We start from the raw sequence: 57,671 nt of genomic DNA, 5'->3' as shown, positions 1-57,671 counted from the left end.
TCCGGGATACAGCGGCAGCGGGTGGAACGGGACGAGGTCGCCAGCGGCCGCCTCGGTGTCCGGGCGGACCACGGCGAAGCCGTCGGCGGTGGCCAGGCCGCGCAGCATGGCCGAGCCGACGTGGCCGACCGGGGTGGCCCGGCGGCCGTCCCGGTCGAGCGAGGCCAGCGCCAGGTGGGTGAAGCCGCCGCGGCCGGGGACCGGCGCGGTCAGCTCGATCTTGGGCAGGGCCGGGAACTCCCGGCCGTGCAGGCCGGCCAGCAGCGGGGCGACCAGGGTGATCAGCGCGATCACCGCGGACTGCGGGTTGCCGGGCAGGCCGGCCAGGAAGCGGAAGCGGCCGTCCGGGCCGGGCACCCGGGCCAGCAGCATCGGGAAGCCGGGGCGGACCGCGACCGTGTTCACCACATACTCCCCGCCGAGCTCGGCGAGGGCCGGGTGCAGGTGGTCGACCGGGCCGTTCATCGTGCCGCCGGTCGTGCAGACCAGGTCCGCGACTGCCAGCGCGTCGCGGATCGCCGCCACGTGCGCATCGAGCGTGTCGCGCACCGGGCCGCGGACCGCCGACGGGCTCACGGTCGCGCCGTAGCGGCGCAGCCAGGCCGGCACCAGTGGGCTCAGCGAGTCGCGGACCCGGCCGGCTCCCGGCGGGCCGCTGGTGAGCAGCTCGTCGCCGAAGACCAGCAGCGCGGCGCGCGGCTGCGGCCGCACCGGGATGGCGTCGTAGCCGCAGGTCGCGGCCATGCCGAGGACGGCCGGGTCGACCGGGGTGCCGGCCGGCAGCAGCTCCTCGCCGCGCCGCGCCTCGTCGCCGGGCAGCCGCCACTCCGGCAGCGGTCGCGGGGTGCCGCTGATCCGGCCCTCGGCGCCGCGGGTGGACTCCTCGACCCGGATCAGCGCCTCGGCGCCCTCGGGCACCATCGCGCCGGTGGCGATCTCGACGCAGGTGCCGTCGTCGGTGAGCGGCGCCGCCGTGCCGCCGGCCAGCACCCGGCCGGCCGGCCGCCAGGGCGCCGGCCCGCGGACCGCCCAGCCGTCGATGCTCGACGTCGGGAACGCCGGCAGGTCGGTCAGGGCGACCAGCGGCTCAGCGAGAGTACGGCCGTCGGCGCCGGCCAGCGGCACCGTCTCGGCGGGACCCGCGGCGGCCCGGCCGGCCTCGTACGCGGAAGTGCGTGCCTTGTCCCAGTCGACCGGGATGCTGTCTGCGCTCACTCGGAGAGCTTATGGTCGCTGCCGCCGATCTGGGCGACGGTGTGGACAAGGATCGGCCCCAGCACCGCCAGCCCGTCCCGGGCCCCGCCGGTGGAACCGGGCAGGTTGACCACCAGCGTCCGACCGGCGACCCCGGCCAGCCCCCGCGACAGCGCGGCCGTCGGCACCTTGTCCCTGCTGTACGTGCGGATCGCCTCCGCGATGCCCGGCACCTCGAAGTCGAGCAGCGGACGGGTCGCCTCGGGGGTGCGGTCCGTCGGTGTGACACCGGTCCCACCGCTGGTGAGCACCACGGCTATCCCGTCCGCCAGGGCCGCTCGCAACGCCTCGGCGACCGGCTCGCCGTCGGGCACCACGACGGGCTCCGGGTCCACCGCGCAGCCGAGCTCGCGCAGCCCGGCCACGAGCAGCGGACCGCTGGTGTCGGCGTAGACACCGGCGGCGGCGCGGTTCGAGGCGACGATGACGCGGGCCCGGATCACGGACGGTCCGCCGGGCGCAGCCACTCGCCGGTCTTGCCGCCGTCCTTGCGCAGGACCCGGACGGACTCGATGCTGGCCGCCGGGTCCACCGCCTTGATCATGTCGATCAGCGTGAGCCCCGCGACGGCGACCGCGGTGAGCGCTTCCATCTCGACGCCGGTGCGGTCGGCCGTCCTGGTCGTCGCGGTGATGTCAACGCCGGTGCCGGTGATGCTCAGGTCGACGGTGACCCCGTGCAGGCCGATCGGGTGACACAGGGGGATGAGGTCGGGGGTGCGCTTGGCTCCCATGATCCCGGCGATCCGGGCGACCGCCAGGGCGTCGCCCTTGGGCAGGCCGTCGCCGTGCAGCAGCGCGACCACCTCTGGGGTGGTGCTCACCCGGCCGGCGGCCACGGCCCGGCGCTCGGTCACCGCCTTGGCCGTCACATCCACCATCCGGGCTGCGCCGTCGGCGTCGACATGAGTCAGTTTCGCTGCGTTGGTCACTGGATCAGCCTATCCAGGAGGCGGTGCGGGCCGGGGAATAACCGCACGGCCGTGCCGCATCGTCAGCGATCACGAACTTTCCGTAGCCATTCCGATTCGCAATCCGCTCTACGCGGTGAATTGAGCCACCGCACGCTTATCGCCGGCACACCAATGGCGTAAGAAGGACAGGGCCCCGCGTTCACCACCGCCTGTAGCAGGACATTCGTCCGTGTTTGGCGATTCGCACGGCGGGGCACTGGTCCCGGACCCCGACTGCGCAGCGTCAGTAATCCGCTACGCATATGGTAAATAGCTCGCGTTCCTAGCATTTCGTGAAACGAGCGACAAATCCTGCTTCACAGATCTCTGCGTTGTTCCTAGTCTCTTGTCAGGAAACGCAGTTCAGATCTGCGAAAAATGTCGCATCGGCGCCCCCGCAATGGCCGCCGTGCATTCACGAGAGCGGGAGGTGTGCGATGCGTGAGATCGACTGGACCTGAGCCTGACGAAGAACGACCGTCACCCAAGTGCACCGAGGCATTGACAGCGTGTACCGGCCTTGGGCCACCATGGAGGCATGGGAAGTTCGCAGTGAACGACGCGAAGACCGACAGGCAGCTCCGGCTGTATGTCGGTCTCGTCGCGTTTGCCGGCCTGGGCTGCCTGGCCTGGGCGTTCGCTCACTTCCCCGCGATGACCCCCGGTGCGCTGCTGTACCCCCTGGCGCTCACCACCATCATCGCCTCGGCCAGCGGACGCCTGATCGAGGTGCGCGTTCGCGCCGATCACATCAACTTCACCTCGACCTCCGGCGCCATCCTGCTCGCGGTGGCCACCGTGCCGCTGCCGCTGACCGTGCTCTGCACGGCGTGCGGGGTGCTGATCGCCAAGGCAGCCCTGCGTGACCCGATCAAGGTGACCTTCAACGTCACCAAGAACACGATCGCCGCCACCGCCGCCGCGGTCACCGCCTACCTGGCCGGCCTGCACCCCTCGCCCGAGCTGACCTTCGAGATCCAGCCGCTGCCCCGGCTCGCGACCACCCTGCTGCTGGCCGCCCTCGCGTACGCGGTCGTCGACGAGTTACTCGGCCACACCGTGGTGGCACTGGCCACCCAGACGTCCTGGCGCCGGTCGTTCCTGCGCAACTGGGACGTGGTCGCGGTGATCCGGCTGGCCAACGTCGCCATCGCCGTGCTCGTCGTGTACGTCGTCGCGGAGGACCCCCGGCTGATCGTGGCCATGGTGCCGGCGATGCTCGCCCTGCAGTTCGCCACGAAGAACCGGATCCGGCAGCGGGCCGACCAGGAGGCCTGGCAACGCCTGGCGGCCAGCACCGACCGGCTCAACGTCACCGACCTGACCGCCGTTCTGCACGCCGCGGTGACCCGCGCACCGGGGCTCTTCTCGGCCGACGGCGCCGAGATCGAACTGCGCGACGTCAACCCGCCCCGGCTGGTCCGGGGTTCGGCGGGCCGGGTCACCTACGAGGGGCCCCCCGACCTGGCTCCCACCCGCACCGGGCCGGTCGTCGACGCGGTCCTGCACGGTCCGGACGCGGAGAACATCGGCGTGCTGCGGCTGCTCTTCCGCAAGCCGGTCAAGCTGGACGATTCCGAGGAGTACAAACTCCAGACCTTCACCTCGTCGCTGCACACCGCGGTGCAGAACGCGCGCGCCTACGCCGAGCTCAAACGGATCAACGCGGAGAACGCGTACGCCGCCGCGCACGACCCGCTGACCGGCCTGGCCAACCGCCGTGAGCTGCTGGAGCAGGCCCGGGCCAGGTTCGAGGCGCGGACCGTCGACGGGATCTTCGCCCTGCTGCTGATCGACCTCAACCACTTCAAGGAGGTCAACGACACGCTCGGGCACACCGCCGGCGACGACGTCCTGCGCGAGGTCGCCAAGCGCCTGGAGGAGGCGGCCACCCCCGGCGACCTGGTGGCCCGGCTGGGCGGCGACGAGTTCGCGATGCTGCTCACCGGCCTGCCCACGCCCGCGGTCGCCGCGCACCGGGCCACGGCCATGCTCGACAGCCTGGAGCGGCCGATCGAGGTCGAGGGCATGCAGCTCACCGTCGAGGCGGCCGGCGGCATCGCGCTGGCCCCGGGCACCGGCGGCGTGCAGGAGCTGATGCGCCGCGCCGATGTGGCCATGTACCAGGCGAAACGCGGCGGCCAGCGGACGGCGACCTACGCGCACTCCCGCGACACCGCCGACGTCGGCCGGCTCATCCTGGGCGGCGAGCTGACCCGCGCGGTGGCCGAGCACGAGTTCGTCGTCGACTTCCAGCCGATCGTCGACCTGGGCAGCGGCGAGGTCATCTCGGCGGAGGCGCTGGCACACTGGCACCACCCGCAGCACGGCAACCTCAGCACGACCCAGTTCCTGCAGACCGTCGAGCGGTCCGGCCAGCTGCCCGCGTTCGCCGACGTGGTGCTGGAGCAGTCGCTCACCGCGTACCGGATGTGGTTGGAGGCCGGTTTCGACCTGCCGGTGGCGGTCAACGTCTCGCCCCGCAGCCTGCTCGACGAGACCTTCCCGGCGGCCGTGCTCGCCCAGCTCAGCCGGCACGCCGTGCCGGCCGACCGGCTGGTGCTGGAGCTGGCCGAGACCCTGACCCTGAGCCAGCTCGAGGTGGTCGACCGGGCGCTGAGCGAGCTGCGGGATGCCGGGGTGCGGCTGGCGCTCGACGACTTCGGCACCGGCGTCTCCTCGCTCTCGGTGCTGTCCCGCCTGCCGGTGCACCAACTGAAGATCGACCGGGAGTTCGTCCGGGCGGTCGAGACCTCCTCGGAGGCCGCCGCGGTGGTGCGCTCGACCGTGGATCTCGCCCGCAGCCTCCACCTGACCGTCATCGCCGAGGGCGTGGAGAGCGAACCGCAACGCCACGCGCTCTGGGAGCTCGGCTGCGTCGCCGGTCAGGGGCACCTGTTCGCCCGGCCGATGCGTGCCGGGCGGCTGCTGGCCACGCTGCAGCGTGGTTCCGCCGGGCGGCCGGGTGTGCTGGCCGGGCCGTTGCACCCGGCCGGTTCCGTGGTCCGGATGCCGCGCCGCCGGTCGCCCGGGACGGGCAGATCTTCTCTGCCACACTTGCCCGCGTGACCCTGCTCGCGCGCCTCGACCGGGCCCTCGGTGGCCTCGCCGCCGACGCCGCGCTGTACGGCCTCGCCGCCGCGTTCGCCCTCGTCACCGCGCTGTCCTCAACCTTGCAGCCGCATCGGGCCTGGGGCGCGATCGCCGCCTGGGCCTACCTGGGCGCGCTGCTGGTCGTGGCGGGGCAGCTGGTGCTGCGGCGGCCGCGGTGGCGGATGGGGCTGACCTGGGTGGCCTGGGCCGGCGCGGCGCTGCTCCCGCTGGTCGTCCAGGCGGTGCAGCGTGCCGATGGGCGGGCCGGCCGGGCACAGGAGGAGGTGCTGGTCGCCGAGCACATGGGTGAGCGGCTGGCGAGCAGCGGGACGCCGTACCTGCCGCCGGAGGCGATCGCCGCGCTGCCGCCCGGGGAGCAGTTGCTGGGGTATGCGCCGTATCAGCCGGGCATGGCCGTTTTCGGGTTGCCACGGGCCGCGTTCGGTGACGTGTGGTGGACCGACGCGCGCATCTGGTTCGCGGTGGCGACGGCGGCGGCGCTGATCGCGGCGGTGCGGCTGCTGCCGCGCGGCGGGAGCCTGGTGCGGGCTGTGCAGTTTGCGACCGTACTCCCGATCTGTGCTCTGACCCTGGCCACCGGTGGCGACGACCTGCCGGTCCTGGCTCTCGCCCTGCTGGCTCTGGCGTGCTGCGCCGGCAGCCGCTTCGGCGCCGCGGGCCTCGCGGTCGGCGCGGCCGCCGCCCTCAAGCTCTTCGCCCTGCCGGTCGTGGTCGTCCTGGCGGTGCTCGCCCTCCACGCCGGCGCCGCCCGGCGGTTCCTGCCCGGCGCCGTCGGGCTGCCGGTGCTGGCGCTGCTGCCGGCCCTGCTGATCGACAGCGACGGGTTCGTGGAGAACGTGATCCGCTTCCCGCTCGGCCACGGCCTGGTGACCAGCCCGGCCCAGTCGCCGTTCCCCGGCTACCTGATCGCCCAGGCGGTGCCGGGCGGTCGTTACGTCGCGCTCGGCTTGCTGGTCGCGGTCGCGCTGGCGATCGCCGTCGTGCTCCTGCGCCGGCCGCCGCGCACGGCCGCGACCGCCGCGCTCTTCTGCGGGTACGGCCTGCTGGCCGCGATCCTGCTGATGCCCACGACGCGGTTCGGATACCTGCTGTACCCGCTCGCGCTGCTGGTCTGGGCCCCGGCCCTCGGCGCGGCACTCAGCAGACCCACAGCAACTAAGGCACCAGACGGTGACACAGCCTTGTACCGTTTGTGAGATGCAGATGACCTGTCCGAAGTGTCATGGCGAGATGCGCGTCTACGAGCGCAGCGGCGTCACGGTCGACCAGTGCACCGAGTGCCGCGGCATCTTCCTCGACCGCGGTGAGCTGGAGAAACTCTTCGAGGCCGAGGCCAACTGGAGCGGACCGGGCGGAGGCGCCCCGCGTCCCGCGCAGGCCCCGCCCGCGGCCCCGCGGCCGGGTGGTTACGCCGCCCCGCCCCCGCCCGCCCCCGGTGGCTACGCGGCCCCGCCGCCGCCCGGGTACGGCCAGCCGGCGTACCCCGCCGCGGCCCCCTACGGCGCGCCCCAGCCGCAGTACGGCGCCGGCTACCACGGCCACTACCGGCAGGGCCACCACGGCCACTACCGCCAGAAGAAGCACAAGGGTTTCCTGAACGAGTTCTTCGGCTGAGCCGGCCACCCGCCGATCCGCCCGCGCCTGCTGGTGCGGGCGGGCCGGCGGCGTGCCAGGGTGCTCAGTCATGGGACTTCCCGCGCCGGCCGCGCTCACCGCGGCCCTGCACGCCGCCTACACGGGTGTCACCGCCGTCGTCGCCGAGCTTGACGACTTCGACCTGCTGCTGCCGTCGGGTTGCCGCGGCTGGACGGTCTGCGACCTGCTGCTGCACCTGAGCCTGGATCCACAGCGCGCCCTGGTCGCGCTCGCCACCCCGGCGGCCGGCCCGCCGGACGCCGACTACATCTCCTACTTCCGGGTGATGCCGGGCTCCGGGGACGCCATCGCGCACGCCCAATGGGTGCGGCGCACGGCGGCGGCCTTCAGCCGCCCGAGCGGCATCGTCGAACGCTGGACCGAGACGGCGGCAGCCGCCGGGTACGCGGCCGGCCAGGCCGATCCGACCGGCTTCATCCGCACCCAGAGCCTCGTGCTGGCGGTCCCGGACTTCGTGGCGACGCTGGTCACCGAGGCGGTCATCCACCACCTAGACCTGATCGTGTCGCTGCCCGACGCGCCGGAACCGGACCCCGAGGCGGCGGCGCTCGCGGTCTCCACCATGGACGGACTCGCGGGCTCGGACGGGTTGCCGGCGCACTGGTCCGAGCGGGAGGCGCTGCTCAAGGGCGCGGGCCGGGAGGAACTGACCGACGAGGACCTGGCCGTGCTGGGCGACCGAGCGGCGCTCTATCCCCTGCTCAGCTGAGCAATCCCGGCGCCGGGCCTACCAGGTGCCGTCGTCGCGGATGCGCTCTGCCGGCCCGTCGCCGGTCAACAGGCTGATCAGGGCCTCGTCGAGGGTGCCGCCCAGGAACCACTCGCCGCCCTGGTCGAGCGCGAACACCCGGCCGCGGTCGTCGATCGCCACGATCGCGTCGCCCTTGGCCTCGACGCCGATCGGGAACAGCGCCGCCCCGATCACCTCGGCCAGCTCGGCCAGCACGTCGGCGGTGTGTGCCGCCGCCACCGGCTCCAGGTTCAGCCAGCGGACCCAGCGGCGTACCCCCGGACCGCGCAGGCCGCAGAAGATGCCGGGGAAATCCATGATCGCGGCCCGCGCCGCCGGGAACGGCACGTGCCGGTGCCGCAGGCCCGGCACGTTCACCACGTCGTCGATCATGCCGTCGGCCAGCACCTCGGCCACCACCGGCTGCATCGGTCGCCAGCCCGCGTCGGCGAGCGCTCCGGCGACCGGGTCCGGGAAGCGGCCGGGCTGGGCGATGTTCTCCGAGTACGGCCGGAACGGCTCCACGAACGCCAGATGGGACCACGGCAGCAGGGCGAAGTCGACCAGCGTCAGGATGCACGACTCGCACGGCCGGGCCTCGGTGCCACCCAGCGGGTCACCCCGGTCCCGGACGAAGTACGCCGTGAAGTCGGCGGTGCGCAGCCAGGCCCGCGCCTCGTCCAGCGTCAACGGCTCCTCGCGTTGCCGGTCGGCCTCGTGCAGGGCGTCGGAGAGGACGATGAGCTCGGCGTGCCGTTCGGTGCCGCGTACCGTCCGGGCCGGCTCCAGGTCGGCCAGGTAGGCCGCGACCAGCGGGTGGTGGTTGATCGCCTGGTCGCCCTTGGCGCCGCGGGCGATGAAGAGCCGCCCGTCGACGGTCAGGTGCGCGGCGGTGGTGGGCGTCGGCCGGCGGCGGGCGTTGCGGCGCAGCTCCACTTCGGGATCAACGGTGCGGCGCTGGGCCACGACGGCCGGCTGGTGCTCACGGTAGAGGTCGGCGATCACGCCGGCGGGCACGCCGGGGTAGGTGGACAGCGCGCCGGTCTGGCGGTCGATGACCGTGCGGGCCCCGTCGCCGGGGATCGGCAGGACGGTCGGCGGCTGCTGGGTCCACACCACGAAGCCGAGGTCGAACTCGGAGATCATCGGCAGGCACTCGTAACCGCGGCGCTCGGTCTCGCTGCGCGCCCACCCGGCGGCGATCTCCTCGGCGTCCTCCCGCGTGATCATCTGAACCCCTGTCGCCCCGCATCCGTGTGCGAGGTGAAACTACCGGACCACGGCGCGTTGCGCCGCCCGGTAGGGTCACCTCGATCGAGGGTCGGGTGCCGGGGGAGGACCACCGTGGCGGACATGGCGGATCGCGATGCCAACCACGCGCTACGCGCGCGCTTCGACGACGTTTTCGGGCAGTATCAGAGGCTTCGGTCCGGAATGGACGACATGCAGCAGCGGCTGGCCGCGCTGCAGGTCAGCGCCGAGTCCGACGACGGGCTGATCCGCGCGACGGTGGGACCCCGCGGCCAGCTGATCGACCTGCGCCTGGACCGCCGCATCTACCGCGACATGGACGCCGCCGAGCTGAGCCGCAAGATCGTCACCACCACCGAGAAGGCGGCCGCCCAGGCCGCGGAGCAGGTCCAGCAGATGATGTCCGGCTACCTGCCGGCCGACTCGGGCCCGATGCAGTTCATCAAGGACAACAACTTCGGCTCCCTGCTGCGCCGCCAGGACGCGATCATGCGGGAGGCGGACGACCATGGCTGACGAACTCTGGCTCGACCCCGACCGGGTGGCCGGCGGCGGCCGTGACCTGGCGGCGGCCGGCAAGCACCTGACCTCGGAACGCTTCGCGGCGGGCACGGAACTGGCGTCGATCAGCGGCCAGCGCCCGTGGGGCGCCGACGAGATCGGCTCGGCCTTCGAGAAGAACTACCGCCCGATCGAGCAGCAGGTGCTGTTGGCCTGGGAGAAGCTCGGCGCGTACGTCGAGGGCCTGGGTGACGCGGTGAGCGAGACCGTCCGGGAGGCCACCGCGGCGGACCACCAGGCGGCCGTCCAGGTGGAGCGGACGTACAGGAAACGCTCGTGACGATCCTGCCCAGCCCGATCCCGCACCCGCTCGACTACTGCCCGTTCGACGTGCCGGGCTGGGCGTACGAGGCGCTCGAATGGGTGGTCGGCTTCGACTGGCCGGAGGGCAACGAGAAGACCACCTGGGACGTCGCCGACCGCTGGTACGCGATCGCCCAGCGCCTGGCGGCCCCCCGCGACGAGGCCTACGACGCCGCGGGCCAAGTGCTGGCCGGCTACGGCGGAACGGGCGCGGGGGCCTTCAAGGGCGCCTGGGACCAACTGTCCGCCGACCCGAACGCGCCGCTCAACTCGCTCCTGGCTATCGCCGACGAGCTGGGCAAGCTCGTCGAGGAATGCGGCAGCGACATCGAGGGCGCGAAACTCGAGGCCTGGATCGAGATCGGCCTCTTCCTGATCGAACTGATCGGCATGGCGGTCGCCGTGGCGCTGACGCTGGGCGCGGCCTCCCCGGCGGCGGCCGGGCTGATCGCGGCCACCCGGATGGCCATCCAGCAGATCTTCAAACGGCTCGTCGCGCAGCTCGCCAAGAAGGCGATCAAGAAGTCGCTGAAGGAGGCCGGGCAGCGCGCGGCAAAGCAGCTCACCACCAAGGCGGGCCTGAAGAAGCTGGGCAAGGAAGCCTTCAAGGAGGGCTTCGACGAGATGCGCGAGGAGATCGCGACCAACGGCGCAATCCAGGCATATCAGAACGCGGGCAGCCGCGGGCACGGCTTCGACGCGACGGAACTGGGCATGTCGGCGGCCGGCGGCTTCGCGGGCGGGTTCGCGGCCAGCGGGGCGGGCATCGGCAAGGGACACGGCGGCGGGGGCGGCATGACCCGCGGAATCGGCGCCGAGGTGCTGGGAGAATTCGGCGGGGCCGCGGTCAGCGGGGACCTGCCGGGCCTGGAGAGCGTGGCGAAGTCGGCCAGCTCGGGGGCGAGCGGGTCGCTCATCTCGGGAACGAAGGCAGGGTTCGCGGACGGACTGGCGGACCAGGTCGCGAACCTGAACGTGCCTGGTGGTGGGGTGGATCTGGGATCTTCCTCGGGGTCGCCTTCGGACACTTCCGGGCCGCTTTCGCCGGTCTCGTCGCCTGGGCCGGGATCCTCGTCTTCCGGCTCGTCGTCGGCAGGGGCATCGGGTGGGCCTTTGTCGGGTTCGTCCGATCCGACGTCATCCGTGAGTGGATCGACTGGATCGACGGCCGGGGTGGTGTCCGTTTCGTCAGATGGCGGCTCCGGGCTGTCGTCTCGATCTTCCGATCCGACGTCGGTGTCTTATTCGGCTCCGGCGGCTTCCTCGGCTGGGGTCAACCTGTCGAGCCTCGCGCCTGCGGTTGACGCGCCGCCCGGGTCTTCGGGTTCGGTTGCTGGTGATCATGGGGTGGCGGGGTCTTCCGGGGGGACCTCGGGGGGTTCCGGGTCGGGTGGGTTTGCGGGCTCTGGGGGAAATGTCACTTCGGGGTCGTCCGGGGGACTTGCGGGAATGGGTCCCTCTGCTGGGGTCGCTGGATCGGCCTCTCCTGCTGGATTTTCCGGGTCGGCCTCGCCTGCCGGATTCTCTGGGTCGGCCTCGCCGGCCGGGCTCTCCGGATCGGCGTCACCGGCCGGGCTCTCCGGATCAGCCGTACCAGCCGGGTTGCCCGGGTCGGCTTCGTCGACCGGCGTTTCCGGGTCGGCGTCGCCAGCTGGGCCTTCGGGTGTCGGCGGCGCCTCGACCTCCGCCGGTCATGGCGCGGGCGGGTCTCTGGCCTCCGGGTCCGCTCCTGCTGCCGCGGCAACTTCTCCCTCGACGTCGAGCACCAGCAGCCCGGCAGTCAGCTCGCCTGCGGGCAACGGAACCGGTGTGAGCGGCGCCCCTCGGTTTGCCACGCCGGCAGGGGGCCTCAGCCCCTGGTCACCGTTTGGAACGGACTCGCCGAGCACCGGCACCACTCCCCCCTCGGGGACGCCGGGCCGGAACAATCCGCCCACACCATCCGGAGTGGACCTCGGGCCGCGCAGCGACTCCCGGCCGATCAGCCCGAACTCGCCGCCTACCGCGACCGCCCCGAGCACCTCGCCGTCAGGAACCAGCCCGAGGTCCTCGTCGCCCACGGCCGGCCCGAGCCCATCGCTCACTGGAATCAATCCGAACCCCTCGCTGTCCCAGACCGGACCAAATCCCTCGCTGCCAGGAACCGGCCCGAGCCCCGCGCTGCGCGGATCAACCCCGGATCCCGCGCGGTCCGGGACCAGCCCCAACCCCGCACTGCCCGGGACCACCCCGGACCCCGCACGGCCCGCGAGCAGCCCCAACCCCGCACTGCCCGGGACCACCCCGGAGACCGCGCTGCCTGGGACCACCCCTGAGACCGCGCTGCCTGGGACCACCCCGGACCCCGCACTGCCCGGGACCAACCCCAACCCCGCACTGCCCGGGAGCAACCCGGAGCCCTTACGGCCCGGAGCCAACCCGAATGTGGCGCTGCCCGGCACCGATCCGTCCTCCGGTCGGACCGGCCCCGATCCGGCCGTGCCGGCTGGGACCGATTCGCGGGCGGCGTCGCCGGCCGGGGTGGCGCCGGTTTCCGGGACCGTTCGGGGGTCGGCTTCGGTTGATGTCGCGCCGCCGGCTGCCGGCGGGCTCGGCAGCGGGGTGCTGCCGGGGCGTACCGAGCCTGGTGGGCCTGCGCCGAGTGCGCCGCCGCGGGCCCCGCTGGCGCCTGGGTCTCGGGACGGGGCTGTGGACGTACCGTTGCCGGCGGTTTTCCTCGCTGCTGGGCATGGTCTGGGGTTCCCGCCGCAGAGCGCGGCCGAGGCCGCCGCCGCAGCGTCCGAAGTGGACGATTATCTCCGGTTCGCGGAGGAGACGCGCGCGAACTACGCGGCCAACCGGCACCGGGACGTGATCGACGCGGTCGAGAACAAGGCCCGGAGTGCGCGGCAGCGGGCCCGAAGTGCGCGGCGTTCTGCGCGGGTTGCGCGGTTCCTGAAGTTTGATCCGCACCTGGCCGCCTACTTCCAGGCGCACGTTGACGTGGCGACCGCCGAGGCGGAGCGGGCCGAAGCGGAGGCCGAGGCGCTCAAGGACCCGATGTGGCGACCGCCGCGGGGGACCATGACCGACGTCGCGCCGCAGGACTGGCACCGCGTCAACGAGGATCGTGGCCTGCTCGCGCCCAGCGGGGTGTCGCTCGGCAACCGGTCGATGCTTACCGGCAGTGATCACCCGCCGTCGATCGACAGCACCCGACGGTACGGGTCCCGGGCGGGCCTGCGGGCGCCGCTCGCGCAGCACCAGATCGACCTGGAGAGCGAGGTGCCGCGCGACGGCAACGGCGATCCGGTACGCGGCGCCGACCCGCGCGCGCCGTACTTCCAGCTGGTCAACGACGGCGGCTCGGAGGCCGACCCGACGCGCGGGATCAACTGCCAGGACTGCGTGCTGTCGTTCTTCGACACGTACGTGCACGGCCGGCCCCGGGTGTCGGCCCCGCGCACCTTCGACGCCTACGCCGACGGCGACCCGGCAAGACCGCTGTACGGCGAGGACATCGGCCCGGAACGCGCCGAGCACGCAACGGGCGGCCGGTTCCAGTCGCTGTGCCCGATCGTCGCGGGCGAGCACCCCGCGGTGGCCGGCCAGAGGATCAACCAGGCCCTGGGCGAGGTGTCCGCGCAGCTGCTGGCGGGCGGCCACGGATCGTTCGCGTTCCTGGTGAACGCGTGGGAAGGCGGTTCGGCCCACGCCTGGGCGGCGGTGAACCAGAACGGCCAGATCCTGTTCGTGGACCCGCAATCGGGCCTGGTCGCGCCGCCCGGCACTCCCCTGTACGGCCACCAGGGCCGGCCGAACTCAGCCAACGTGGTGGCGGTGGACGCACTGGTGGTGGACGGCCGCGGGAACCCGATGCCGTTCGCGGGGAGGCCGGATGGGTTGTGGCGGCCCAAGCAGACGACGCTGCCGCCACCGCCGCCTCGGCCGGCTCCTGTTTACTACTCGGCCGCTTATCAGCAGCCGGTGCCGGCTCCTACGCCTCTCCCTCCGCCTACACCCTCACCATTGCCTGCCCCTTCGCCGGGTCCTACGCCTTCGCCGGCTCCTCTTCCTTCGCCTGCGCCTCCTCTGCCCGCGCCTGATCCATCGGTGGCGGTTGATGTGGGGCCTGGGCCTGATGTTTCGCCTGCGCCTTCACCTTGGTCGGGCCGCTCGTCTGCGCCGGGACCTTGGTCCGCGCCCCTGCCTTCACCTGCGCCTGACCTCACGCCTTCGCCCGGGCCTTGGTCTGCGCCGGGACCTTCACCTGATCAGTGGTCTGCACCCGAGCCTTCACCTCGGCCTGCGCCGGATCCCTGGGCCGCACCTGAACCCACACCCGAGCCGGGGCCCGCACCTGATCCCGAGCCTTCCCCTTGGTCCACACCCGAGCCCGAACCCTGGTCCGCGCCCGATCCCGGGCCTTCTTCCGCGTCCGACGAGAATCCAGAGCTCGCCGATCGTTCGGCTGCTCCCCACCGGATCGAGTCTCCGGAACTCCTTCTCGCCGACAACCTCGGCCGGCGCGACCAGGCCGACCCGCGGACCGCACCCGATCCGCGGCCCGGTCCGACGCCGCCGGCTCCCGCGCCGAACCTCGAGCCGGCCATCCCCCCGAACCCGATCCCGTCCCCCCGCCGCCCGGTCGACCGGATCGCCGAGGCACTGGCCCCGCGCCCCGCGCCGGTGGACCGGATCGCGGAAGCGCTCGCCCCGAGGGACCCCCAGCGAGCGGTGAACCTCACCGAAACGGCTCCCGCTCTCGACCAGGCCCTGGAAGCCGGCACCCCGGAACCGGCGCCGGAACCCGACGCCGAGCGCGCCCGCTGGATGGAACGGGTGCGGCAGGCCGAACACGATGCCCGGGAACGCAAGTCGTACCGGGAGTACCTGGAACATGCCCGCGCCACGCACGAAGACAACCGGCGTGCGGAGTACGCCGACTATCTGATGCGGATCGCCGACGGGCAGCGGGCGAAGGTGCTCGAGATCGGAATGCAGGCGGACACGGCGCTGGCCTCGGGTGCGACGCTGCGCGGCGAGCACCTCCGGGCCGAGGCGCGGCGAGCCGGCGAGGACGCCGACGACTTTGAGGACAAGGCGCGGCGGGTGCGGGCCGGCGAGTTCGCGCCCGAGCGCATCGATGTCGAGCCCGCCGACTGGTACCGGATCAACGATGACGTCGGCACGATGGCGCTGGGCGGTGTCGAAACCGGAGATCGGTCGGCCCTGACCGGCGATGGTGTTCCGCCGCCGGTTGACCAGAGCCGGCCGTACGGGAGACGTGGGGGATTGCGCGCGCCTCTTGCCGTACATCAGATGGATCTGGAAAATGCCATGCCGCGAGCGGCGGACGGCCGGGTGGTCCGCCTGGCCGATCCCCGAACGGGGCATTGGTTCGCCCTGGCGAACGACGGCGGCCCGGCCGCCGACCCGACCCGCGGCATCAACTGCGTGGACGGCGTGCTGTCGCTTTATGAGACGTACGTGCACGGCCGGCCCCGCGTTTCGGCGCCGCGCACATTCGACGCGTACGCCCAAGGCGACCCGACCAGGCCACTGGGCGCCGAGGAAAACGGGCTGGCTCGGGTCGAGGACACGGTTCAGGGCGAGTTCCAGGGGCTGTGCCCGTATGTCGGCGGACTGAGCCCGTTGCAGGCAAAACAGGCCGTGGACACGGCGATGACCAACCTGCACAACCACCTGTACAACGCGGGGCACGGCGCATTCGCCTTCATCGTGACGGACTCCGAGCAAGGCACGGCACACGCCTGGGCGGCGGTGAACCAGAACGGCACAATCCTGTTCCTGGACCCGCAAACGGGCCGCCTGTCGGAGGAAGCGCCGCTCTACACCCACCTCGGCGAAAAGAACGACGGCAACGTCATCTCGATGGACGCGCTGGTGGTCAACGGGCAGGGCGAACCGTCGCCGTTGCCTTACCACGGACCGGGGTTGTGGAGCCGTTCGTCGCTGCAGCCGACCGGCATCTCACCGGAGACCGGCGATGGTGGACCGGAAGACCAAAATCAAGGTCGGACGCCGAGCAGTCCAGAAACCGACCGGGTCGAGCCGGACAGCTCAAGCGATCGAGATGACGCACCCACCTTGCAGGGCGCACAGGATCTTACGGCCGCAGGCAACACCGCCGTTTCCGAAGGTGCTGCGGATGTTCACGAGCCGCGCGGCCGGGAAACAGATGGCCAGGACCAGCAGCCGATCTCGCCGATAGCGGACGCTCCTCACAGCGGGCCGCTAGACGACCCGCACGACGGCTCGGCAAGCGGCTCTGTTGCGCTCACCGAATCACAGCTTGCCGAGAAGGCTCTTCTTGACTCCCTCACCGGCGACGAGCGCGAGGCCCTCGTAAGGTCGAGGGACGACTCTTTGCAGGTCGCCCGAGCAGTGCTCCGAGACCTCGAGAACGTCGTATCGGGTCGGGAGATTCCTCAAGGTTCCCGTCGTCCCGAGATCGTGGACACCAAGCACTTGGTCAAGGAAGTATCTTCCCTGGCGCGGAAGTACGTGGATGCGCGGATCTTCGGCAGGACAAGCGTTTCCCGGTTCCTGGAGTCGGTCAACGACCGCGTGCGGTTCTCCGTGGAGATGCCGGTCGATCAATACGGCGAAAGGGTCGCCGACATCCTCGACGGGTTGACGCAACGCGGCTACGCCGTGACCGTCCCGGACGACATCAAGAATTTCTGGCGGCCGGGTAATCGTCACCTGGGTCTTAATGTCACAGTCCGCAACCCGGACGGCTTCGTGCTCGAGATCCAGTTCCCCACGGCAACTTCCCGCGCCCTGGGTAAGAACACGCATGAGCTTTACGAGGACCTACGCCTGCCCGGCTCCTCCCCGGAGAAGCGCGTTGAGTCACTGCTCGGCATTCTGCGGTGGAACCGCGAGTTCCGCATCAACGAGCAGATCCCGCGGGATCTGTCCGGTCTGCCGACGTCGATCGACACGAGTTTCCTCCGATGGACCGAGAAGAATCCGATTGTCTGGCAGCAGTACCTGTCCGGCCTTCCGGAGTCGCAGTCCTTCCGAGACGTGGTCAGTAACCTGGGACTTCAGCTCGAAGATTTTCCCGGTGGCGAAAGGTTGGGGCTCGGTGACGACGACGGGGACGTTCGCGTACCACGTAGTGGCGACGGCGAAAGACGATCCGCGGCCGGTGAGCCTGATCGCGGCGTGGATCGAGCCGGGCCAACCGCTCCAGGCGGTCCTGTGGAGCCCTCCGGACCAGAGTTGGATCTACGCGCCGGCGGTGGCGGCCCAGAGGCTGTACGACGATCAGTACCAGGAGACGGTGCGGCCGGTGGACCGGAAGACCGCGGAGCAGATAGCCAGGACGGCGCTGAGCACGGACCTGCCGGAACCGCAGGTGCTGCTCCAGATGTGCCAGGAAGGCGAGGCGACGGGTCTGATCTGGGGACCGCGCCGCAGCTGACCTCGCCGAGACCTGCCGATGGCCGGAACGCCCTAGGTGGTCCGCAACTGTCGGGTCAGGGAGGAAATCCAGGACAGCCGCCGGCGGGCACCACCGACGAGGACGGCTTCGACCGTGGCAGCAGATCGGATGAGGCAGATGGTCGACCAGACGTTCGGCTATCAGGTGGTCTTGAAGTCGGACATGTCAGGAACGATCTCCAGCCTGATCGCGTACCAGGTGATCCTGGACAACCCCTTCCAAGCGGTGATCTGCAGCGTTCCGCGGAGGGCGTGGATCTACGCCCCGGCGCTGGCAGTGCCGATGCTCTACGACGACAAGTACCAGGATCGCCGGAAGCAGGTAGACCGGGTGACGGCCGAGCAGATCGCCCGGGAGGCGCTGCACACGGAAGTCCCGAGCGAGGAGACCCTGCAGGCGATGATCGCGGAAGGCGAACGGATGGGCTGGACCTACGGCCCACCTCGCCAGTAGAGAACGAAAGCTCGCCCTCGCCTGCGGATGACAGGCCGGCCATCCCGCGCTCGCTTCTCGTCTCCGAGATGGTCGCGGAGGACTTCGATCCGCGGGCGGCTGAAGAGCGTCAGTTGGCGGCTCTGGAGTCGGAGCACAGAGCGATCATCGAGGAGTCCGTTGACCAGGCTGTCCATGACGCGGCCCGCCTCCAGGTGACCCTTGAGGCCGTCGTCAGGTCCGTCAACGAGGCCTCGGGGCTTGATCTTGCCCGACTTGTCGGAGTGGAGAATTCGTTCAAGACCAAGTCCTCGCTGGCCCGCGCGTTTGCCGCCGAGTACGAAGCGGAGGGAATGTTGCCCGCTGACTTCTTGGAGAAGACCAAGGACCGGGTGCGGTTCTCGATCCAGCTTCCCGAGGTCGGCTACGAGGCCAACGCCCTGGCCGCGTTGACCGAGTTGCGGGGCAACGGTCACACCGTCAAGAAGGTCGTCAATTTCTGGCGCGGCGACGGCCGTCACAACGGGCTCAACACCACCGTGATCGATCCCGAGGGCGTGGTTTACGAGCTGCAGTTCCCCACGGAACTGTCGCGTGCGATCGGCGACCAGACCCACCTTCTCTACGAAGTGGTGCGGCATCCTGAGGCCCCGACGGCCTGCCTGGTGGACGCGTTCCTGCGCATCGTTGCTATCAACAAACGAGAAGGTATCGCCGACAGACTTCCCGACAGCCTGAGCGCTCTGACCCGCTTGGACGGCGTCGGGTGGAAGGACGTCGACTCCACATTTCAGAATTGGGTCGCAAATAACGATGAGGAATGGGAATCGTATCTCCGGGATCTTCAGGCCGAAGGTTCCTCCTTCGATAGGATTCTCGATCGGACCGGCCTCAGCCGTGCAGATGTCCTCGACAGCATGGGATCGGATGACGATGACAGACCCGCAGCTCGGCTACCGGGCGATCCTGAAGTCCGACTCGTCGGGGGCGGTGACGAGCGTGATCGCGTACGAGATTCAGTCGAAGGCAACGCTCCGAGCGGTGATGTGGAGCGTGCCCCGGAAGGCGTGGATCTACGGTCCACGCATGGCAGGGACTTTCCTGAGGGACCCCAACTATCAGGAGAGAACGCAACGGATCGACCGGACAGAGGCCGAGAGAATCGCCCGGGAGTCGCTCCAGTCGGAACTACCGACGGAACAGGTGCTCCTGGAGATGTTCGACGAGGGCAGCCGGATGGGCTGGGAGTTCGGGCCGCCCCGCGAGTAGCGGACGGCACTTCGGACCAGACGCCGTTTGCGGAGTCGGCGCGCCCGGCGCTCTTCGACGACCACGGCCGAGCGGAGGTCGGCCTTGTCCAAGCTGCCGAGGGGTCAGTATCCGACGTTCGCCTATCGGGCATCGCTGAACACGGCCGGGCAACCGAAGGTGACCAGCCTGATCGCCTATTCGGCTCCCGCTCAGGGGCCGCTGCAAGCGGTGATGTGGCACGCGGCCCGGAAGCAGTGGATCTACGCCCCGGCGATAGCGGCGGGGCTGCTCTTCGACGTGGCGTCCTCGGACGAGATGGTGCAGGTCGACCGGGAGACCGCGGAGGCGATGGCGAGGGAGTTTCTTCCGGCCGGCCTTCCGAGCGTCGAGACCCTTCGGGAGATGATCGCCGAGGGGGTGCGGATGAACTGGGACTACGGCCCGCCGTTGAGCCCGGGGAGACCGTAGCGACCAATGCCGGCCCGGCGGTTATCAATTCGCGGGTTGGTCAGACTCTCGGTGCTCTTGGCGATGCCTTTGAGCTCGGCGCTCACTACCTGGACCTTTTCGAGTACGGACACGAGCGCCGCCAAGCCCAGCGGCTGGGTGACTCCTACGATGTCCGGGCGCTCGACGCTGCTCATGGGCGTACCGATGATCTGGGTAATCCGGATGTCATTTTGCGGGCCGATGCGGTCGATCCCGGTGCGTACGGGGATCTCAAGCGGTTGGATCCCGATCTGCAGCCGAACCGCAAGGATGCTGATTATTCGCGGCGGGTGGAGAAGCGGCTACGGGAGCCGTTCGGGCAGGATCCGCGGATTACCGTGGCCGTGGTTGACGGGCGAGATGTCGGGTTGACCATTGATGCCGCGGTGCGGGGTATTCGGCGGGCGCTCGGGTTCTGGCGGCAGCAGGGGCGCGAGGTCGGGCCGGAGCAGCGCATGATCGTCTTTACGGGCGACGGAGGTTCTGTCGTGTGGCGTGGTGACACGGGAGACATCAATGTCAGTGCGTGAGCAGGTGTTCGTGCGGACCGACGGGACGCCGGCGGAGGTTGCCGAGTTCGCGGCGAAGCTGGTCGGGGGGCGGGCCGAGGTGCGGGACCGGCAGTCCTGGCTGCTTGTTGACACCGCTCGGTTGGTGCCGGGTGTCGCTGGGGAGTTCGGTGGGCCGGTGGTCGCGCACAACTCCGAGGCCGCGTTCCGGCCGGATGCGGAGTTCGAGGCGCCGGACGCCTACGACGTGGAGCTGCGGCTGTGGCAGGCCGGGGGTCCGCGGGTGGATCCCGCCACCGGGGACGACGTCGAGGCGCTTGCGGCGACTGCTCTCTTCCGGGCGTTGGCCGGCGCCGCGGAGCTCGCGCTGATCCACGTGCACGACGATGACGCCCTGGTGCGCGCCGCCCTGCCCGGGGCGGGGACCGTCGAGTTCTCCCCGGGCACGACCATTTATGACTGGGACGAAGACAAGTGGAACGGCTTTGTGCTGAAGCCCGGCCCGGAAGGCGCCGGCTAGACGATTGCCATGTCGACGAAGCGGGACAGGTGCAGCTGGGCCGCCACCGTCACCGTGTCCGTCGGGCCGTTTCGGTGCTTGGCCACGATGAAGTCCGCCTCGCCGGCGCGCGGGGACTCCTTGTCGTAGTAGTCGTCGCGGTGCAGCAGGATCACCACGTCGGCGTCCTGCTCGATCGAGCCGGACTCACGCAGGTCGGAGAGCTGGGGGCGCTTGTCGGTGCGCTGTTCCGGGCCACGGTTCAGCTGGCTGACCGCGATCACCGGGCACTCCACCTCCTTGGCCAGCAGCTTCAGGCCTCGGGACAGCTCGGCGACCTCCTGCTGGCGGCTCTCCGTCTTTTTCGGCGAGGACATCAGCTGGAGGTAGTCGACCACGATCAGCTTCAGGTTGTGGCGCTGCTTGAGACGGCGGGCCTTGGCCCGGATCTCCATCAGGTTCATGCTCGGGGTGTCGTCGACGAAGATCGGGGCCTCGCTGATCTCGCCCATCCGGCGGGCCAGCTTGGTCCAGTCGTCGTCGGAGAGCTGGCCGGAGCGCAGCACGTGCAGCGGCACCCGGGCCTCCGCCGACAGCAGCCGCATGACGATCTCGATCTTGCTCATTTCCAGCGAGAAGATGGCGCTGGCGCAGTTCGCCCGGATCGCCGCGTTGCGGGCGAAGTCCATCGACGCCGTTGACTTGCCCAGGCCCGGGCGGCCGGCGACGATGATCAACTGGCCGGCGTGCAGGCCGTTGAGCAAACGGTCGAGGTCGGAGAAGCCGGTCGGCACGCCGGTCATCATGCCGCCGGTGGCGCCGACCGCCTCGATCTCGTCCAGGGTCGGCTGGAGCATGTCGGCCAGGACCGCGAAGTCCTCGGAGACCCGGCGCTCGGTCACGTCGTACACGGCCTGCTGGGCGAGGTCGACGATGTCGTCGACGTCCATGCCGCCGTTGCCGCCGGTGCCGTACCCCAATTGGGTGATCTTGGTGCCCGCCTCGACGAGGCGGCGCAGCACGGCGCGCTCGGAGACGATGCGGGCGTAGTAGGAGGCGTTGGCCGCGGTCGGGACGCTCTCGATCAGGGTGTGCAGGTAGGGCACGCCGCCGATCCGCTGCAGGTCGCCGGAGTCGGACAGGGCCGCCGCCACGGTGACGCCGTCGGCCGGCTCGCCGCGACCGTAGAGCTCGAGGACCGTGTCGAAGACGGTGGCGTGGACCGGGCGGTAGAAGTCGTGCGACTTGAGGATCTCGACGACGTCGGCGATCGCGTCCTTGGAGAGCAGCATGCCGCCGAGCACGCTCTGCTCAGCGGCGATGTCCTGCGGGGGTGACTTGTCGAACCCGCCGGTCTGGGGCGGCGGCCCACCTGCGCCTGGCGGGCGGCCACCGGAGGACTTACCTCCAGATGATGACTGCGGCCGGGAATCGGGTCGTGCGTCGTCGGTGATCGACATGCCGACCTACCCCTTCATCGTCGTTCCTGCTCCGTGATCAAACAGCCCGGGTACGACACTTTCGGGTGAGGACGCCCCCCCATCGAGTGACGGGGACCACACCAACACCGGAAAAGTCGGCCCAGGCCACGAAGAGGACCTGATCCGGCGCGGGTAACCATACGAACCCGCACGTCACAGACCCAAGTGAGCCGGTGGACGAGCCTCGGGACAACCTGTGGACAACCCGCCCGCTCCTGTGCGCGGTCCTGTGCACAGCCTGTGTACAACCCCTGGGGATTCCGGGAGGCGCGCCCATCTGAGCAGCACTTTTGTCGTCCCCAGCGTGTGGAGAGATAAAAAGAACGCCTTCGTGAGCAAGCAGTCGTCCCAAGACATTGCAGATCGGACCTGCGCACGTCACGCTTTTCTGGTGGACCAACGGGAGTGGGACTACGGCGCCCGCCTGCCGCGCGAAAGGAGCGCGCAGGACTCCTGGACACCCACTGGCCGCCCGGAAAATCCCGATTCGTCAGCAGATGCGGAGCCTGGCGCGCCCGTCTGGGGCACCGGCTCCCCGGCCGACACCGGCAGCATGCAGCCGATTCCCGAGGCCGTGGCCTGGTCTCTGCGCGCCGACGCCTGGGCACGGAATCCTGAGACACCAGGTGAGCAGACCGGCACGGTGAGTCGCTGGTCCGACGTCGCGGCCACCGGCCGGCCCGCGGTGCCGGCCGAGGGCGTCGGCTGGCGCACCCAGACTTCCGAGTGGCGCTCCACCGCCGAGAGCGCGCGCTGGCGGCAGACGACCGAGTGGCGTTCCGCCACCGGCTCGCACGGCTGGCGCACCACCACCGAGGCCTGGCAGAGCGGCGACGCCGAGAGCGTCATCCCGCCGCAGGTCGACACCCCGAACCGGCTGCCGGCCATCTCCGGCACGGCCTGGCCGACCCCCGCGACCGACGATCCGGCGGGCACCACCCCCAGCTGGCAACAGCCGGCCGACAGCACCCCGTCCTGGCAGCAGCCCGCCGACCCGCGACAGAGCCAGCCCGGCGCCGGCCCGCCGTGGGAAGCGGCCCGCGGCGACGACCGGCCGGCCTGGCAGCAGTTCGCGTCCGGTGGCGCCACTCCTCCGTGGCAGCCCGCCGACGCGCCGCCGCCCCGCCAGCGCGAGCCCGAGGGACGCCCCTCGTGGGACAGCCGGCCCAGCTGGCAGGCGTTCACCGAGACAAGTCGCCCGGCGCCGGAGGGCTCGTGGCGGGAGACGCCGCCGGCGAGCGCGCCCACCTCGTACTCCGGAAGTTGGTCGGCGCCGATCGACGACGGCCGCCACCTGGTCCGCGAGGACGACCGCGCCGCCTGGCGCGAGTCGGCCGCCGGGCAGGCCCGGCCGGCCGACGCGCCACCGGTGGGTCGCCGCCGGGCGCCCGACGTCGGCTCCCGCACCAGCGGGGGTACGGGCTGGACGGTACGTTCCGACGCCGACAACTGGGCCGGGCACACCGACACCGGCAGCATGCCCGCGTTCCAGGACCCGTCGACGACCGCCGAGCCGAGCTGGCGTCGCGGAGGCATCGAGCCGCCCGCGACGGACGGCTGGCGCACAAGCACCACCACCAACAGCTGGCAGAGCCCGCCGGCCACCGACAGCTGGCGCAGTGGCGACCAGTCCCGCCCCGACCCCACCCGCCCTGAGCAGCCCCGCACGGACAGCTGGCGGACGCCACCGGCAGCCGAGGGGTGGCGCAGCGGTGACGAATCCCGCGCGGACGGCTGGCGCGACACCGGCTCGTGGCGGCGCGACCCGGAGCCGGGACCGCCGGCCGACCCCTGGGCGCAGAACGCCGGGGAGACGGGCGTCATCCCGCTGCCCCTGCAGCCCCGCGACACCGGCAGCTGGCAGGATCCGGCGGGGCGTGGCGATACGGGCTCCTGGCAGCGCGAGCCCGAGGTCGGCGGTCGCCAGAGCCGGATCGAGCCGGGCTCATGGCAACGCGCGCCGGAAGCCGGCCGCACCGACACCGGCTCGTGGCAGCAGGGTACGGCCAACGGCCGCACCGACACGGGCTCCTGGCAACAGGGCGCAACCAACGGCCGCACCGACACCGGCTCTTGGCAACAGGGCGAGACCAGCCGCTCCTGGCAAGGCCGGCCGGAAGTCGGCCGCACCGACACCGGCTCCTGGCAACGCGGACCGGAAGCCGGCCGCACCGACACCGGCTCCTGGCAGCAGGGCACAGCCAACGGCAGCTCCGACACCGGGTCCTGGCAGGGCCGGCCGGAAGTCGGCCGCACCGACACCGGCTCCTGGCAGCGGGATGCGCCTAACGGCCGCGCCGACACCGACTCCAGGCGGGGTGCGCCTAACGGCCGCACCGACACGGGCTCCTGGCAGCAGGGCACGGCCAACGGCCGCACCGACACGGGCTCCTGGCAGCGCGGGGCCGACGGCAGCCGCACCGACACCGGCTCGTGGCGCCGCGAGCCCGAGCCACCCGCCCGCGGTCGTGAACTCGAGCGCTGGCCCGGCACCCAGCCGAGTCCGGAACCCCGCCGCAGCCCCGACGCTTTCCGCGCCCCCGAGCCCGGCCCGGTGCCTTTCCGCGCTCCCGAGCCCGGAGCGGCACCCTTCCGCGCCCCCGAGCCCGGCCCGGTTCCCTTCCGCGACTCGCCGCCGTCCCGCGGCGGCGAGCTCGAACGCTGGCCCGGCGCCCGCCCCGGCCCGGAACCCCGCCGCGGCCCCGACGCCTACCAGGCCCCCGAGCCCCGCCGCGGCCCGGAGCCGTTCCGCGAACCAGGTCCCCGCCGAGGACAGGAAGCCTTCCGGGCCCCCGACGAGCCGCGACGCGCCCCCGACGAGTCCCGGCGCGGTGTCGAACCCCCCGGCCCCCGACGAGGCCGACGCGACACCGAAGCGCCGCGCGGGCCGGAGCCTCGGCGCGGTGTTGAGGCTGGTCAGCGCAGCGGCGGGATCCCGCGTGGGCCCGACGGACAGCGCGGCCCGCGCCGGCCCGAGCTGGACCGCGGCCCGGACACCCAGCGGGACTACCGCCGGCGCGAGCGGGACACCAGCTGGCAGCGGGAACTCGAGTCCGGCGCCTGGCACCGGGACCCTGAGTCGGACGTGTGGCTGCGGGACAGCGACACCGGCCAGTGGCACCGGCAGGAGCCCGAGGACGAAGAAGACGAGGATGATGACCGAGGCCCTCGCCGAGGTCCCCGCGACGACGATCGCGGCAGCGGCGGTGGGCGACGACGCCCCGCCGCACTGGAGAGCCGCGAGGCGGTTGCCCGACGTGATCGTGACGCGGCCGCGCGGTTCCGCAGCGAACCGGCCGACGACGACGGTCCACGCCGCCGCGCGCCCGAACCCCGTACGACCCGCCTGCAGCTGACCGCGAGCGCGGAACCGCCGCTCGATCCCGAGATCTGGCGCCGCGACGGCGAGGCACCGACCAGGCCGATCTCCCCCTCGCGGCGGCGCGACGCCAACGTGCCCGTTTCGGCCCAGCCCGCGTCCTGGCAGCGTGACGAGGACGAGCCGCCGGCCTCCTGGCAGCGTGACCAGGACGGGCCGGTCTCGGCGCCGCCCCGCTCCTGGCGGGAGGACGACATGCCGGCGGCGGCCTGGCAGCGGGAGGACGACCGGCCGATGTCCGCGCCGCCGGATCAGCGGCGGCGGGGGGCCGGTCCGGACAGCCCGGTCTCCGCCATGCCCGACGATCAGCCGGCGGCGCGTCTGCGCGATGTCGAGCCGATGTCCGCGCCGCCGGACCAACGTGCGCGCGGCAGTGCTTCCGTGGCCGTCCCCGGGACACGGCCGCGCGGCGGGGAGACCGCAGCCCGGCCCGTGTCCGGCACTGCCGGCTCGGCCACCCCGGTGTCTTCGCAGCCGGGCGCCTGGCGAGCCGACGCTCAGGCGGCTGCCCGCACCGATGCATGGCGGAACCAGCTGCGCGCAGAGCAGGGTGAGCCGCCGCTGGTGAGCGAGGCGGCGACCGAGATCCGTCCGCCGGTCGAGCCGGGCGCCTGGCGGCAGGCCGAGGCCGACGACACCGGCCGTGGCTCGGCGACCTATCGCGAGGGCAGCACCGGGGACTGGCGGCGGGAGCTCAACGCCGACAGCGATCTGGCCGACGGTGAGTCGCGGCGGATCAGCACGGCCGACTTCGTGCCGTTCCGGCCGCCGTCGAAGAACGGGGCCGCGGCCTCGGTGAAGGTGCCGGCCGCCAACTCGGCCTCCGAGGGCGCGACGGAGGTCATTCAGCGCACCGGCGCCCGGTGGCAGGACCCGCCGGACACGCAGTGGCCGCCGCGCGGCGCGGTGGCGTCGTCGGCCGGGACCTACGAGCGGCGCCCGGTCAGCACGCTGCCGTCGCCTTCGGCGCGGCAGAACGACCTGCTCGAACCGGACGAGGAACTCGAGGAGGACACCGGCGGTCCGCTCGCGGCCGTGGGTTACACGGTCGTCTGGTACGGCGTGCCGGTTGTCCTCTTTGTGCTCTACATGCTCGTGCTCAACGGCACCCAGCAGGCGCACGCGCTCGACACCCTGGCCGGCGCCGCCCCGCAGTTCGGCCTGTCCCTGGTGCTGAGCATGCTGGTCGCCGTGGGTCTGCGCTGGGCGAGCGGCTCCTGGAAGGCGGCGAGCGTGGGCCTCGCCGCGGCGGTGATGGGCGGCGGCCTGGCGACCGTGCTGACCTCCGCGATCACCGGTCAATCGCTCAGCTGACGAGCAAAAGCCTCCGCGAACGACAAAGCGCGCCGGCCCCGAGGGGCCGGCGCGCTGAGCGTGAACCGTGTTACTTGGCGGCGACGACGTTCACGGGGAACGACGCGGTCACCTCGGGGTGCAGCTTGACCTGGACCTTGTAAGCGCCCGTGGTCTTGATCGGGGCCGTCAGCTCAAGACGACGCCGGTCCAGCGCGGGACCGCCGGCGGTCTTGACCGCGTCGACGATCTCGGCCGGGGTGATCGAGCCGAACAGCCGGCCGCCGGTGCCGGACCGCGCCGACAGGGTGACCTTGAGGCCCTCGAGCTGGCCCTTGACCTCGTTGGCCTGGCCCAGGTCGCGGATCTCCCGGGCGTCGCGCGCCCGCTTGATGACCGTGACCTGCTTCTCGGCGCCCTTGCTCCAGCGGATCGCGAAACCCTGCGGGAGGAGGTAGTTACGGCCGTAGCCGTCCTTGACCTCGATGACATCGCCGGGGGTGCCGAGGCCCGACACCTCCTGAGTAAGGATGATCTTCATTTCGGTGCCTCCCCTCAGCGCGCCGTGGCCGTGTACGGCAGGAGCGCCATCTCACGGGCGTTCTTGACCGCGCGGGCGATCTGCCGCTGCTGCTGCGAGGTCACGCCGGTCACCCGCCGAGCGCGGATCTTGCCGCGGTCGGAGATGAACTTGCGCAGCAGCGCGGTGTCCTTGTAGTCGATGTAGGTGATCCCGTCCTTGTCGAGCGGGTTCACCTTCTTCTTCGGCTTGCGAAGTGCCGCAGCCTTAGCCATAGCTCTTAACTCCTGAAATCAAGAAAGCCCGTCGGGCTCAGAAAGGTGGCTCGTCGTCGAACGAGGAGTTGCTGCTGGCGCCGCCCCCGCTGGGACGGGCGCCGGAAGCCGGGGCCGCCGTGGCCCAGGGGTCGTCGAAGTTGGAGTTGTTGCCTCCGCCTCCGCCGCCGCTGGGCTGCCGGTTGCCACCACCAGCGCCGCCGCCGGAGGCGCCGAAGCCGCCCCCACCGCCGCCGCCGGACCGGGACATCTTCTGCACCTTCGCCGTGGCGTAGCGCAGGGACGGGCCGATCTCGTCGACCTCGAGCTCATAGACGGTGCGCTTCTCGCCCTCGCGGGTCTCGTAAGACCGCTGGCGCAGCCGGCCCTGCACGATCACCCGAGCGCCACGCTGCAGCGACTCGGCGACGTGCTCGGCGGCGTCACGCCAGACGTTGCACGCAAGGAAGAGTGGCTCGCCGTCTTTCCATTCGCCCGACTGCCGGTCCATCGTCCGCGGTGTCGAAGCGATGCGGAACTTGGCGACTGCCGCCCCCGAGGGGGTGAAGCGCAGCTCAGGGTCGTCGGTCAAGTTACCGACGACCGTGATGGTGGTTTCTCCTGCCATGATCTTCTCCTCGCCGCTTCATGCGTTTCGCAAGGAGGCTCTCAGAGCCCCCTGACAAAAACGAACGTCAGCGGGTCTCGGGCCGGATGACCTTGGTCCGCAGGATCGACTCGTTCAGGCGGAGCTGACGGTCCAGCTCGGCCACAGCCTCCGGCGTCGCCTGCAGGTCGACGACAGCGTAGATGCCTTCGGCCTTCTTGTTGATCTCGAACGAGAGCCGGCGACGGCCCCACACATCGAGCTTCTCCACCGAGCCGCCCGCGGTGCGGATCACGTTCAGGTACGTGTCGAGCGACGGTGCAACGGTGCGCTCCTCGAGACTGGGGTCGAGGATCACCATGAGTTCGTAATGACGCAAGACGTTCTCACCTCCTGTGGGCTTAGCGGCCACGGTCTCTCCGTGGCAGGAGGTCTTGTGTCGCTCGCAACAGAAAACCGTGGGCGGCGCCCACGGCAGACACATTGCGAACCGAGCCAGCATACCCGCGCGGGGGCGTGCGCCCAAAAAGGGCCCCGTCCACGGACGGAGCCCTTCAAGGCGGGAAGCCGCGGGGCGCCCGGTCCGCATTCGCTGGGTGGGACCTGGGGAGGAACGACCACACCGATGAGATTGGAACGGCCGCCCCGCGGAGCCTGTCTGTCGACTAGTCTACGCGACACTTGTCCGAGATGCACGTTGCGACACCATTGCCCGAATTACCCCGATTGCCACACCGAGCACGCTCACCGTCGCGATCAGCGCGAGCAGCCCGACCGGCCGTGACTCCGGCAACGGCCGCATCGCCGCGACCGGCTCCGCCACGACAACGCCCGAGGACGCTCCGGCCGGCGGGTCCGGCGCGGCCACCGTCGGTGGCGCGGGCAGATCAAGACTGGGTACGCCGGGAAGAATCGTCTTGTCGTCACCGGGTGGCATCCCCGAGAACGCCGGAGCGACGGCTCCCGCCGTACCCCTGGTCGGTTTTGTGGTCTTGACCCGGGAGGCCGCACCGCCCTGCGGCATCGCCTGGGCAGCCGTGGTCGCGGCCTGGGCGGCGACCCGGGTGGCGTGCGCCGGGTTCGGGCGGCCGGCCGACGGTCGCCCGGCCGCGGTGGTCGGCGGGCGTTGCGGCCGGGTCGCCGGCGGGACCGAATCCGGCAGCGCGGAGCCGGTGTCCGACGGCGCGGCGGGCGTGCCCGGCTCGGTGGGCGTGCCCGGCGTCTCGGCCGTGTCCGTGTCCGGATCGAGCGGCGCGGGGATCGGATCGGGCCCGTCCGTCAGCACCGGCGTCGCCGTGACCAGGACCGGCGTCGCCTGATCGGTGATCGCGCAGGTCGGATCGAGGGTGACGGCCGTGGTGCCGCGGCGGAAGACCACCTCGGTCGAGCCGTCGTCCGGGAGTGAACCCCGGGCCTCGCCGTTGAGCCGCAGCTGCGCGCCGTGCCCGGTCCGGTTGACCAGCAGCACCCGACCGTCGGCCGGCACGGTCATGGACTCGACGGAGGGCGTGGACTTGCAGGAGAGGCCGAGCACCCCGCCGCCCGCGAAGACCACCTGCCGACCGCCGCCGGAGACCTGCTCGGCGCTGGCCGTGCCGGTCGTCAGCAGCGCGGCACCGAGCAGAAATCCGCCCAATGCCGTCGCCGTCACACGGTTTCGGACTTGCCGCGACATGCACCATCTCCCAGCTCGACCGGTTCGCACCGGTACGTAGGTATGTGTGATCCTCTCGATTAACGACGCCCGGACGAGCCCGGTGACGCGTACGGTTGCGATGCGACAACGGCGGGTGACCGTCGTACCCACGTCGTAGGCTCGGACCCATGCGCATCGGAGCCCATGTCGATCCCGCCGGACCCCTCGAAGCGGCCGCCGCTCGCGGCGCCGACGTCGTCCAGTTCTTCCTCGCTGATCCGCAGGGCTGGAAGGCCCCGGCCGAGCGACCGGACGCGTCGGCGCTCAAGGCGTCCGACGTGGACATCTACGTCCACGCGCCCTACGTGATCAATGTGGCCACACTGAACAACCGGATCCGCATCCCGAGCCGCAAGCTGCTGCTGACGCACGCCCGCGCCGCGGCCGCGATCGGGGCGCGCGGCCTGATCGTGCACGGCGGGCACGTGAACGCCGGCGACGACATCGCGGTCGGATTCGACAATTGGCGCAAGACTTTTGCGTACGTGGAAAAGGAAGGCGGCCTGCCACTGCCGATCCTGATCGAGAACACGGCCGGCGGCGACCACGCAATGGCCCGCCGCTTCGACAACCTGGCCCGCCTGTGGGACGCGGTGGGCGAATTCGGCGCGGGCTTCTGCCTGGACACGTGCCACGCCCACGCGGGCGGCGAGGAGCTGCTCGACATCGTGGACCGGGTCAAGTCGATCACCGGCCGCATCGACCTGATCCACGCGAACGACTCGAAGGACGGCTTCGACTCGGGCCGCGACCGGCACGACAACCTCGGCAATGGCAAGATCGACCCGGAGCTGGTCGTGGCGGCGATCCGCGCCGCGGGCGCCCCCGCGATCGTCGAGACACCCGGCGGCGTGGAAGGCCAGTCCGCCGACATCGCGCTGCTGCGCGAGAGGGCGGCCAGCTGACGCAGCGCCACGAGGGAGCAGCATGACGACGGACCAGCCGCCGCCGCGGGTCGGCGCCGATCCCGACCCGGCCGAGGCCGCGCCGGGGGAGACGCGTCGCTCGGGCGCCGACTCTCCGGGCGCCGACTCTCCGGGCGCCGGTGCGGGCAGTGGGCCGGAGTTGGTGGGTGAAACCGTCGCGCAGTCGGCGGGATCGGCCGGGTCGGCCGGGTCGGCCGGATCAGCCGGGTCCGCTGGATCAGCCGGATCAGCCGGGTCCGCTGGATCAGCCGGATCAGCCGGATCAGCCGGATCAGCCGGATCAGCTGGATCAGCCGGATCAGCCGGGTCCGCTGGATCAGCCGGATCAGCCGGGTCCGCTGGATCAGCCGGATCAGCCGGATCAGCCGGATCAGCTGGATCAGCCGGATCAGCCGGGTCCGCTGGATCAGCCGGATCCTCCGAGTCGGCCAGGTCAGCTGGATCAGCTGGATCAGCGCAGGGCGGGGGGCAGCCCAAGGCTGTCCGGCGATGGGGCGGGCTGCGGAGAGCGCGGGCCGGCAAGAGTGCTCCGGTCGCGCTGCGGCCGGCCGTCCCGCCCGCGCCCGCATCCCTAGGTCAGCCGTCCACGAAGGACACTTGGGATAGATCGACCAGCCCCGCTTCTGACGCCGACAGCATGTTTCCCACGAACGGCTCGCCGGCCGACCCGGCCCCGGCCCCGGCCGACAGTGGCTCCGCGCCTGAGCAGACGACCGGCGCCGCAGCGCGGCCAACGAGCCGCCCTGAGGCCGCCGCCAGCAGGGGCGGCATTGGACCTCGGCCGGCTGTCGGCCGCACCTCGAGTGCCGCCTACAGCTCCATCTCCGCCGAGGAGAGCGCCGACGTCGGGATGTGGGAAAGCCCGAGGGACAACACCGCAGGCACCACAAGCGCAAACGCCGCGAAGGCAGACGGACCAGCTGTTGCCGAGCACGGCACCGCGAGCACGGCCACCGCAGGCGCAAGCGCCGCACTGGCGGAAGGCCCGGCCAACGCCGCGGGCACAACCGTCGCAAGAGCGGACGGCCCGGCCGGCACGGCGACAGCGAGCTCCACGAAAACAGATGGTCCGACTGACCCCGCAGCCACAAGCTCCGCGAAAACAGCTGGCCAGGCCGACTCAAAGGGCAGCCCCGCCCGCGCAAATGCTGCGAAGGAGAACAAAACGGCTGGCGCCGCAGCGGGCTCCCTGGCCGGTGCCGCAAGCCCCGCAAAAACGGACGCACCGACCGGCACTGCAAGCACCGCCAAAACCGACGGCCCGGCGAGCACCACGAAGACCGACGCCGCGGTGACCGCCGCCAAGACCGACGGCCCGGCCGATGCCAAGGCCGGAAAGACCGAAGGCAAAGACGAGCCGGACGGCGAAGCCGGCAAGAAGGCCGAGCCGGAAGCGACCACCGGAAAAGGCCTCCGCCGCCGCAAGCCCAAGCTCCCCTCCACCCGCCCCCCAGGCGCCCCGCCCGACCCCTGGACCGCCTTCGCCGAGACCTCCGAGCGTTCCCCCGGCCGCATCCGCCGCGCCACCCGTCGCGTCGGTCGTGTTCTCATCCACGAGTACGCCCTGGTCACCTACGGTTCCCTGGTGCTGGCCGTGCTGCTCACCTGGCCCACCCTGCAGTACCCGCTGCACACGTTCCCGCAGGACATCTGGGATCCGTCCCGGCAGGCCTGGCAGATCTCCTGGGCCGGGCACATCCTCATCACCGACCCGGCCAAGCTCTGGCAGGCCAACGCCTTCTTCCCGGAGCCGTACAGCTTCGCCTCCGGCAACAGCATGCTCGGCTATGCCCCCGCCGGCATGCTCGGCAGCGGCCCGGTCGCCGCCGTCCTGCGGTACAACATCCTCTTTGTGCTCGCCCACGCCCTGCTCGCCATCGGCGGCTACGCGTTGATCCGGCAGTGCGGCGCCGGCCGGACCGGTGCGCTGGTCGGTGCGGTTGCGTTCGCGTACGCGCCGTGGCGACTGGCCCAGGAGGGGCACCTCGACGTCATCTCCGCGGGCGGGATTCCGCTGGCTCTGGCCATGCTCGCCCGGGGGCACGGCTGGTCCATGCGGTACGGCTTCCGCCCCGGCCGCCGCCATGCCGGCTGGGCCGCCGTCGGCTGGCTCGTCGCGGTCTGGCAGGTCAGTCTCGGGTTCTCGCTCGGGCTGCCGTTCGCCTATGTGCTCGCGTTGCTGATCGTGGTGGTCGGGCTGGCCGTGCTGGTGCGCCGGTTGCGTCGCCGGTCGCCGCGGCCCGTGCTCGGCTGGCGGCTGCTGGTCACCGATCTGCTCGGCACCCTGATCTTCGCCGGCGTCGGGTTGCTGATCGCGCTGCCGTACCTGCGGGTGCCGGACACCGCGCCCGCCGGCACCGAGATCAAGTTCTTCTCGCCGCCGTTGCGGGCCCTGCTGATCGGGCCGGCCGAGTCGCGGATCTGGGGTGGGCCGCATGCGGTGCCGCGGCAGTCGCTGGGCTGGCCCGCCGAGATGGCTCTGTTACCGGGGTTTGTCCTCTATGCCCTGGCGCTGGTCGGGCTGGTCTTCTCCGTGTGGCGGATCTGGCAGCGCCTGCTGTTGCTCGCCGCCGTTGTCGTCAGCGTGATCCTGACCCTCGGCACCACCTTCTTCGAGGGCCGGTGGACCTACCTGCCCCTCTTCGGCCATCTGTCGTCGGCGTTCGGGGTGCGGATCCCCGGCCGCCTGATGTTGTGGGTGACGTTGCTGCTGGCGATCCTCGCCGCGGGGGCGGTTGCCGAGTTCGTCCGGCGGGCCGAGCATCTGGCGGCGGCTCGGATGCCACCGTGGCCCGGGCCGTGGCTGCGGCTGGCGACGCTCGTGCCGTTGCTGCTGGTGGTGGTCGAGACCTGGAACGCAACCGCGCATCCGGTGGTGCCCGAGCAGCCGGCCGCGATGCGGACCATCACCGGCCCGATGCTGGTGCTGCCGACGACGGCGCTCACCGACCAGACCGTGATGCTCTGGACGACGTCACGGTTCCAGCAGGTGGCGAACGGCAGCGGCGGGTTCGCCCCGCAACGCCAGTCCGAGCTGCGGCGTTCGGTGGCGGCGTTCCCGGACCGGGCGAGCGTCGACTACCTGCGGCAGCTCAAGGTCGGCGCGGTGCTGCTGCTGCGGAGCCAGGTGGTGGGCACGCCGTGGGAGCGGTCCGGCGACGTGCCGGTGGACACGCTGGGCATCCGCCGGGAGGACCTGGACAACAACACGGTGGTCTTCTACCTGAACTAACGGCGAATGCTCAGCCTACCGGCGTGGGCGAAGCCGCCGGTGGGGCCGCTTCCTCGGCCTCCGCGGGTCGTGGCGTCAGCCGCAGTCGCCGTCGCAGCCCCTCGACCCAGCCGGCGTCCGGCGCCTCGTTGAGCACCCCGCCGTCCGGGTCGTCGCGGTAGGTCTGCCGCACCACGTCCAGTTCCGGGCGCCAGATCTCCCGGATCACCAGCCCGCAGAGGATCCCCACCGTGATCAGCCGCAGGCTCGAGGCCAGCACGAACGTGCCCTCCGGAATGACCGGCTTGCCGCCGGCGCCGAGCAGCTCCGCGTAGAACGCCGTGAAGTAGCCGATCTCCGCCACCGTCCACGCGATGATCGCTCCCCAGCGCGGCCGGGCCAGCACGATCAGCGGCAGCAGCCAGAGCACGTACTGCTGGGACCAGACCTTGCTGAAGATCAGGAAGGCCGCCACCACCAGGAACGCCAGCTGGGCGAGCCGGGGCCGGCGCGGGGCCAGCAGGCACAGCACGGCCACCCCGAGGCAGGCGAGGGCGGTCAGGCCGTACGAGAGGTTGTTGAGCACCGGGATGTGGTCGCTGAGCCATTGGAACGGGCCCTGATCGCCGACCGTCCCGGTGTTCCACTTCGTGTCCAGGTAGCGCCCGACGTACCAGGAGGTGCCCCAGTCGATCGGCCGGTCCTGGTTGAGTTCGAAGAAGCGGTTCCAGCTCGTGCGATACAGCACCGCCACCGGGATGTTGACCGCCACCCAGGCCACCGCCGCCGTGGCGGTCGCCAGCCAGAACGGGGCCAGGCGTTTCGCCCGCAGGCCCAGGACGAACAGCGGCCCGAGGATGAACAGCGGCCACAGCTTGGCCGCGCCGCCCAGGCCGAGCAGCAGGCCGGCGGCCACCGGCCATCGTCTGGCCCAGGCGTACACGCCGAACACGGCCAGGGCGATGGCCAGGAAGTCCCAGTTGACCGTCGCGGTGATCAGCACGATCGGCGACAGGGCGAAGATCGCCGCGTCCCAGGGCCGGCGGCGGCGCAGCGCGAGGATCATCGCGATCGAGGCCACGGCCAGCGCGGACAGCACCAGCGCGTTGGCGTTGTAGAACCACTTGCCCTGGTTGATCTCCGGGTACTTCTGGCCGAGGGCGTGCACCGGCAGGCCGATCGCGCCCATGAAGTAGCCGGTGACCACCGGATACTCGACGGGGTGGTCCTTGTACGGGACCTTGCCCTCGTTGAGCCCCTCGGCGTAGTACAAGGCCAGCACGTCGGTGTAGCAGAACCGGGTGTACTGGACGTTCTTCTGCCAGTCGCCGTCCTGGCAGGGCGACTTCTGCACCCAGCTCAGCGCCAGCGTCATGCAGAGCAGCGCCAGGATGATCCGCGGTGCGGTCCAGAACCGGCTGCGGCGGGCGTCCGGGCGGACGGCATGGTCGCCGAGCGGTCCGCCGATCGCCTGCGACAACCCCCGGACGAAACCGTCCGATTCGGCGGGCAGGTCAGGGCGGTCGGTCTCCTCCGACGATGGCGCGCTCATGCTTTGGCATCATGCCGCATCGGCCGGACGGTCAGGCGACGCCCTACGGCACAGTCCGGCTACAAGGTCACAAAAGCGTAGCGGCGCCCGGCTCCGAGGAGCGGGCGCCGCTACGGCTGTCGAGGGCGTCAGCCGCCGCCGTCGATGTTTCCGTCGGTCTGACCGCCGCCGCCGTCGGTGTCGTTACCGGTGTCCCCGCCGGGGATCGTCGGTAACGTCGTGCCGGGCTGGCCGGTCTCGCCGCCGTTGTTGCCGTTGCCGTTGCCGCCGTTGTTGCCGTTGTTGTCACCACAGGGCAGGAAACCACAGAGCGGGTTGTTGTTGTTGTCCGGCTGCTCGACCGGAGGTGGCGGCGGCAGGACGCCGTTGCCCTTCTTGTTCGGGTCGACGAACGCCGTGGTGTTCGGCAGGAAGTCCTTGTTGTCGGCCTTGATCGCCTTCGAGGCGGCGTCCAGGAAGGTCTTCCAGATCTTGCCGGGCGTCGAGCCACCGTTCATCGGCGTCTTGGTGCCGGGACGGTAGATCGGCATCAGTTCCGTCTGCTTCTTCTTGTTGACCTTTTCGCGGCCGACCCAGACGGCAGCGGCGAGCTCCTTGGTGCCGCCGACCATCCAGGCGTCACCGTTGTCGCCGTCCTTGCCGCCCTTGCCGGTGAACTCCCAGGTGCCGGTCTTGCCGATGGCCTTGCGGCCGTTGTCCAGGTTGATGCCGTTGATCCCGGGGATCTTCTGCATCACGTTCTGAACCGCGGCGGCGACATCGGGGCTGAACGCCTCGACCGGCTTGAGCTTCTCGGCGGTGTTCTTCACCGGGACGAACTTGCCCGTCTTGGGGTCACGCTGGTCGACCTCGCGGACGAAGTGGGCCTTGTTGTAGACGCCGTTGTTGGCGATCGTCGCGACGCCGTTGGCGTGGTCGAGCGCGGTGATCGCGTACTGGCCGAAGCCGACCTCGCGGCCGTAGCCCTTCTTCTCGATCTCCGACTCGCTCAGCTTGTTGAGGTCGTAGCGGGCCGCGGTCTCCGGGTCACCGATCAGCTGGATGCCGGCCTTGTGGGCCATCTGGATGACCTTCTCCGGGCCCAGGGCGTCGGCGAGCCAGTAGAACGTGAAGTTGTACGACTGCTCGGTGGACACCTCGAGCGAACACGCCTTCGGGCTCGGGCACTTCAGGCCGCCGCCCTCCCGGCCGGCGTTGCTGATCTTGCCGCCGCCGTCGACCTTCTTCAGCGTGGAGTCCCAGATGGTGTCCATGCCGTAGCCGTCGGCCAGCGCCGCGATCAAGGTGTAGATCTTGAACGTCGAGCCGGGCGGCCGGCCGCCACCGATGAACGTCTTGCCGTCGTCGGTGTAGTTGGGCCCGGCGTAGTCCCAGCTGGCCGCGTCCGGGCCGCCGTAGTACGCGAGCACCCGCCCGTTCTCCGGGTTGATCGCGACCAGCGCCGACTTGTACGTGTCCGGCAGGTCGGCCAGCGGCGACTTCTTGCTGGTGCGGTTGGCGGCCTTCTCGGCCTCCTCCTGCACCGCGGTGTTGATCGTGGTGCGGATCTGCAGGCCACCCTGGTTCAGCATGTCGTCGCCGATGTTCATGTCGCGCAGCTCGCGCTTCACGTACTTGACGATCTTGGCACTCGGCTTGTTGTTACCGCAGGTGGTGGTGCACTTGTCCGGGTCCCACTTCTTCCAGGTCTTCGGGTACTCGGTGGGCGGGTTGATGCCCGACGGCACGCCGGCGTCCTTCATCCCGGCCGGCAGGGCCAGCTCGGCCATGTTGCCGACCGTGTAGCGCCAGCGGTCCTGGGCGTCCGGCATGTTGTTCTGCGGGTCGTAGCCCTGGTGCGTCTTGCTGGGCTCCGGCTGCTTGATCACCGAGGCGATGATCGCGGCCTCGCCGGCCGTGATCGCACCCTTCGTGCCGACCGGGGTCAGCGACGAGCGACCCGGGCCGAAGTACGCCTTGACGGCCGCCTCGACGCCGTACGCGCCGCGGCCGAAGTAAACGGAGTTGAGGTACCGGCCGAGGATCTCGTCCTTGCTGTACTCGTCCTCCATCTTGCGCGCGATGACCGCCTCGCGGAGCTTCACGTTGTACGTGATCTCTTTACGCTTGGTGGCGTACTTCGCGTACTGCTGGGTGATCGTCGACGCGCCCTGGGTGTCGCCGCCGGTGAAGTTGTTCCACGCGGCCCGGGCGATGCCCTTCATGTCGATGCCGTTGTGCTTGTAGAAGCCCTTGTCCTCGGCCGACACCACCGCGAGCTTGATCAGCGGGTTGATGCTGGCGTTCGGGACGATCGACCGGTTGAACTGACCCAGCGACGCGAGCACCGTCTTGTTGTCGCTCGCGAGCAGCTGCGTGGTCTGCGCCTCGGCGGTCGGCTCCTTGAAGGTGACGTTGTCGAAGAAGTAGGTGCCGCCGACCACGCCCGCGCCGAGCAGGATGACGACCACCGCCGCCGCAGCGGTCAGGATGTTCATCCGGCGGCGTCGCTTCGAGGCCTTGTTGAGGATCTTCGAGGCGCTGCCGCGGGAGCCCTGGCCGACGCCGTCACGGTCGTCCGGTCCACCCGGACCACCGACGCCGGGTGGCACCGGCCGCACCGCGGCGCGGGCGACCGCGCCCCGGCCGCCGTACGCGGGACCGGCCTCCGGGGGAGCGCCCACGGACGCGCGCCCGCCGACCCGGGCGGAACCCACGCTGCCCGTGCCTGCGCCGACCGAGGCGCGGCCGGCGCCGCCGACAGCAGCCCGGCCGCCGACCGGTGCGGCGCCGACAGGCGCGGCGCCACGCGGCGCGGGGCCGCTGACACTCGCGCGACCGCCGACCGGACGCCGATAGGCGTCGGGCGAGGGTCGTTCGTCGTAGCCGGACTGGTCGTCGTCAGGCGTGGATGCAGCGGACGGCCCGGGCACTCGGGCCCGGGCACGCGCAGACTGCGGATCGCCGTACGAGTTCATTCGGTCACACCTACCGGTCGCGGTGGCGCGCCAGAGAAGCCCTGGAGGGACTTCGGAGGCGATGCCACGGGCGGACGATTCTGGGCTGCGGGTCCGCAGCCGCCCTGTCGGATGTCAAGAATGACCGACTGCGGCGCTGGATGCCCGTATCGGTCGGGGTCGTGTCCACGTTAGCGACGTTGAGGCCGCTCACTGTCGGCCCTCCCGGCGATGTGACGACGACCCTGTCTCGCGGTGGCGGCCCGAGGCGGACGAGGCGACGGCCCCGCCCTGGTCCAGTTCGTCGGGGTTCAGCGCGTCCCGCCCGAGCAGGTACTGCTCGATCAGATGGTTCCACGCGCAGGATTGGCACACCTCGACCACGAAGACCTGAAACTCACGCAGCGTCATCGCCAGGACAGGCAGCTCCGCCAGCTTGCGGGCCTGCCCGGCGGACTGCTTGAGCTCATCGCCGTAGATGTAATGCACCAGGGTCAGATTGTCGCGACGGCAGACCGGACACCGGTCGTCGGTCGGCTCGCCGTGGAACCTAGCTGCGTTTTTCAGGTATGGCGACGCATCACAGACCTCAAGCGTCCCCACCTTGCCATTGTGCACGTCACGCAGCAGCGCTCGCTTCTGAAGCGAGTAGTCGACCACCTGCCGCTGCGTGCGCATGGCGAAGAGAGTACGCGGTCCACACCCGTACGGCGACAGCCATCACACAGCGTGGCGCGACCACTGCACAACCGTAGCCGCCCTTGCGGTCGAGCGGAACCCGATCTACGGTTGCGATGTATCGGGCCGATACATCGTGCGAGACGGCGGAGGGGGTGGGCGTCATGTTGGAACTCGCGATCCTCGGGCTGCTCCAGGAATCCCCGATGCACGGCTACGAGCTGCGCAAGGAACTCGCCACCAAGCTCGGCACGATCCGCGCGGCGATCAGCTACGGCACCTTGTACCCCACGCTCAAGCGCCTGCAGACCGCCGGCTGGATCGGCGAGGCCGAGATCGCCGACACCGAGATCATTCCCCCGCTCACCAGCAAGCGCGGCCGGGTTGTCTACAAAATCACGGCCGAGGGCAAGGAGCGATTCGCCGAGTTGCTCGCCCAGGCGGGTCCGGAGACGTACGACGACGCCGGCTTCGGTGTGCACTTCGCCTTCTTCTCCCGGACCGACCGGGCGACGCGGCTGCGGATCCTCGAGGGCCGCCGCCGCCGCATCGAGGAACGCCGGGAAGGCCTGCGCGAGGTTCTCTCGCGCGCCTCCGACCGCTTCGACGCCTACACCCTCGAACTGCAGCGCCACGGACTCGACGCCTGCGAGCGCGAAGTCCGCTGGCTGGAGGAGCTCATCACCAACGAGCGCTCCGGCCGATCCCCAGCTGGGGACACATCCCTCGAAAAACCGCGTCCTGACCTGGACCGGCCGTGATCAACAAGGAGGCAATCGCGATGGGCTCCGTCCGCGTCGCCATCGTCGGTGTGGGTAACTGCGCCTCGTCCCTCGTGCAGGGCGTGGAGTACTACCGCGAAGCCGACCCCAATGACCGCGTCCCCGGTCTCATGCACGTCAAGTTCGGTGACTACCACGTCGCCGACGTGAAGTTCGTCGCCGCGTTCGACGTGGACGCCAAGAAGGTCGGGATGGACCTCTCCGAGGCCATCGTGGCCAGCGAGAACAACACGATCACGCTGACCGACGTCGCGCCCACCGGCGTGACCGTCCAGCGTGGACCGACCTTCGACGGGCTGGGCACGTACTACCGCGAGATGGTCGAGGAGTCGTCCGCCGAGCCGGTCGACATCGCGCAGGCGCTGCGCGACGCCCAGGTCGACGTCGTCGTCTCGTACCTGCCGGTGGGTTCCGAGGAGGCTGACAAGTTCTACGCGCAGGCCGCGATCGACGCCGGTTGCGCGTTCGTCAACGCCCTGCCGGTCTTCATCGCCTCGGACCCGACGTGGGCGCAGAAGTTCACCGACGCCGGCCTGCCGATCGTCGGTGACGACATCAAGAGCCAGGTCGGCGCGACGATCGTGCACCGCGCGCTCGCCAAGCTGTTCGAGGACCGCGGCGTTGAGCTGCTGCGCACCTACCAGCTCAACTTCGGCGGCAACATGGACTTCATGAACATGCTGGAGCGCAAGCGCCTGGTGTCCAAGAAGATCTCCAAGACCCAGTCGGTGACCTCCCAGATCCCGCACGAGATGGTCAAGAGCGACGTGCACATCGGCCCGTCGGACCACGTGCCGTGGCTCGACGACCGCAAGTGGGCCTACATCCGGCTCGAGGGCCGCAGCTTCGGCGACACCCCGCTGAACGCGGAGCTCAAGCTCGAGGTGTGGGACTCGCCGAACTCGGCCGGCGTCATCATCGACGCGGTCCGCGCGGCGAAGATCGCCAAGGACCGCGGCATCGGTGGCCCGATCCTCTCGGCGAGCTCGTACTTCATGAAGTCCCCGCCGGTGCAGTACAACGACCACGACGCGAAGAACGCGGTCGAGGCGTTCATCGCGGGCGAGATCGAGCGCTGATCCACCGCTGAGGAAAGGCCGGACCGCAGGGCGGTCCGGCCTTCTTCCTTGTGAGCTTCGGCACTGCGATCGCCAAGCTCACCAACGTGCGTCCCACCACGGCCGCCGTCGCGCTCGGCCTCGCCGGCCTCCCTGGCGGCCTGTGCCCGCCCGGTCAACACCCCATCCGGTACGCCCGCAGCACCGTCCCGGGTCGTGACGTTCCAGGCCAGCGCCATGCCCGCCCAGCCGCAGGGCACACGTGCCCTGCGGCTGGAGCTGAACCCGCTGGCCGTCGGCCGGGCAGAGGCGCCGCCGGGGCCGGAGCTGAGAGCCTCGGCCCGCTCGCCGCGGACGGCACCTGTCGCCGGTGATCTCAGCCCCAGGCGCGCTCCAGGGCGACCCGGGCCTCCAGCTCCAGCAACTGCCGCTTGCGGGGCAGCCCGCCGCCGAAGCCGACCAGCTTGGCGCCGGCCCCGACCACCCGGTGACACGGCACGATCACCGGCACCGGGTTGTGGTTGCACGCCGTCCCCACGGCACGGGCCGCGCCGGGATCACCCAATGCCGTGGCGATGGCGCCGTAGGTCACCATTTCGCCGTACGGGATGGCCGCGATCTGGTCCCACACCGCGCGCTCGAAATGGGAGCCGCCGCGCAGCTCGACCGGCACGGTGAAGTCGGTGAGCGTGCCGGCGAAGTAGGCCGCCAGCTCGGCGACCGCCGGATGCTCGCCGGACTCGCCGTGGGTCGCGCCGAAGCGCACGCCGACCACCACGTCACCGTCGAGCACGATGCCGAGCGGTCCGATCGGGGACTCCACCACCAGCTGCACGACCCCATCCTGCCCCAGGGGTACGACAGGTCAGGAGATGTGCCCGTGTTCCCGGGCCCAGCGCTGCAGCTCCGCCTCGGCCTCGTCGCGGTCCAGCGGGCCGCGGTCCAGCCGCAGCTCCTTGAGGAACCGCCAGGCCTGGCCCACGATCGGTCCCGGCGGCACGCCGAGCAGCTCCATGATCGCGTTGCCGTCCAGGTCGGGCCGGACCCGGGCCAGGTCCTCCTCGGCCTCGATCCGGGCGATCCGCTCCTCCAGCGCGTCGTAGTCGGCGGACAGCGCCGCCGCCTTGCGCTTGTTGCGGGTCGTGCAGTCGGAGCGGGTGAGTTTGTGCAGCCGGGGCAACAGCTCACCGGCGTCGGTCACATACCGCCGGACCGCCGAGTCGGTCCACTCGCCCCGGCCGTACCCGTAGAAGCGCAGGTGCAGGGCGACCAGCTCGACCACGTCGGACGTCACGTCCTTGGGGTACTTCATCGCCTTCATCCGCTGCTTGGTCAGCCGCGCGCCGACCACCTCGTGGTGATGGAAGCTGACCCGGCCGTCGCGGCCGACCGCCTTGGTGGCCGGCTTGCCGATGTCGTGCATCAGCGCCGCCATCCGCAGCGCGAAGTCCGGGCCGGCGTCGCCCTCCAGCCGGATGGCGTTGCTGACCACGATCAGCGTGTGCTCGTAGACGTCCTTGTGCTGGGCGTGCTCGTCGATCTCCAGCTTGAGGCCGGAGATCTCCGGGATGAACCGGTCGGCCAGCCCGGTGTCGACCAGCAGCCGCAGCCCGGCGATCGGGTCCAGCCCGCAGAGCAGCTTGGTGAACTCGTCGCGGATACGCTCGGCGGTGATCCGGTCGAGATCGGCGGCCATGTCCGTCATCGCCTCGACGACCGGCTTGTCCACGGCGAACCGCAGCTTGGCGGCGAACCGGGCCGCGCGCAGCATCCGAAGTGGATCATCGCCGAACGACCGGGCGGGGGAGTCCGGCGTCCGGATGAGCCCGCCGGCCAGATCCTCGAGCCCGCCGTACGGGTCGGTGAAGACGTGCTCCGGCAGGCTGACCGCCATCGCGTTGATCGTGAAATCGCGCCGGCGCAGGTCGTCGAGCAGGTTGTCGCCGTACTCCACCACCGGGTTACGGGTCACCCCGTCGTACGCCTCGGCCCGGAACGTGGTGATCTCGATCCGCAGGCCGTCCTTCTGGATCCCGATCGTGCCGAACTCGCGGCCGGTCTCCCAGATCGCGTCCGCCCAGCTCTTGACCAGCGCGAGGGTCTGCTCCGGCCGGGCGTCGGTGCAGAAGTCGAGGTCGTCGCCGAGCCGGCCGAGCAGCGCGTCCCGCACCGAGCCACCGACCAGGTGCAACTCGTGGCCGGCGGCGCCGAAACGACGCCCCAACTCGTCGGCGACGGGGGAGACCCGCAGCAACTCCGCGACGGCGTTGCGCTGGGCTTTGCTCAACTCAGACATGGGACGACCAGACTAGCTGCCCGGACTCGGCGCCAGAGCGGCGGTCTTGGCGGTCGCCGGAGGCAGCGGGCAGGATGGGCAGCGTGCCCGTTCCCGAGGCGCTGCGTCGCCTCAGCGAGGACCCGCGGTTCTGGTCCCTGCTGTTCGCCCACGACGGCGCGTTCCCCGATCCCGACCCGGCCGAGCTGCGGGTGAGCCTGCCGGTCACCGGCGGCTACGGCCTCGTGCTCGACCTCGACCTGAGCACCGGCGAGCAGACCCTGGGGCTGCGCGAGCCGGCCGGCAGCGAGCCGGTGCAGCTGGGCTGGGCCGCGCCGGGCCGGCCGCACCCGGCCGCGCTGCGCTGGCACGAGCTGGAGCTGTGCGCCCGGGTGATCGCCCTGGAGGATCCGACCATGCCGCATCCGGGGCTGGTCGTGGCGCTGCTGTCGCCGTTCGCGCCGCCGACCGACGACGACGACCGGAGCGCGGTGGCGGCGGTGCGTGCGGCCGCGTACCGGTCGCTGCACCGGGCGGTGCCGCCGCCCGTACCGGTGGGTCCGGAGCAGGCGCCGCTGCCGCTGTTCGCCGCGGAGAGCTGGTGGCCGCAGCCGGCCGCGCCGTCACCCCGGGTGATCGACGAGGCCGCGGTCGCGGCCTACACCACCCCGGCCGAGGTGCGGCTCGAGGTCCGCGGCGGCTCCCGCTTCCCGCGCGAGGGCCTGGCCGAGCTGGTACGGCAGGCAGCCCAGCGGCTGTCCCGGCTGCCGGAGGAGCAGTGGTACGCCCAGGTCCGGCCGCTGGCCCGGCACATCGCGGACACCGGCGACCTGCGCCCGGTCAACGACCTGCTCGGGGTGCTCACCGAGGCGGGCTGCGACCACCCGACCGTGCTGGACGCGCTCAGCGAGCCGCTGGTGCCCGTCGAGGCCTGCTGGATGGTCGAGACGCTGGCCGGCGCACTGCCCGGCACCCTGCTGCGCCGACACGTCTGAGGCGCGGCCTGGCTAGGGTGACGGTGTGTCAGTACCCCTGGGGAGGTCTTGGTGAACGGCGGCCTGTACCGGAGCGCGCACGCGGCGAGCGACGGTGACCCCCAGTCGTCCGACGGCGCGATCCTGATCTCGGTGGACGAGCCGGGCACCACCGCGGCCGGCGACCAGGCGTTGCCGCCCGAGGACGTGCCGCCCACCGACGGCGGGAGCGAGGGCGGCAGCACGGCCGGCAACAGCGCGATCATGGCGGCCGGCAGCCTGGTCAGCCGGATCATCGGCTTCGTCCGCAACATGCTGATCGGCATGACGCTGGGCGCCGGCATCGGCGACGCGTACACCAGCGCGCAGTTCCTGCCGGGCCAGATCTACGAGCTGCTGCTCGGCGGCATCCTCTCCAGCGTGCTGATCCCGCTGCTGGTGCGGCGGCGCAAGGCCGACCCCGACGGCGGCCTGCTGTTCACCCAGCGCCTGCTGACCTTCGCGGTTGTCATGCTCGGCCTCGCCACGGTGCTGGTGGTGGCGGCCGCGCCGTTGATCACCGCGATCCAGTCGAGCGACAACACGACCGGCGGCTATCAGAAGCTGGTCACCGCGTTCGCGTACCTGATCCTGCCGATCATCTTCTTCACCGGCGTGTCCGCGATGATCAGCGCGGTGCTCAACGTGCGCGGGCATTTCGCCGCGCCGATGTGGGCGCCGATCCTGAACAACCTCGTCGTCATCGCCACCTGCGGCGTCTTCATCGTGGTCTTCGGCACCACCAAGGGCTTCGCGCCCGAGGACATGACGGCCGGGCGGATCGCTCTGATCGCCGGCGGCACGCTGCTCGGCATGGTGGCCCAGACGATCGGCCTGCTGCCCGCGTTGCGCAAGGTCGGCTTCGCCTGGAAGTGGCGGTGGGCGCCGCGCTCGCTCGGCCTCGGCGAGGTGGGCCGGCTGGCCGGCTGGATGCTCTGTTACGTCGCCGCCAACCAGCTCGCGGTCTTCGTCGTGGTCCGGGTGCTCAACGGCGTCTCCGGCGGCAACAACGCCAGCGTGCTGGCCTTCAACAACGTCTACCTGCTGACCATGATGGCGCACGGCATCATCGGCGTCTCGGTGATGACCGCCCTGCTGCCCAAGATGAGCGCCGCCGCCGCCGAGGGCCGGCACGCCGACGTCAGCGCCGACCTGAGCCGCGGCATCCGGCTGACAGTCACCGCCCTGGCCCCGATCGCCGTCGCGTACGGCGTCCTCGGCGTGCCGATCGCGGTCACGCTGTTCCAGGGCGGCGCCTTCACCTACCGGGACGCCTTCGCCACCGGCACCGTGCTCGTGGTGGCCGCGTTCGCTGTGATCCCGCTCTCGGTCAGCTACCTCTGCACCTATGCCTTCTACGCGCTGCAGGGCAACAAGACGGTCGCGCTGATCAACATCCCGGTCGTGCTGCTCCGGATCGCCGGCTACTTCGTGCTGGCCGAGGTGCTCTCCGACTCGCTCGCGGCGGCCGGCATGACCGCCGCCAACGCCGTGTCGTACCTGCTGTCGGCGGTGATCTCGCTCGCCGTGCTGCGCCGCCGGATCGGCCGGCTCAACCTCGGCTCGGTGGCCAAGGCTCTGCTGAAGGTGCTCGTGGCCGCCGCGGTCGCCGCCGCCGCCGGCCTGCTCGTCATGCACCTGCTGCCCGGGGGTGACACGCCCGGGCGATTGACAGCCGCGGTGCAAGTCCTCGTCGCCGGCGGAACGATCATGGTGGTGTACCTGGCGAGCGCCGCGCTGCTGCGGGTGCACGAGATCAACCAGGTCGTCGGCATGGTGCGGCGCAAACTCGGTCGCTAACGATGTGGAAAACCTGTGGATAATTCTCTGATCAGGTAGTTTCGCCCCACCGAGCGGCGGAAACGGCCCTGGCGGGCGGCCCCGGACGGATGCCGCGGCGGGGGATGACGTGTAGGTCACTGGCCCGGGGCGGGTAAGGTCGTGCTCGACACGTGCGGACCCACCGAGGAGGACTGGTGACCCAGGTCGGCGAAGGCCACGAGACCGCGGCCGATGAGGCCGGGCCGGTCATGACCTTCGGTGCACCCACCGTCGGTGAGATCCTGGCCGAGCGGTACCAGCTCGAGGAACACGTCAACAACGACAGCGCCGGGCGGCAGGTCTGGCGCGGCATCGACGTGATCCTCCGGCGCCCCGTAGCGGTCGTGCTGCGGTATCCCGGCGGCGACTCCGCGACCGAGATGCTGCAGGCCGCGGTCGACGCGAGCCGCGTCATACACCCCAACCTGGTCGGCGTCTACGACGCCATCGACGAGGGCTCCCGGGCCTACGTGGTGCGGGAATGGGTGGACGGCGAGGCGCTGCGCGAGCTGGTGGCGCAGGAGGGACCGCTGGACCCGGCACGGGCCACCGCGATCGCGCACTCCATCGCCGACGCGCTGGCCGCGGTCCACGCCACCGGCATGGTCCACGGCAACGTGCACCCCGGCACCACGCTGATCGGTGACGACGGCCGGATCGTGCTCGCCGACGCGCGCGCCGACTCCGCCGACAGCACCGAGACGGACGTGCGCTCGGTCGGCGGCATCCTCTACTTCTCGCTGACCGGCCACTGGCCGCACGCCGAGATCCGCGGTTCGGCGCTGCCCGACGCGATGCGCGACGGCACCGGGTCGGTCGTCCCGCCCCGGCAGATCCGCGCCGGCATCCCGGCCTACCTCGACGACCTGACCATGGACCTGCTCGACAAGCGGGTCGCAACCCCCGAGGCGGACGCGCTCACCGCCGAGCTGGCCCGGCTGGACTCCGCCGACGAGGACTACGAGGACGTCGGCCCGCTGCGCTTCACCCAGGGCACCTCGGCCGAGCCGGTCCGCAGCACCCGCAAGATCGCCATCGGCGTCGGCGCGCTGCTGGTGATCGCGGTGATCGGGCTGGTCTTCGGCATCCGGGCGATCAGCGAGTCGGGCAACGACAAGCCGTCGACCACCCAGGCCAACACCGCGCCGCAGGATTCCGCGGGCACCGACACCGGCACCACCGGCGAGGACGCGGCGCCGGCCGCCCCGCCGAAGAAGCTGACCATCACCCCGGACATGGTCCGGATCGTCGACCCGCCGGAGGGTGACCGCACCGACGAGGGTGAGGCCGCGTACACCGTCGACGACGACAAGGACACGGTCTGGAAGACCTCGGGCTTCCTGCAGGCGAAGTTCTACAACAAGCCCGGCATGGGCCTGCTGATCAACCTGGGCAGCCCGCGCACCGTCAGCGACGTCCGGGTCGAGACCTCGGCGCCCGGCATCGCGATGGACATCCGGACCGGCTCCACCGACCCGGGCAACACCTCCAACGGTGACAAGAAGATCGTCGAGACCTACAAAAAACTGGGTGACGGCGACACGGGCAAGACGGACGGCACCAACGCCGTGTTCCCGGTCTTCGACGAGAACCTGAAATACCAGTACATCCTGGTCTTCATCACCGAGTTGCCGCAGGACAGCGACGGCAAGTACCGCGCCGAGATCAGCAAGGTCGAGGTCTACGGCAACTGACGGCGGGGCGGCCCACCCGGTCGCACCACCTGATCGCCCCGCTCGGCTAGATTGCTGGGCGTGACTTCCGGCGACGCGCAGACTGGCACGTCCGCCCCGGACAACCCCGGGCGGACGGACGCCGAACTGCTGCGTGCGCACGTCGACGGTGATCCGCAGGCGTTCAACGAGCTGGTCCGCCGGCACCGGGACCGGCTGTGGGCGGTGGCCCTGCGCACGATCGGCGACCGCGAGGAGGCCGCCGACGCGGTGCAGGACGCGCTGCTGTCGGCGCACCGCGGCGCGGCAAGGTTCCGCGGCGAGTCCGCCGTGACCACCTGGCTGCACCGCATCGTGGTGAACGCGTGCCTGGACCGGATCCGCCGGCGGCAGGCCCACCCCACGGTGCCGCTGCCCGACGGTTCCCGGTCGGAGGACAGCCCCGGCGGTCCCGAGCCGGCCGCACCGATCCAGGACCACGACACCGCCCTGGTGGTCCGCGCGGCGCTGGCGGCCCTGCCGGTCGAGCAGCGCGCGGCCCTGGTGCTGGTCGACGTCCAGGGCTACCCGGTGATCGAGGCGGCGGAGATCCTCGGGGTCGCCGAGGGCACGATCAAGAGCCGGTGCGCCCGCGGTCGCGCCCGGATGGCCCTGGCCCTCGGCCACTTGCGGACGGGCTCCGACGGCACCCCGGCCGAGGGCCCCGCCGGGCGGGGCGGGGGAGACGGCGATCACGCCGGGAACCGGTCAGCCGCCGCGCGCGTCCCATCCGGGTCGGGCGTGACGACACAGCACCCGTCCGCCCGTGACAGCGGGCCTGACCGAGGGGACCAGCAGTGACCGGGGCAGAGTTCAGTGGGGTCGACATCGACCTGCTGGCCGACTATGTCGGCGGCGCGCTGGACGGCACCCCCGACGAGGCTGTGGTCGCCGCACTGATCACTGAGGACGCCGCCTGGCGCGACGCGCACGCCCAGCTCGCCGGCGGGGTCGCCGCGGTGTCCGGCCAGTTGCAGGCGCTGGGCGCGAGCGCCGAGCCGATGCCCGCCGACGTGTGCGCCCGCCTCGACGCGGCCTTGCTCTCGGCCGGCCGGGAGGAGCGGGTCACGTCCCCCTCGATCGGTGACCGTTCTTCAGGTGTCACGGTCGGGCCGGCCGCCATGGAGCCGGGGAGTGATGGTGCTGCGCCTGATCGGCATCTGGTCGCCGTACCGTCGGGGTCTCGCAGTAGGCCGGCGCGCCGCCTGCGGTGGGCCGCGCCGGTGGGGATCGCCGCCGGGGTGCTGGCGTTTGTGGGTTTCGGTCTGCAGCAGCAGTTCGCCGGCGAGGCGAGCCAGGATACGGCCACCAGCTCGGGTGCCGGCGCCGAGCAGGCGGCGCCGCTGGCCGCCGGTGATGCGGAGCTCGCGCTGCCCGAGGGTTCCGTGCGGCTGAACGCGAGCGGCACCGACTACCGCCCGGACACCCTGGAGCAGGCCGCCCGCCAGCGGGTGAAGGCGCCCCAGCCGCAGCTCGACGAGGACCAGGCCGGCGACTTCCGCAACAGCATGCCGGCCGCCGGCGGGCTGACCACGACCAGCGCCGGGCTGGACCGGCTGCGGGCGGCGGACGCCCTGCGCGCCTGCCTCGATGCGATCGCGGCCCAGCACGGCGCCGGTGAGATCACTCCGCAGACCATCGACTTCGCCCGGTTCAACGGCGCCCCGGCGCTGATCGTGGAGTTCAGCACCGCCGCCGGCTCGTGGGTGTGGGCGTCCGGCCCGGCCTGCGGCACGCCCGGAGTCGGCGCGGCCACCCTCGCATCGGTGAAGGTAGGCTGAACGGACGTCGTCCCGCCCGGCGTGAGGTGGGCCACCTATGCCCTCCGGCACATGCCGTGACGCGCGGGAATGCGCCCTCATACGATGAGCGTTCCACCATGCGATGTCGCCGTTGATGCGGCGAACCCCAGACTGAGGAGTCGGCAGTGGACGAGGTCCGAAACCTGATCATCATCGGCTCGGGACCGTCCGGTTACACCGCGGCGCTCTACGCGGCCCGGGCGAACCTCAAGCCGCTCGTCATCGAGGGTGTGCAGTCCGGTGGCGCCCTGATGACCACCACCGAGGTCGAGAACTTCCCCGGTCACCCGGACGGGATCATGGGCCCCGAGCTCATGGACAACATGCGCAAGCAGGCCGAGAAGTTCGGCGCCGAGTTCATCACCGACGACGCCACCCGCGTCGAGCTGGGCGACAAGCCCACCGCGGCGGGTGCCGAGGGTCTGAAGACGGTCTGGGTGGGCGAGAAGCAGTATTTCGCCCGCGCCGTCATCCTCTCCACCGGCTCCGCGTGGCGTCCGCTGGGCGTGCCCGGCGAGCAGGAGCTGCTCGGTCACGGCGTGTCGTCCTGTGCCACCTGTGACGGCTTCTTCTTCCGCAACCAGCACATCATCGTGGTGGGCGGCGGCGACTCCGCGATGGAGGAGGCGACCTTCCTCACCCGCTTCGCCGAGACGGTGACGATCGTGCACCGGCGCGACTCGTTCCGCGCCAGCAAGGTGATGGCGCTGCGGGCCAGCTCAAACCCGAAGATCAAGGTCGAGTGGAACAGCGTCGTCGAGGAGATCCTCGGTGACGACGGCAAGGTGGCCGGCGCCCGGCTGCGCAACCTGCAGACCGGCGAGACCAAGGTCCTGGACGTGACCGGCGTCTTCGTCGCCATCGGCCACGACCCGCGCAGCGAGCTGTTCAAGGGCCAGGTCGAGATGGACGACGAGGGCTACGTCAAGGTCGACGCCCCCAGCACCCGCACCAACATCCCGGGAGTGTTCGCCGCCGGCGACCTCGTCGACCACACCTACCGCCAGGCCATCACGGCCGCCGGCACCGGTTGCGCCGCCGCGCTCGACGCGGAACGCTTCATCGCCTCGTTCGTAGAGCTGTAAATCAGGAGGGTTATCCGTGGGAGCAACCAAGGCGGTCACCGACGCGACTTTCGTCACCGACGTGCTGCAGTCCGACAAGCCGGTGCTGGTCGACTTCTGGGCCGAGTGGTGCGCGCCGTGCAAGAAGGTCGACCCGCTGCTCGCCGAGATCGCCAGCGAAATGGGCGACAAGGTGCAGATCGTCAAGGTCAACATCGACGAGAACCCGGAGACCGCCCGCGCCTACCGGGTGATGTCCGTGCCGACGCTGACCATGTTCAAGGGCGGTGAGGCGGTCAACTCCGTCGCCGGCGCCAAGCCCAAGGGCGCCCTGGTGAGCTTCATCGAGTCGGCACTCTGAGTTAGCTTCCGCAACGCCTCGCATCCGTCCGGGTGCGGGGCGTTGCGCATGTCATCAACCGTTGCCGGAAGGCCGTCGCGGGGTACTCTCCGTGAGTTGCCCTCTGCTCTTCCCCCCAGTTGTTAGGGAGCCGCGCGTGCGTTCGATCCGACGTGGAGACACCGGACCGGCCGTGGAGGAGATCCAGTCGATCCTGGTGAGCCTGGACCTGCTTCCGGTGGCCACCGAGGCCTTCGACGAATCCACCGAGAACGCCGTACGGGCCTTCCAGCAGAGCCGCGGCATCGGCGTCGACGGGCTGGTCGGCCCCGAGACCTGGCAGGCGCTCGACGGAGCCCGCTGGAAGCTCGGCGCCCGTACGCTCTACCACTCGGTGCCGACGTCGCTGGTCGGCGAGGACGTCCGGGCGCTGCAGGAGCGGCTGCTCGAGATGGGCTTCGACAGCGGCCGCGCCGACGCCATCTACGGTCCCCGCACGGCCCGCGCCGTGGCCCAGTTCCAGCGCGAGTGCGGCCTCACCCCGGACGGCTCGTGCGGCCCGCAGACCATGAAGGCGCTGCGCCGCCTCGGTCGTAAGGTCGTCGGTGGCCGCCCGCAGTGGCTGCGCGAGGCGGAGGCGTTCCGCCAGTCCGGTTCCAGCCTGGTCGGCAAGACCATCGTCATCGACCCGGGACACGGCGGCGCCGAGGACCTCGGCGTGATCGTGCCGGACGGGCAGCTGCGGTGGACCGAGGCCGACCTCGCCTTCGACTTCGCCACCCGGCTCGAGGGCCGGCTGCTGGCCGCCGGCATGCGCGTGCACCTGACCCGCGGGCCGTCCCCGGTCCAGCCGATGACCGGCCAGGAGCGGGCGGCGCTGGCCAACAGCCTCGGCGCCGACCTGTTCATCTCGTTGCACCTGGACGGCCAGGAGTCGCCCGCGGCCGAGGGCGTGGCGACGTACCACTACGGCACCGGCAGCGGGCTCACCTCGACGGTGGGGGAGCGGCTCGCCAACCTGGTGCAGCGCGAGATCGTGGTGCGCACCGGCATGCAGGACTGCCGGATCCACGCCAAGACCTGGGAGCTGCTGCGGCTCACCCGGATGCCGGCGGTACGGGTGGACGTGGGCTACCTGACCTCGCCCACCGACCGGGCCCGCCTGATCGACCCGGCCTTCCGTGAGCAGGTCGTCGAGGCGCTCCTGGCCGCCGTCCAGCGCATGTACTTCCCCGTCGAGGCCGACGTGCCGACCGGTTCGATCGACGTCCGGCAGCTGCGGCTCGCGCTGGCCTCCCGCAACGCCTGACGCTCAGTCGGGCGTGGAGGTGGTGGCGGCCACCGGGCGCACCGGGCGGAGCAGCGTCTCGGGGCTCATCGAGCCGAGCAGCTTCTCCAGCGCGTACTCGACGTCGGACTTCCAGGACAGCGCCGTGCGGAGCTCCAGCCGCAGCCGCGGGTAGCGCGGGTGCGGGCGTACCGTCTTGAAGCCGACCGACAGGAAGAAGTCGACCGGGGCGACGCAGCCTTCCTCGCCCTCGCCGGGCTCGCCGAACTTCGCGTCGCCGAAGGCCTCGATCGCCTTGACGCCCCGCTTGGTGAGATCCCGCGCCACGCCCTGGACGAGCATCCGCCCCAGGCCGCCGCCCGCGAACGCGGCCACCACGTGCGCGGTCATCAGCAACGCCGCGTCCGCCGAGACCGGCGATGTGGGGAACGCCATGGAACGCGGCACGTAGGCCGGCGGGGCGTACATGACAAAGCCGGCGGGCATCCCGTCGACGTAGGCCAGTTTGCCGCAGCTCCCCCATTCGAGCAGGGTCTGCGACACCCAGGCCTCCTTCTCCAGGCCGGGGTCACCCGTGGCGCAGGCGCGTTCGGCGGAGACCGGATCCAGCTCCCAGAAGACACACTGCCGGCAGGGCCGGGGCAGGTCCTCGAGCGTGTCGAGAGTCAAGTTGACCAGGCGTCGCGACATGCGGACCCCTTGAGAATCGGCGATTTGTCCGGACTCGAAGCACGGTCCTGTCCACATGCTTGTCCGCGCCCCCGCAGGGATACTACGCCGCAATGGCCTTGAACGGGAGCGTAACGGTCGTTAACCGCAGGCCGCCCCGGGCGTCGGACCTTTAGCATGGTTCCCGATGTGACCAGCTGAATATCGAGGTGAAGCCGCATGACCGGCACGACTCAAGACGACTACACCGACCGCTACGCGCGTCGGGTCCGCGGGATGACCACGTCCGAGATCCGCGCGCTGTTCGCCGTGGCGAGCCGCCCCGAGGTGGTCTCGCTGGCCGGCGGTTCGCCGTACATCGCGGCGCTGCCGCTCGACGCGGTCGGCGAGATGATGGGCCGGCTCGCGACCGAGCTCGGCACGACCAGCCTGCAGTACGGCATCGGCCAGGGCACGATCGAGCTCCGCGAGCGCATCTGCGAGGTCATGAGCCTGTCCGGCATCGACGCGTCCACCGGCGCGTCCCCGGACGACGTGGTGGTGACCGTCGGCGGCCAGCAAGGTCTCGACCTGGTGGCACGGCTGTTCCTGGACCCGGGTGACGTGGTGCTCGCCGAGGGGCCGACCTACGTCGGCGCACTCGGCGTGTTCCAGGCCGCCCAGGCACAGGTGCGGCACGTCGCCATCGACGCGGACGGGCTGGTGCCGGCCGCGCTCGAACAGGCCATCGTCTCCGCGGCCGGGCGCGCCAAGTTCCTCTACACCATCCCGACGTACCAGAACCCGGCCGGTGTCACGCTGACCGACGCCCGGCGCGAGGAGATCCTGGACATCTGCGAACGGCACCACCTGCTGATCGTCGAGGACGACCCGTACGGGATGCTCAGTTTCGCGGGCGAGGCGCCGCGGCCGCTCCGGGCCCGCCGGCGCGCGGGGATCTTGTACGTGAGCACGTTCTCCAAGACCTTCGCGCCCGGCCTGCGGGTCGGCTGGATCCTGGCCCCCCATGCGGTACGCGAGAAGCTGGTGATGGCCAGCGAGGCGAACATCCTGTGCCCGAGCGCGTTCGCCCAGGGCGCCGTGACGCAGTACCTGTCGACCATGCCGTGGCGCGAGCAGATCAAGACGTACCGCGAGATCTACCGCGAACGCCGCGACGCGCTGCTCGACGCGCTCCACGACCTGATGCCGGCCGGCACCACCTGGACCAACCCGGGCGGCGGCCTGTTCGTCTGGGCCAGCCTGCCGGAGGGCCTCGACTCGAAGGCGATGATGCCGCGGGCTATCGCGGCCCGCGTCGCCTACGTGCCCGGCACCGGCTTCTACGCGGACGGCACCGGCCGCGCCAACCTCCGGCTCAACTTCTCGTTCCCGCCACCGGACCGCATCCGCGAGGGCGTCCGCCGGCTGGCCGGCGTGATGGAACAGGAACTGGCCATGCGCGCGGTCTTCGGCCCGACCACCCCGCCGCACCGCCGCGGGCACGCCGGCGCCGACACCCCCGGCCCGGACTTGGCATGATCACTGCCATGACGCACGTCTTGGTACTGGCCGGCGGTCTGTCCTACGAACGCGACGTGTCCCTGCGATCGGGCCGCCGCGTGCTCGACGCGCTGCGCGCAACGGGCCTGTCGGCCGAACTGCGCGACGCGGACGTGTCGCTGCTGCCGACCCTCAAGGAGGACCCACCCGACGCGGTCGTGATCGCCCTGCACGGCGCGACGGGCGAGGACGGCTCGCTGCGCGGGGTGCTGGACCTGTGCGGCGTCCCGTACGTGGGCTGCGACGCCCGCGCGTCCCGGCTCGCCTGGGACAAGCCGACCGCGAAGTCGATGCTGCGCGACGCGGGGATACCGACCCCGGACTGGGTGGCGCTGCCGCACGACCGCTTCTCGGAACTGGGCGCGGTGGCGGTCCTGGACCGGATCGTGGACCGGCTGGGCCTGCCGCTGATGGTGAAGCCGGCCCAGGGCGGCTCGGGCCTGGGCGCGGCGGTAATCCGGGAGGCGAGCGCACTGCCGGCGGCGATGGTGGGCTGCTTCGCGTACGACTCGACGGCGCTGGTGGAGAAGTTCGTGCCGGGCAAGGACGTGGCGGTGTCGGTGGTCGACCTGGGGGAGGGGCCGCGGGCTCTTCCGGCGGTGGAGATCGTCCCGCGGGACGGGGTGTACGACTACGCGGCCCGGTACACGGCGGGGCTGACGACGTGGCACGCGCCGGCGCGGCTGTCGGAGGAGGTGGCCGAGGCGGTGGCTTCGGCGGCTCTGGCGGCGCACGCGGCTCTGGGTGTGCGGGATCTGTCGCGGGTGGATCTGATCGTGGACGGGGAGGGGCGGCCGCACGTGCTGGGGGTGAACGTGTCGCCGGGGATGACGGAGACGTCGTTGCTGCCGTTGGCTGTGCAGGCTGAGGGAATGGATTTCGGGAAGCTGCTGGCTGGGTTGGTGGGGCGGGCTGTGGCGCGCGGGCCCGGGTGAGGTGAGGTTGGTGGTGAGGCGGTCGCTCCGGATTTCGGGGCGGCCGTTTTGCTGTTTGTGGGCTGGCCGGATGTGCGGGAGCGGGGGCTGCGTCTGCGAGGAGCGGGCGTGGCCGGCCGCGTCCCGTGGCGCACTCCTGCACTGACGGCGGGTGATACACGGAAGTTGATGAGGTGGTCCGCCGGGCAACCGGCCCGCTCGCTGTCGTCTGGGTTGGGCGCAGTCCCCGCCTGTGCGCGTGTGGAGCCGATTTGAGGCTGCGGGTCGCGCGGCGCCAGCCGTTTGATCGGGGCCGGGGAGTGTTCGGGCGGTCGCGTCGACCTTGTCAGTGCGGGTGGGGCGCGTTGGTTGCCGGCGCCTTGTCGGGTGTCGGGACCACGTTCTGTTCCCCGGCTCCGGGGGTGTCCTGGGCTTGGGGGCGTGCTTCGTTCAGCGGCGACTCCGGTGCTGAGCCGTGTGTCGGTGCGGCCGGGTTTGCGGTTGGGGGTGCTGTGGCCGTACCGGATGCGTCGGGGAGCTTGGGTGCGTCGGGCTCGGTCGTTTGCGGTGAGCTTGTGGATGGTTCTGGGGTTGCGGCGCGGGACGCGCCGTTGGGGAGGGCGTAGGGGGATAGGTCGCGGGTTTCCGCGTTGACGGCGGTGAGGTCGCTGCGGGGGGCCGGCTCGGCGTGGTCGGACTCGCGGTCCGTGCCGACGGCCGGGGGGCGTGCGTCGGGGGTGGCGGTCGTGTCCGGGGCGCTTGGTGCTTCGTTGCCAAACGTGGACGGCGACTGCCAGTGGATGTGGGGAGGTTCGGCGATCGCGCGGCCGCCGAAGCCGGCGAGCCACTCGGCGACGAGCGCCAGGTTTTCGAGCCACTGCTCCTCCGGGATGACCGGCAGCAGGTCGTCCCAGAGCGACAGGAACGTGCCGCGCAGCTGCAGCCGCCCGTAGGGGCGCGCCAGGAACCACATGTGCAGGTGCGCCGAGCCGTCGCCCCAGCGGTTCACGTGCACGCGGGCGACGCCGTCGAGGGTTCGGATCGCGCGCTCGAGCCGGACCGTCATCACGCCGAGTTCCGCCGCCAGCAGGTTGGGCAGATCGCCGATGTCGAGGTGCGAGCGGCACTCGAGGATCAAGACCATCGGCAGGCCCGTGGGCCGGTCCATGCCGCGGACGCGCCACCGCTCACTGACCCAGATGTACGCGTCATCCGGGGTGTTGCAGGCGACGCAATCGGCGGCGTCCTCGCCACTGCGCGGGGGCTCCACCGCGACCGGCTCGGCAAGTTTCTTCACGCGCATGTCGCCCTCAAAAGGGAACGAAGGCCAGCGCGTGAAGTCGGGGAGCGGCGGGGGGTTCTGGGGCACGACGTGACCCTAGCCCAGCCCACCGGCGACTGTCCCGGGTCAATTTCCGGCGGACCCGCCGATGCGCCCTCACCCGTTCAGACAGTCCCCAAAACGTCGACACCCGTCACGTTCGGTGGGCGCCGCGCCACGGCCGTAGTTATCCACAAAAGTTATCCACAGGCTGACCAGGTTCACGTGAAACACGACGTAGAACGCGTGCACCCCCTGTGGATACAGCAGTGGACGACGTGTCATCCATCGGAGTTGTTTCACGTGAAACGGCCACGGGGAGCGTCTTCAACAGTCTCTACGCACAGCTTGTGGATAGTGCTCGTTGCCGATCTCGTTGGGGCGTGGGGTGGGGGTGTGGGGTTGCTGAGGGAGGGCGGGCAGTCTGGGGCTTCTGGGCTTCGTTTCACGTGAAACGGGTGGCTTGGTTTGGGTTGTGCTGGGGTCGGGATGCGGGGGTTCGATTCGGTCTTGGAGGTGGGTTGGGGGTGGGTGGGGTCGGGCTCTGTTCGGCTTCCGCCCGTGGTCGGTGTTGGGGGTGGGGTCGGCATCGATGGGCTTTGGGCGGGCGGGGTGGAGGGTGGTTCTCCTGCCTCGCGTTTGTTGGGTCCTGAGGGCGTGCTGGTCTGGTTGGGGGGCAGCGGACGGCCTGAGGATTTCTTGCCCGGGCCCGATCCGGCGCTACATGATCCCGTCGCCACCGACCGCACCTCGACTGGCGTCACACCCGCACGCCTGGCTCGCGGCTGCTCCGTGGTGGTGGACGGTGCCGGCCTTGGCGGGCGCTGCCGATCCTCTCTTGCCTTCTGAGAATCTGGATCGGCTAGCTCGAAGGGGTTGAAGGGCTCGCGGCATCTTGTCCGGGAGCCCTTCCCCCTGGGGGATTTTCTCCGGGGGACGCGCTCCGACGAGACTGCATTTCAGGGCCTGTCGCGCGCCCGGGCTCCGGGCTCCGGGCTCCGGGCTCCGGGCTCCGGGCTCCGGGCTCCGGGCTCCGGGCTCCGGGCTCCGGGCTCCGGGCTCCGGGCTCCGGGCTCCGGG

At 71.1% G+C, this 57,671-nt stretch carries 40 protein-coding genes (1 of these 40 cut by a window edge); 23 read left to right on the top strand and 17 right to left on the bottom strand.

The window, feature by feature from the left end:
• The 3 genes in view from ACIBQZ_RS32310 to moaC are tightly spaced (each overlapping or abutting the next) and all read right to left on the bottom strand, a layout consistent with a single transcriptional unit that may run on beyond the window.
• Nucleotides 1-1,215: the 5' portion of a molybdopterin molybdotransferase MoeA gene (locus ACIBQZ_RS32310; protein ID WP_396092616.1), read on the bottom strand. 12 nt of this gene lie to the left of the window's left edge; 1,215 of the gene's 1,227 nt are visible here — the first part of the coding sequence; the start codon lies at nt 1,213-1,215; the stop codon falls past the left edge of the window.
• Nucleotides 1,212-1,697 (bottom strand): molybdenum cofactor biosynthesis protein B, encoded by a 486-nt coding sequence (locus ACIBQZ_RS32305; protein ID WP_396092615.1) that lies wholly within the window; start codon nt 1,695-1,697, stop codon nt 1,212-1,214. The genes ACIBQZ_RS32310 and ACIBQZ_RS32305 overlap by 4 nt, the downstream gene beginning before the upstream one ends.
• Entirely contained in the window at nt 1,694-2,185 is a 492-nt protein-coding gene (moaC, locus tag ACIBQZ_RS32300; protein ID WP_396092614.1) for a cyclic pyranopterin monophosphate synthase MoaC, read from the bottom strand. The genes ACIBQZ_RS32305 and moaC overlap by 4 nt, the downstream gene beginning before the upstream one ends.
• Nucleotides 2,186-2,758: 573 nt before the next feature.
• Here moaC and ACIBQZ_RS32295 point away from each other — a divergent pair.
• The 4 genes from ACIBQZ_RS32295 (at nt 2,759) to ACIBQZ_RS32280 (ending at nt 7,685) form a co-directional block, all read left to right on the top strand.
• Entirely contained in the window at nt 2,759-5,275 is a 2,517-nt protein-coding gene (locus tag ACIBQZ_RS32295; RefSeq protein ID WP_396092613.1) for a putative bifunctional diguanylate cyclase/phosphodiesterase, read from the top strand.
• Entirely contained in the window at nt 5,272-6,516 is a 1,245-nt protein-coding gene (locus ACIBQZ_RS32290; RefSeq protein ID WP_396092612.1) for a glycosyltransferase 87 family protein, read from the top strand. The genes ACIBQZ_RS32295 and ACIBQZ_RS32290 overlap by 4 nt, the downstream gene beginning before the upstream one ends.
• 1 nt (nt 6,517) lies before the next feature.
• Entirely contained in the window at nt 6,518-6,934 is a 417-nt protein-coding gene (locus ACIBQZ_RS32285; protein ID WP_396092611.1) for a zf-TFIIB domain-containing protein, read from the top strand.
• 70 nt (nt 6,935-7,004) lie between these two features.
• Nucleotides 7,005-7,685: a maleylpyruvate isomerase N-terminal domain-containing protein gene (locus tag ACIBQZ_RS32280; RefSeq protein WP_396092610.1), complete on the top strand. Its 681-nt coding sequence runs from the start codon at nt 7,005-7,007 to the stop codon at nt 7,683-7,685.
• A gap of 18 nt (nt 7,686-7,703) precedes the next feature.
• On the opposite strand, the gene ACIBQZ_RS32275 is transcribed toward ACIBQZ_RS32280, so the two are convergent.
• Entirely contained in the window at nt 7,704-8,936 is a 1,233-nt protein-coding gene (locus ACIBQZ_RS32275) for an SUKH-3 domain-containing protein (RefSeq protein ID WP_396092609.1), read from the bottom strand.
• A 123-nt stretch (nt 8,937-9,059) separates the two neighbouring features.
• On the opposite strand from ACIBQZ_RS32275, the gene ACIBQZ_RS32270 reads away from it, so the two are divergent.
• Genes ACIBQZ_RS32270 through ACIBQZ_RS32255 form a run of 4 tightly spaced genes read left to right on the top strand, consistent with a single transcriptional unit; the run spans nt 9,060 to nt 20,478 of the window.
• Nucleotides 9,060-9,473, top strand: a complete 414-nt coding sequence (locus ACIBQZ_RS32270; RefSeq protein ID WP_396092608.1) for a YbaB/EbfC family nucleoid-associated protein — start codon at nt 9,060-9,062, stop codon at nt 9,471-9,473.
• On the top strand, nt 9,466-9,798 hold the full coding sequence (locus tag ACIBQZ_RS32265; protein WP_396092607.1) for a hypothetical protein: 333 nt from the start codon (nt 9,466-9,468) through the stop codon (nt 9,796-9,798). Before ACIBQZ_RS32270 ends, ACIBQZ_RS32265 begins: the two co-directional genes overlap by 8 nt.
• A complete protein-coding gene (locus ACIBQZ_RS32260; RefSeq protein ID WP_396092606.1) occupies nt 9,795-19,979 on the top strand; it encodes a toxin glutamine deamidase domain-containing protein in 10,185 nt (3,394 codons plus the stop codon). Before ACIBQZ_RS32265 ends, ACIBQZ_RS32260 begins: the two co-directional genes overlap by 4 nt.
• On the top strand, nt 19,966-20,478 hold the full coding sequence (locus tag ACIBQZ_RS32255) for a hypothetical protein (RefSeq protein WP_396092605.1): 513 nt from the start codon (nt 19,966-19,968) through the stop codon (nt 20,476-20,478). Before ACIBQZ_RS32260 ends, ACIBQZ_RS32255 begins: the two co-directional genes overlap by 14 nt.
• On the opposite strand, the gene dnaB is transcribed toward ACIBQZ_RS32255, so the two are convergent.
• A complete protein-coding gene (dnaB, locus tag ACIBQZ_RS32250; RefSeq protein ID WP_396092604.1) occupies nt 20,475-21,917 on the bottom strand; it encodes a replicative DNA helicase in 1,443 nt (480 codons plus the stop codon). The two genes, ACIBQZ_RS32255 and dnaB, sit on opposite strands and share 4 nt — an antisense overlap.
• 664 nt (nt 21,918-22,581) lie before the next feature.
• Between dnaB and ACIBQZ_RS32245 the strand changes: the two genes are divergently transcribed.
• Entirely contained in the window at nt 22,582-26,631 is a 4,050-nt protein-coding gene (locus ACIBQZ_RS32245; protein ID WP_396092603.1) for a hypothetical protein, read from the top strand.
• A 70-nt stretch (nt 26,632-26,701) separates the two neighbouring features.
• On the opposite strand, the gene rplI is transcribed toward ACIBQZ_RS32245, so the two are convergent.
• The 5 genes from rplI to ACIBQZ_RS32220 form a co-directional block, all read right to left on the bottom strand.
• A complete protein-coding gene (gene rplI / locus ACIBQZ_RS32240; protein WP_396092602.1) occupies nt 26,702-27,151 on the bottom strand; it encodes a 50S ribosomal protein L9 in 450 nt (149 codons plus the stop codon).
• Nucleotides 27,152-27,165: 14 nt separating this feature from the next.
• Nucleotides 27,166-27,405, bottom strand: a complete 240-nt coding sequence (gene rpsR, locus ACIBQZ_RS32235; protein ID WP_007073789.1) for a 30S ribosomal protein S18 — start codon at nt 27,403-27,405, stop codon at nt 27,166-27,168.
• A gap of 37 nt (nt 27,406-27,442) precedes the next feature.
• Nucleotides 27,443-28,012: a single-stranded DNA-binding protein gene (locus ACIBQZ_RS32230; protein WP_396092601.1), complete on the bottom strand. Its 570-nt coding sequence runs from the start codon at nt 28,010-28,012 to the stop codon at nt 27,443-27,445.
• 67 nt (nt 28,013-28,079) lie between these two features.
• Nucleotides 28,080-28,370 carry a 30S ribosomal protein S6 gene (gene rpsF, locus ACIBQZ_RS32225; protein ID WP_023563150.1) on the bottom strand — a complete coding sequence of 97 codons (291 nt, stop codon included), beginning with the start codon at nt 28,368-28,370 and terminating at the stop codon, nt 28,080-28,082.
• A 291-nt stretch (nt 28,371-28,661) separates the two neighbouring features.
• On the bottom strand, nt 28,662-29,627 hold the full coding sequence (locus ACIBQZ_RS32220; RefSeq protein ID WP_396092600.1) for a hypothetical protein: 966 nt from the start codon (nt 29,625-29,627) through the stop codon (nt 28,662-28,664).
• 188 nt (nt 29,628-29,815) lie between these two features.
• On the opposite strand from ACIBQZ_RS32220, the gene ACIBQZ_RS32215 reads away from it, so the two are divergent.
• Nucleotides 29,816-30,592, top strand: a complete 777-nt coding sequence (locus ACIBQZ_RS32215) for a deoxyribonuclease IV (RefSeq protein ID WP_396092599.1) — start codon at nt 29,816-29,818, stop codon at nt 30,590-30,592.
• 1,312 nt (nt 30,593-31,904) lie between these two features.
• Nucleotides 31,905-33,845, top strand: coding sequence for a hypothetical protein (locus ACIBQZ_RS32210; RefSeq protein ID WP_396092598.1), 1,941 nt, complete (start codon nt 31,905-31,907; stop codon nt 33,843-33,845).
• 10 nt (nt 33,846-33,855) lie between these two features.
• Here ACIBQZ_RS32210 and ACIBQZ_RS32205 read toward each other — a convergent pair whose 3' ends face one another.
• From ACIBQZ_RS32205 to ACIBQZ_RS32195, 3 genes are all read right to left on the bottom strand, one after another.
• On the bottom strand, nt 33,856-35,376 hold the full coding sequence (locus ACIBQZ_RS32205) for a glycosyltransferase family 87 protein (RefSeq protein WP_396092597.1): 1,521 nt from the start codon (nt 35,374-35,376) through the stop codon (nt 33,856-33,858).
• A gap of 128 nt (nt 35,377-35,504) precedes the next feature.
• On the bottom strand, nt 35,505-38,039 hold the full coding sequence (locus ACIBQZ_RS32200) for a transglycosylase domain-containing protein (protein ID WP_396092596.1): 2,535 nt from the start codon (nt 38,037-38,039) through the stop codon (nt 35,505-35,507).
• A 483-nt stretch (nt 38,040-38,522) separates the two neighbouring features.
• A complete protein-coding gene (locus ACIBQZ_RS32195) occupies nt 38,523-38,990 on the bottom strand; it encodes a DUF5318 domain-containing protein (protein ID WP_396092595.1) in 468 nt (155 codons plus the stop codon).
• 164 nt (nt 38,991-39,154) lie between these two features.
• Between ACIBQZ_RS32195 and ACIBQZ_RS32190 the strand changes: the two genes are divergently transcribed.
• Nucleotides 39,155-39,751, top strand: a complete 597-nt coding sequence (locus ACIBQZ_RS32190) for a PadR family transcriptional regulator (protein WP_396092594.1) — start codon at nt 39,155-39,157, stop codon at nt 39,749-39,751.
• A gap of 20 nt (nt 39,752-39,771) precedes the next feature.
• Nucleotides 39,772-40,851, top strand: a complete 1,080-nt coding sequence (locus tag ACIBQZ_RS32185) for an inositol-3-phosphate synthase (protein ID WP_396092593.1) — start codon at nt 39,772-39,774, stop codon at nt 40,849-40,851.
• Between the two features lie 355 nt (nt 40,852-41,206).
• Here the strand turns inward: ACIBQZ_RS32185 and ACIBQZ_RS32180 are convergent, their stop codons facing one another.
• The gene (locus ACIBQZ_RS32180) at nt 41,207-41,665 is read right to left on the bottom strand and encodes a methylated-DNA--[protein]-cysteine S-methyltransferase (RefSeq protein ID WP_396092592.1); all 459 of its coding nucleotides are present in this window, start codon (nt 41,663-41,665) and stop codon (nt 41,207-41,209) included.
• Nucleotides 41,666-41,695: 30 nt separating this feature from the next.
• The gene (locus tag ACIBQZ_RS32175) at nt 41,696-43,126 is read right to left on the bottom strand and encodes a CCA tRNA nucleotidyltransferase (RefSeq protein ID WP_396092591.1); all 1,431 of its coding nucleotides are present in this window, start codon (nt 43,124-43,126) and stop codon (nt 41,696-41,698) included.
• Nucleotides 43,127-43,200: 74 nt separating this feature from the next.
• Between ACIBQZ_RS32175 and ACIBQZ_RS32170 the strand changes: the two genes are divergently transcribed.
• The 8 genes from ACIBQZ_RS32170 (at nt 43,201) to ACIBQZ_RS32135 (ending at nt 52,166) form a co-directional block, all read left to right on the top strand.
• A complete protein-coding gene (locus ACIBQZ_RS32170) occupies nt 43,201-44,100 on the top strand; it encodes a hypothetical protein (RefSeq protein ID WP_396092590.1) in 900 nt (299 codons plus the stop codon).
• Nucleotides 44,101-44,151: 51 nt separating this feature from the next.
• A complete protein-coding gene (gene murJ, locus ACIBQZ_RS32165) occupies nt 44,152-45,918 on the top strand; it encodes a murein biosynthesis integral membrane protein MurJ (protein ID WP_396092589.1) in 1,767 nt (588 codons plus the stop codon).
• A 176-nt stretch (nt 45,919-46,094) separates the two neighbouring features.
• Nucleotides 46,095-47,633 carry a protein kinase family protein gene (locus ACIBQZ_RS32160; RefSeq protein WP_396092588.1) on the top strand — a complete coding sequence of 513 codons (1,539 nt, stop codon included), beginning with the start codon at nt 46,095-46,097 and terminating at the stop codon, nt 47,631-47,633.
• Nucleotides 47,634-47,693: 60 nt separating this feature from the next.
• Nucleotides 47,694-48,452: an RNA polymerase sigma factor SigM gene (sigM, locus tag ACIBQZ_RS32155; RefSeq protein WP_396092587.1), complete on the top strand. Its 759-nt coding sequence runs from the start codon at nt 47,694-47,696 to the stop codon at nt 48,450-48,452.
• A complete protein-coding gene (locus ACIBQZ_RS32150) occupies nt 48,449-49,432 on the top strand; it encodes a hypothetical protein (RefSeq protein WP_396092586.1) in 984 nt (327 codons plus the stop codon). The genes sigM and ACIBQZ_RS32150 overlap by 4 nt, the downstream gene beginning before the upstream one ends.
• Nucleotides 49,433-49,578: 146 nt before the next feature.
• Complete coding sequence (gene trxB, locus ACIBQZ_RS32145; RefSeq protein ID WP_396092585.1) at nt 49,579-50,538, top strand: thioredoxin-disulfide reductase; 960 nt, start codon at nt 49,579-49,581, stop codon at nt 50,536-50,538.
• A gap of 16 nt (nt 50,539-50,554) precedes the next feature.
• Entirely contained in the window at nt 50,555-50,878 is a 324-nt protein-coding gene (gene trxA / locus ACIBQZ_RS32140) for a thioredoxin (protein ID WP_396092584.1), read from the top strand.
• A gap of 136 nt (nt 50,879-51,014) precedes the next feature.
• Nucleotides 51,015-52,166, top strand: coding sequence for an N-acetylmuramoyl-L-alanine amidase (locus ACIBQZ_RS32135; protein ID WP_396092583.1), 1,152 nt, complete (start codon nt 51,015-51,017; stop codon nt 52,164-52,166).
• A gap of 3 nt (nt 52,167-52,169) precedes the next feature.
• Here ACIBQZ_RS32135 and ACIBQZ_RS32130 read toward each other — a convergent pair whose 3' ends face one another.
• Nucleotides 52,170-52,835: a GNAT family N-acetyltransferase gene (locus tag ACIBQZ_RS32130; protein WP_396092582.1), complete on the bottom strand. Its 666-nt coding sequence runs from the start codon at nt 52,833-52,835 to the stop codon at nt 52,170-52,172.
• A 198-nt stretch (nt 52,836-53,033) separates the two neighbouring features.
• On the opposite strand from ACIBQZ_RS32130, the gene ACIBQZ_RS32125 reads away from it, so the two are divergent.
• Both ACIBQZ_RS32125 and ACIBQZ_RS32120 read left to right on the top strand, forming a co-directional pair.
• Complete coding sequence (locus tag ACIBQZ_RS32125) at nt 53,034-54,335, top strand: PLP-dependent aminotransferase family protein (protein WP_396092581.1); 1,302 nt, start codon at nt 53,034-53,036, stop codon at nt 54,333-54,335.
• Complete coding sequence (locus ACIBQZ_RS32120) at nt 54,332-55,291, top strand: D-alanine--D-alanine ligase (RefSeq protein WP_396092580.1); 960 nt, start codon at nt 54,332-54,334, stop codon at nt 55,289-55,291. The genes ACIBQZ_RS32125 and ACIBQZ_RS32120 overlap by 4 nt, the downstream gene beginning before the upstream one ends.
• Nucleotides 55,292-55,616: 325 nt before the next feature.
• Here the strand turns inward: ACIBQZ_RS32120 and ACIBQZ_RS32115 are convergent, their stop codons facing one another.
• Nucleotides 55,617-56,639 carry a hypothetical protein gene (locus ACIBQZ_RS32115; protein ID WP_396092579.1) on the bottom strand — a complete coding sequence of 341 codons (1,023 nt, stop codon included), beginning with the start codon at nt 56,637-56,639 and terminating at the stop codon, nt 55,617-55,619.
• Nucleotides 56,640-57,671 lie beyond the last annotated feature (1,032 nt).

It is taken from the genome of Actinoplanes sp. NPDC049599, from assembly GCF_044465625.1.
Lineage (GTDB): Bacteria > Actinomycetota > Actinomycetes > Mycobacteriales > Micromonosporaceae > Actinoplanes.
The sequence above is the reverse complement of the archived record's forward strand: the minus strand, read 5'-3'. Positions and strand labels throughout refer to the sequence as shown.

Bases quoted from the DNA above. Each gene is read 5' to 3' on its own strand.
- ACIBQZ_RS32270 (WP_396092608.1), top strand. From the start codon at position 9,060: ATGGCGGATCGCGATGCCAACCACGCGCTACGCGCGCGCTTCGACGAC.
- dnaB (WP_396092604.1), bottom strand. From the start codon at position 21,917: ATGTCGATCACCGACGACGCACGACCCGATTCCCGGCCGCAGTCATCA.
- ACIBQZ_RS32175 (WP_396092591.1), bottom strand. From the start codon at position 43,126: ATGTCTGAGTTGAGCAAAGCCCAGCGCAACGCCGTCGCGGAGTTGCTG.
- ACIBQZ_RS32190 (WP_396092594.1), top strand. From the start codon at position 39,155: ATGTTGGAACTCGCGATCCTCGGGCTGCTCCAGGAATCCCCGATGCAC.
- ACIBQZ_RS32230 (WP_396092601.1), bottom strand. From the start codon at position 28,012: ATGGCAGGAGAAACCACCATCACGGTCGTCGGTAACTTGACCGACGAC.
- ACIBQZ_RS32195 (WP_396092595.1), bottom strand. From the start codon at position 38,990: ATGCGCACGCAGCGGCAGGTGGTCGACTACTCGCTTCAGAAGCGAGCG.
- rpsR (WP_007073789.1), bottom strand. From the start codon at position 27,405: ATGGCTAAGGCTGCGGCACTTCGCAAGCCGAAGAAGAAGGTGAACCCG.
- ACIBQZ_RS32275 (WP_396092609.1), bottom strand. From the start codon at position 8,936: ATGATCACGCGGGAGGACGCCGAGGAGATCGCCGCCGGGTGGGCGCGC.
- ACIBQZ_RS32205 (WP_396092597.1), bottom strand. From the start codon at position 35,376: ATGAGCGCGCCATCGTCGGAGGAGACCGACCGCCCTGACCTGCCCGCC.
- ACIBQZ_RS32215 (WP_396092599.1), top strand. From the start codon at position 29,816: ATGCGCATCGGAGCCCATGTCGATCCCGCCGGACCCCTCGAAGCGGCC.
- ACIBQZ_RS32185 (WP_396092593.1), top strand. From the start codon at position 39,772: ATGGGCTCCGTCCGCGTCGCCATCGTCGGTGTGGGTAACTGCGCCTCG.
- rplI (WP_396092602.1), bottom strand. From the start codon at position 27,151: ATGAAGATCATCCTTACTCAGGAGGTGTCGGGCCTCGGCACCCCCGGC.
- ACIBQZ_RS32170 (WP_396092590.1), top strand. From the start codon at position 43,201: ATGGGCAGCGTGCCCGTTCCCGAGGCGCTGCGTCGCCTCAGCGAGGAC.
- ACIBQZ_RS32265 (WP_396092607.1), top strand. From the start codon at position 9,466: ATGGCTGACGAACTCTGGCTCGACCCCGACCGGGTGGCCGGCGGCGGC.
- ACIBQZ_RS32285 (WP_396092611.1), top strand. From the start codon at position 6,518: ATGCAGATGACCTGTCCGAAGTGTCATGGCGAGATGCGCGTCTACGAG.
- ACIBQZ_RS32255 (WP_396092605.1), top strand. From the start codon at position 19,966: ATGTCAGTGCGTGAGCAGGTGTTCGTGCGGACCGACGGGACGCCGGCG.
- ACIBQZ_RS32125 (WP_396092581.1), top strand. From the start codon at position 53,034: ATGACCGGCACGACTCAAGACGACTACACCGACCGCTACGCGCGTCGG.
- ACIBQZ_RS32280 (WP_396092610.1), top strand. From the start codon at position 7,005: ATGGGACTTCCCGCGCCGGCCGCGCTCACCGCGGCCCTGCACGCCGCC.
- ACIBQZ_RS32120 (WP_396092580.1), top strand. From the start codon at position 54,332: ATGATCACTGCCATGACGCACGTCTTGGTACTGGCCGGCGGTCTGTCC.
- ACIBQZ_RS32130 (WP_396092582.1), bottom strand. From the start codon at position 52,835: ATGTCGCGACGCCTGGTCAACTTGACTCTCGACACGCTCGAGGACCTG.